This is a genomic window from Actinomadura bangladeshensis (genome assembly GCF_004348335.1).
GTDB lineage: Bacteria > Actinomycetota > Actinomycetes > Streptosporangiales > Streptosporangiaceae > Spirillospora > Spirillospora bangladeshensis.
Window position 1 is genome coordinate 1 of record NZ_SMJW01000033.1, and the last position, 44,955, is coordinate 44,955.

46 protein-coding genes, 1 tRNA gene and 1 riboswitch are annotated in these 44,955 nt (G+C 69.8%); of the genes, 35 read left to right on the forward strand and 12 right to left on the reverse strand.

Annotation, left to right across the window (positions count from 1 at the left end; genetic code table 11):
* Window positions 1–984: 984 nt before the first annotated feature.
* The 3 genes from E1284_RS09165 to E1284_RS09175 form a co-directional block, all read right to left on the reverse strand.
* Window positions 985–1,944 (reverse strand): hypothetical protein, encoded by a 960-nt coding sequence (locus tag E1284_RS09165; RefSeq protein WP_131938586.1) that lies wholly within the window; start codon window positions 1,942–1,944, stop codon window positions 985–987.
* Between the two features lie 435 nt (window positions 1,945–2,379).
* Window positions 2,380–3,612 carry a DUF6602 domain-containing protein gene (locus E1284_RS09170; RefSeq protein ID WP_131938587.1) on the reverse strand — a complete coding sequence of 411 codons (1,233 nt, stop codon included), beginning with the start codon at window positions 3,610–3,612 and terminating at the stop codon, window positions 2,380–2,382.
* 362 nt (window positions 3,613–3,974) lie between these two features.
* Window positions 3,975–4,508: a hypothetical protein gene (locus E1284_RS09175; protein ID WP_131938588.1), complete on the reverse strand. Its 534-nt coding sequence runs from the start codon at window positions 4,506–4,508 to the stop codon at window positions 3,975–3,977.
* 325 nt (window positions 4,509–4,833) lie between these two features.
* Between E1284_RS09175 and E1284_RS09180 the strand changes: the two genes are divergently transcribed.
* From E1284_RS09180 to E1284_RS09235, 13 genes are all read left to right on the forward strand, one after another.
* Window positions 4,834–5,619, forward strand: coding sequence for a helix-turn-helix domain-containing protein (locus E1284_RS09180; protein WP_131938589.1), 786 nt, complete (start codon window positions 4,834–4,836; stop codon window positions 5,617–5,619).
* An 85-nt stretch (window positions 5,620–5,704) separates the two neighbouring features.
* Window positions 5,705–6,106, forward strand: a complete 402-nt coding sequence (locus tag E1284_RS09185) for an ATP-binding protein (protein WP_131938590.1) — start codon at window positions 5,705–5,707, stop codon at window positions 6,104–6,106.
* A 122-nt stretch (window positions 6,107–6,228) separates the two neighbouring features.
* Complete coding sequence (locus E1284_RS09190) at window positions 6,229–7,074, forward strand: sigma-70 RNA polymerase sigma factor region 4 domain-containing protein (RefSeq protein ID WP_131938591.1); 846 nt, start codon at window positions 6,229–6,231, stop codon at window positions 7,072–7,074.
* A gap of 14 nt (window positions 7,075–7,088) precedes the next feature.
* A complete protein-coding gene (locus tag E1284_RS09195) occupies window positions 7,089–7,913 on the forward strand; it encodes a protein phosphatase 2C domain-containing protein (protein ID WP_131938592.1) in 825 nt (274 codons plus the stop codon).
* Window positions 7,914–8,047: 134 nt separating this feature from the next.
* Window positions 8,048–8,449 carry an SCO3933 family regulatory protein gene (locus E1284_RS09200; RefSeq protein ID WP_243714358.1) on the forward strand — a complete coding sequence of 134 codons (402 nt, stop codon included), beginning with the start codon at window positions 8,048–8,050 and terminating at the stop codon, window positions 8,447–8,449.
* Between the two features lie 14 nt (window positions 8,450–8,463).
* Window positions 8,464–9,804 (forward strand): FtsK/SpoIIIE domain-containing protein, encoded by a 1,341-nt coding sequence (locus E1284_RS09205; protein WP_131938593.1) that lies wholly within the window; start codon window positions 8,464–8,466, stop codon window positions 9,802–9,804.
* Between the two features lie 105 nt (window positions 9,805–9,909).
* Window positions 9,910–10,230 carry a hypothetical protein gene (locus E1284_RS09210; RefSeq protein WP_131938594.1) on the forward strand — a complete coding sequence of 107 codons (321 nt, stop codon included), beginning with the start codon at window positions 9,910–9,912 and terminating at the stop codon, window positions 10,228–10,230.
* The gene (locus E1284_RS09215) at window positions 10,227–11,063 is read left to right on the forward strand and encodes a DUF2637 domain-containing protein (RefSeq protein ID WP_131938595.1); all 837 of its coding nucleotides are present in this window, start codon (window positions 10,227–10,229) and stop codon (window positions 11,061–11,063) included. Before E1284_RS09210 ends, E1284_RS09215 begins: the two co-directional genes overlap by 4 nt.
* A gap of 19 nt (window positions 11,064–11,082) precedes the next feature.
* Window positions 11,083–11,295 carry a hypothetical protein gene (locus tag E1284_RS09220; RefSeq protein WP_131938596.1) on the forward strand — a complete coding sequence of 71 codons (213 nt, stop codon included), beginning with the start codon at window positions 11,083–11,085 and terminating at the stop codon, window positions 11,293–11,295.
* A gap of 17 nt (window positions 11,296–11,312) precedes the next feature.
* Window positions 11,313–11,468, forward strand: a complete 156-nt coding sequence (locus tag E1284_RS41310) for a hypothetical protein (RefSeq protein WP_165965187.1) — start codon at window positions 11,313–11,315, stop codon at window positions 11,466–11,468.
* A 99-nt stretch (window positions 11,469–11,567) separates the two neighbouring features.
* Window positions 11,568–12,980 (forward strand): replication initiator, encoded by a 1,413-nt coding sequence (locus tag E1284_RS09225; RefSeq protein ID WP_131938597.1) that lies wholly within the window; start codon window positions 11,568–11,570, stop codon window positions 12,978–12,980.
* The gene (locus E1284_RS09230) at window positions 12,974–13,156 is read left to right on the forward strand and encodes a helix-turn-helix domain-containing protein (RefSeq protein WP_243714359.1); all 183 of its coding nucleotides are present in this window, start codon (window positions 12,974–12,976) and stop codon (window positions 13,154–13,156) included. The genes E1284_RS09225 and E1284_RS09230 overlap by 7 nt, the downstream gene beginning before the upstream one ends.
* Window positions 13,156–14,484, forward strand: a complete 1,329-nt coding sequence (locus tag E1284_RS09235) for a site-specific integrase (RefSeq protein WP_131938599.1) — start codon at window positions 13,156–13,158, stop codon at window positions 14,482–14,484. Before E1284_RS09230 ends, E1284_RS09235 begins: the two co-directional genes overlap by 1 nt.
* Before the next feature lie 69 nt (window positions 14,485–14,553).
* Here the strand turns inward: E1284_RS09235 and E1284_RS09240 are convergent.
* Window positions 14,554–14,626 (reverse strand) — tRNA-Thr (locus E1284_RS09240).
* Window positions 14,627–15,335: 709 nt separating this feature from the next.
* On the opposite strand from E1284_RS09240, the gene E1284_RS43835 reads away from it, so the two are divergent.
* The 3 genes from E1284_RS43835 (at window position 15,336) to E1284_RS09250 (ending at window position 17,027) form a co-directional block, all read left to right on the forward strand.
* Entirely contained in the window at window positions 15,336–15,476 is a 141-nt protein-coding gene (locus tag E1284_RS43835) for a hypothetical protein (protein WP_341770382.1), read from the forward strand.
* A 1-nt stretch (window position 15,477) separates the two neighbouring features.
* Window positions 15,478–15,657: a winged helix-turn-helix domain-containing protein gene (locus tag E1284_RS43840; protein WP_341770383.1), complete on the forward strand. Its 180-nt coding sequence runs from the start codon at window positions 15,478–15,480 to the stop codon at window positions 15,655–15,657.
* Window positions 15,658–15,785: 128 nt separating this feature from the next.
* Window positions 15,786–17,027, forward strand: coding sequence for a cytochrome P450 (locus tag E1284_RS09250; protein ID WP_165965188.1), 1,242 nt, complete (start codon window positions 15,786–15,788; stop codon window positions 17,025–17,027).
* 65 nt (window positions 17,028–17,092) lie between these two features.
* Here E1284_RS09250 and E1284_RS09255 read toward each other — a convergent pair whose 3' ends face one another.
* Complete coding sequence (locus E1284_RS09255) at window positions 17,093–18,271, reverse strand: FAD-binding oxidoreductase (protein ID WP_131938601.1); 1,179 nt, start codon at window positions 18,269–18,271, stop codon at window positions 17,093–17,095.
* A 163-nt stretch (window positions 18,272–18,434) separates the two neighbouring features.
* On the opposite strand from E1284_RS09255, the gene E1284_RS09260 reads away from it, so the two are divergent.
* The 6 genes from E1284_RS09260 to E1284_RS42420 all read left to right on the forward strand — a co-directional run bounded on the left by E1284_RS09260 (window position 18,435) and on the right by E1284_RS42420 (window position 25,999).
* A complete protein-coding gene (locus tag E1284_RS09260; RefSeq protein WP_131938602.1) occupies window positions 18,435–18,719 on the forward strand; it encodes a GlsB/YeaQ/YmgE family stress response membrane protein in 285 nt (94 codons plus the stop codon).
* A 344-nt stretch (window positions 18,720–19,063) separates the two neighbouring features.
* Window positions 19,064–21,106, forward strand: a complete 2,043-nt coding sequence (locus tag E1284_RS09265; RefSeq protein ID WP_131938623.1) for a TerD family protein — start codon at window positions 19,064–19,066, stop codon at window positions 21,104–21,106.
* A gap of 106 nt (window positions 21,107–21,212) precedes the next feature.
* Window positions 21,213–21,500 (forward strand): DUF485 domain-containing protein, encoded by a 288-nt coding sequence (locus E1284_RS09270; RefSeq protein WP_131938603.1) that lies wholly within the window; start codon window positions 21,213–21,215, stop codon window positions 21,498–21,500.
* On the forward strand, window positions 21,497–23,161 hold the full coding sequence (locus E1284_RS09275; RefSeq protein ID WP_131938604.1) for a solute symporter family protein: 1,665 nt from the start codon (window positions 21,497–21,499) through the stop codon (window positions 23,159–23,161). The genes E1284_RS09270 and E1284_RS09275 overlap by 4 nt, the downstream gene beginning before the upstream one ends.
* A gap of 260 nt (window positions 23,162–23,421) precedes the next feature.
* A complete protein-coding gene (locus tag E1284_RS09280; RefSeq protein ID WP_131938605.1) occupies window positions 23,422–25,593 on the forward strand; it encodes a S8 family serine peptidase in 2,172 nt (723 codons plus the stop codon).
* Window positions 25,594–25,702: 109 nt separating this feature from the next.
* Complete coding sequence (locus E1284_RS42420; RefSeq protein WP_207923653.1) at window positions 25,703–25,999, forward strand: SHOCT domain-containing protein; 297 nt, start codon at window positions 25,703–25,705, stop codon at window positions 25,997–25,999.
* Between the two features lie 94 nt (window positions 26,000–26,093).
* Here the strand turns inward: E1284_RS42420 and E1284_RS09290 are convergent, their stop codons facing one another.
* Complete coding sequence (locus E1284_RS09290) at window positions 26,094–26,708, reverse strand: MarR family winged helix-turn-helix transcriptional regulator (RefSeq protein ID WP_131938606.1); 615 nt, start codon at window positions 26,706–26,708, stop codon at window positions 26,094–26,096.
* Window positions 26,709–27,033: 325 nt separating this feature from the next.
* Here E1284_RS09290 and E1284_RS09295 point away from each other — a divergent pair, with 325 nt between their 5' ends.
* From E1284_RS09295 to E1284_RS09305, 3 genes are all read left to right on the forward strand, one after another.
* On the forward strand, window positions 27,034–27,360 hold the full coding sequence (locus E1284_RS09295) for a nucleoid-associated protein NapA (protein ID WP_131938607.1): 327 nt from the start codon (window positions 27,034–27,036) through the stop codon (window positions 27,358–27,360).
* A 19-nt stretch (window positions 27,361–27,379) separates the two neighbouring features.
* Window positions 27,380–28,201, forward strand: a complete 822-nt coding sequence (gene otsB, locus E1284_RS09300; protein ID WP_207923654.1) for a trehalose-phosphatase — start codon at window positions 27,380–27,382, stop codon at window positions 28,199–28,201.
* A gap of 894 nt (window positions 28,202–29,095) precedes the next feature.
* On the forward strand, window positions 29,096–29,902 hold the full coding sequence (locus tag E1284_RS09305) for a hypothetical protein (RefSeq protein ID WP_131938608.1): 807 nt from the start codon (window positions 29,096–29,098) through the stop codon (window positions 29,900–29,902).
* 52 nt (window positions 29,903–29,954) lie between these two features.
* On the opposite strand, the gene E1284_RS09310 is transcribed toward E1284_RS09305, so the two are convergent.
* Window positions 29,955–30,506 carry a PadR family transcriptional regulator gene (locus E1284_RS09310; protein ID WP_243714361.1) on the reverse strand — a complete coding sequence of 184 codons (552 nt, stop codon included), beginning with the start codon at window positions 30,504–30,506 and terminating at the stop codon, window positions 29,955–29,957.
* A 302-nt stretch (window positions 30,507–30,808) separates the two neighbouring features.
* Window positions 30,809–32,797 carry a serine/threonine-protein kinase gene (locus E1284_RS09315; protein ID WP_243714362.1) on the reverse strand — a complete coding sequence of 663 codons (1,989 nt, stop codon included), beginning with the start codon at window positions 32,795–32,797 and terminating at the stop codon, window positions 30,809–30,811.
* A gap of 122 nt (window positions 32,798–32,919) precedes the next feature.
* On the opposite strand from E1284_RS09315, the gene E1284_RS09320 reads away from it, so the two are divergent.
* Together E1284_RS09320 and E1284_RS09325 are read left to right on the forward strand one after the other, a co-directional pair.
* On the forward strand, window positions 32,920–33,471 hold the full coding sequence (locus tag E1284_RS09320; RefSeq protein ID WP_131938611.1) for an RNA polymerase sigma factor: 552 nt from the start codon (window positions 32,920–32,922) through the stop codon (window positions 33,469–33,471).
* Between the two features lie 119 nt (window positions 33,472–33,590).
* Window positions 33,591–34,613 carry a sulfotransferase family protein gene (locus E1284_RS09325; RefSeq protein ID WP_243714363.1) on the forward strand — a complete coding sequence of 341 codons (1,023 nt, stop codon included), beginning with the start codon at window positions 33,591–33,593 and terminating at the stop codon, window positions 34,611–34,613.
* A gap of 57 nt (window positions 34,614–34,670) precedes the next feature.
* Here E1284_RS09325 and E1284_RS09330 read toward each other — a convergent pair whose 3' ends face one another.
* Entirely contained in the window at window positions 34,671–36,179 is a 1,509-nt protein-coding gene (locus E1284_RS09330; RefSeq protein ID WP_131938613.1) for an alpha,alpha-trehalose-phosphate synthase (UDP-forming), read from the reverse strand.
* Window positions 36,180–36,289: 110 nt separating this feature from the next.
* Here E1284_RS09330 and E1284_RS09335 point away from each other — a divergent pair, with 110 nt between their 5' ends.
* The 5 genes from E1284_RS09335 to E1284_RS09355 all read left to right on the forward strand — a co-directional run bounded on the left by E1284_RS09335 (window position 36,290) and on the right by E1284_RS09355 (window position 40,015).
* Window positions 36,290–37,228 (forward strand): cation diffusion facilitator family transporter, encoded by a 939-nt coding sequence (locus tag E1284_RS09335; protein WP_131938614.1) that lies wholly within the window; start codon window positions 36,290–36,292, stop codon window positions 37,226–37,228.
* 116 nt (window positions 37,229–37,344) lie between these two features.
* Window positions 37,345–37,486, forward strand: a riboswitch (SAM riboswitch).
* A 16-nt stretch (window positions 37,487–37,502) separates the two neighbouring features.
* A complete protein-coding gene (gene thrC / locus E1284_RS09340) occupies window positions 37,503–38,747 on the forward strand; it encodes a threonine synthase (RefSeq protein ID WP_131938615.1) in 1,245 nt (414 codons plus the stop codon).
* 13 nt (window positions 38,748–38,760) lie between these two features.
* Entirely contained in the window at window positions 38,761–39,036 is a 276-nt protein-coding gene (locus E1284_RS09345; RefSeq protein ID WP_131938616.1) for a MoaD/ThiS family protein, read from the forward strand.
* Window positions 39,037–39,170: 134 nt separating this feature from the next.
* The gene (locus E1284_RS09350) at window positions 39,171–39,575 is read left to right on the forward strand and encodes a DUF5959 family protein (RefSeq protein WP_131938617.1); all 405 of its coding nucleotides are present in this window, start codon (window positions 39,171–39,173) and stop codon (window positions 39,573–39,575) included.
* Window positions 39,576–39,664: 89 nt separating this feature from the next.
* The gene (locus E1284_RS09355; protein ID WP_131938618.1) at window positions 39,665–40,015 is read left to right on the forward strand and encodes a hypothetical protein; all 351 of its coding nucleotides are present in this window, start codon (window positions 39,665–39,667) and stop codon (window positions 40,013–40,015) included.
* 113 nt (window positions 40,016–40,128) lie between these two features.
* Here the strand turns inward: E1284_RS09355 and E1284_RS09360 are convergent, their stop codons facing one another.
* Complete coding sequence (locus E1284_RS09360; RefSeq protein WP_131938619.1) at window positions 40,129–40,614, reverse strand: GNAT family N-acetyltransferase; 486 nt, start codon at window positions 40,612–40,614, stop codon at window positions 40,129–40,131.
* Window positions 40,615–41,168: 554 nt separating this feature from the next.
* On the opposite strand from E1284_RS09360, the gene groL reads away from it, so the two are divergent.
* Window positions 41,169–42,797 (forward strand): chaperonin GroEL, encoded by a 1,629-nt coding sequence (groL, locus tag E1284_RS09365; RefSeq protein ID WP_131938620.1) that lies wholly within the window; start codon window positions 41,169–41,171, stop codon window positions 42,795–42,797.
* Between the two features lie 76 nt (window positions 42,798–42,873).
* Here the strand turns inward: groL and E1284_RS41315 are convergent, their stop codons facing one another.
* A complete protein-coding gene (locus E1284_RS41315) occupies window positions 42,874–43,014 on the reverse strand; it encodes a hypothetical protein (RefSeq protein ID WP_165965189.1) in 141 nt (46 codons plus the stop codon).
* Between the two features lie 315 nt (window positions 43,015–43,329).
* Between E1284_RS41315 and E1284_RS09370 the strand changes: the two genes are divergently transcribed.
* Window positions 43,330–43,917 carry a phospholipid scramblase-related protein gene (locus tag E1284_RS09370; protein WP_131938621.1) on the forward strand — a complete coding sequence of 196 codons (588 nt, stop codon included), beginning with the start codon at window positions 43,330–43,332 and terminating at the stop codon, window positions 43,915–43,917.
* 69 nt (window positions 43,918–43,986) lie between these two features.
* Complete coding sequence (locus E1284_RS09375) at window positions 43,987–44,334, forward strand: hypothetical protein (RefSeq protein WP_131938622.1); 348 nt, start codon at window positions 43,987–43,989, stop codon at window positions 44,332–44,334.
* Between the two features lie 280 nt (window positions 44,335–44,614).
* Here E1284_RS09375 and E1284_RS42425 read toward each other — a convergent pair.
* On the reverse strand, window positions 44,615–44,955 hold a 341-nt coding region (locus tag E1284_RS42425; protein ID WP_207923655.1), incomplete at its 5' end, for a hypothetical protein.

Below are 44,955 nucleotides of genomic sequence, written 5' to 3' on the forward strand. Positions count from 1 at the left end.
CGCCGCGACCCTCAAGCGCTGGCACATCCTGCGGAAGGCCCGCTGCTCACCCAGCCGCCTGACCGCCATCGTCCAAGCCATCCTCACTCTTCACCACCAGGCCGAATGAGGTTGGAATCAGCTCAGTGATGGTCCCCGTCCCGGACTGATGAACGGCCCGGCGGCGATCTCGGGGTCAGGCCGGCCGGGCGATCTGCGCCTCCTGATGGTGAGACGGCCGCGGCCACGAGGCCGCGGCCGCCTCACCAAAGACAGGCCTCCATGCCATGCCCGGCGAGGACCTGCCAGACCTCCACCGCCAAGCCGCCGAAGGAAGAGGCGGCAGGCGTGGGGTCGCTGGTGCCAGTGGAGGAGACGCAACTCGGCGCCATCACCTACCCGGACTGGTTCGACCAGCCCGCCACGACATCCCGGCCCGATTCACCGCCACCACGCTCCGCGAGCCGCAGCACTACCGTCAGCAAAGGCCCCTGCCGAAGATCGCGAGGGGCCTCGGAACTGGGAGCCGGCGAGGGGACTTGAACCCCTAACCTTCTGTTTACAAGAAACCGGCCGCCCCGCAACCGGAGCCATCACCGCAGCTAAATCCGTCTGCGCGTGGTCGTGGAGGCCAGCAGTTGTAAGCCTCTGTTGCGGTACTTCCGTGCTGTACTTCTTGGCTACCCGGTCGGCGACTGAGCGTTCGCGCTGCCCTCCCGGGTGCTCGCTCGCGCGAACGGCGAGACCGTGCGACAGACCGATTCGCGCGGGCGTGCCCTCCGGCCCGCGGGGGCCGGGGGCCGCGAGCCTCTCGCTTCGGCCTCGCCTTCTTCACTAGACGGAATGATCCAGCGTACGCCGAGCGTCAAACGCTCGCCCCCCGTGCAATTTCAGTCAGATAAGCTTCAGAACAGCGACCAAGCGTAGATCTGAATAATAGAAGGCGATGAGGCCATTCGCCGATCACAGGCCTTTGGTGACACGTTCGCTTACCGCGCGTTTCGCTCACACCTTTCCCTGATCTGACTCGTCTGCAACCGGTCGAGAAGCACGAAATCTGCTCTTCTTCAGCTTCTCAACTTCACTGACCCGCAGCGGATCGATGATCGCTCGGAGCCAGGGCGATGGAGAGGCGTACACTCCTCCAGTCAATAGCATTCGCTCCTGGGCGCCGAAAAGAATAAAGCCCACTTCTTCAGCTTGCTTAAGGAGCCCGGACAGGCTTCGTTGCGCATCACGCTGGTGGATCATGGACAGTAGGTCGCCCGCTATCTCGCCCCAATCTTTGATCTGGTCAAAAATAACAGCCAGTTCATCGAGTTCGTCATCCGTTCCATCCGTTGGATAACCGAACTTATACTGATGGGCGTTCGCGACTACGTTCCAAACGTCTAAGCCGGTAGTGAGTTCTCGAAGCATCATCCCTTCTGGTTGGTCAGGATCTGGTACTACCCGCATCGGCTTGTTGGCAGCCTCTCCCTTGAGGAAGACGCCATCCGACCTAATGATCACATCGAGAATCTTCTCGATCTGTGATATCTCAAGTTTTCCGATTTCCTCTGCCAAACGTTCATGGTCCCATATTTCGATGGTGAGGCCCGGGTAGGTGAGACGCAATTCATTGTCTACGAACGCATCGACCTCGCCAATCAGCGTGTCATTCGTCAGATACCGCCACACTCGCATATCACGATGTTGAGCAATACAACCTTCCAAATCACCCTTGATTTTGCTTTTGGTCTTCGCTGCCGTTTCTCCGCGAGTGGCGTGGGCAGCGAAGAAGATGCGAGCTTTAGGGCAGTAGCCATCATTCTTGGTGTCCCCGTGTCGGCCACCCGCGCGTACGCGCTGATAATCACCCGGGTGAAGTTCCGAGCCGAGTCGGTCACAGAACGCCTGAAAAGAGTTGCCCTCGAAGGACGCGATGAGACTGGCGATGACCTTCCGCAGACTGTTGGCATCCATGAGTACATTGTCGCATGCATGTCAATCAGGGTCGTTTCTGCGCTTATCTTGAAGCCGAAGCTGTCCCCGTGGCTGTCCGGTGGCTGTCCCGGGAACGCCCGGCAATCACCTGGAACAGTCGGGCCTACCGGCACCCAACGAGAGTGGCCCTGGCAGCGTTGTAACTGATCGAGGGCCCCATTATGTGTGGTGGTGGCGGGTCAAAGATTCGAACCTGGGCAGGCTAAGCCGACGGGGTTGTATTTCACTAATTACGCTTTTCCTCTTGGCACTGGCTCATCTTCGTAGGCTCGAATCCTAAAGCCTCTCGGTTGTTCAAACGAGCCCAGCCCCAGCCCGTGATGCCGTATTGCCAGGAGTTGACAGAGCGCATCCGGCCACAACGGATCGGGGCTGCCCAATGCTATGCCTGACCAGCGCCACGACGCCTCTAATCTACGACTCGGCATCCCGACCACTTGCATTCCGCTGCTCAATCCAGCGGGTCAACCGTCCAGTATTGTTCTCGGCAGCAACTAGCTCACCAGTAGGTAGAATGGCAAGTCCGCATTCACGCGTGATGAGCCTCAACTTAGAGCCATCGACTGCTACTAGCCTGGTTTCCAACAAACGCATAAGCAGCTCTTCTATAGCGACACCTGTTTCGTCAAGCCAGGCCAACAGCAGGGGATCATCTAGGTGAACCTCTCGCCCTCCGCTGAGTTGCGAGAGAATGACGAACTCTTCCGAAGTCACAAATGCCGGACTCCAAGATTTTCGGGTCGGAGTATCGTCCAGCTTCTTGACAGTGGCCTCGTGTACTCGCATTTCCCAACCATCCTGGCCATGCCCCTGGACGGCGCGCGCACTCAACAAACCCCGCGCGACTTCGATATCAAGGTCTTCTCCCCATGCATCCGAGCCCAGACCATATAGTTCATCCAAACGTGTCCAGATGAACTCCAGCAGCAGAAGTAGAGGATTTATCGGAGTGGAGAAACAGAACGGCCACCATTCGCCTCTCATCACGGGAGAATAAGGTCGTCCATTAGCCTTAGCGAGTGAATAGTTACCAGATACGATCAACTGAGGAAAGGAGGACACGCCAAAGCCCGCGACTCCCAGATTTTCCTCCAGGAACTTCACTAGCGCATTTCGGAACGCTTGCTCACTCTTGAAACCATGGAGCCCGAGGATGATACGGACACTGGAAATTTGTTCCAAGATAAGTGTGCGGAGAATGACCTTCTCGCCGGACGAAAGTGAAGACAAATCTCCGGATTCGGCAACAATCTTTCCGGTCATTTGAGCGAACGATCTCCAGGCTTGGCCAATATCGACGGAAGCCCCCTCCTCTTCAAGAGAGGAGAGGTAGTTATCTTCGAGCGTGTGGACGGTGCGCAGTTGACCAAATGCTTCACGCAGTTCTGCGCTATATAGGTTTTTCTTAACTTCAATAACGGCGATAACGTCTTTGACGTGCCACACATATGCATTGGTGTAGGGAAGTTTTTCTCCATCGCCACGAACAAGCATGCAATCCAGCTGTCCCGACATATTGCCGTGCCCGTCAGCAGCAAAACCTGTTACTATTCGCAAACCGAGACTTCCCGGTATCGCGCGACCTAGGAGATCAGCCGAAAGCCCTTCGTACATGTCGCCAATCGTCGGCGCATGCTTGATGTTCACTGCGTCAAGCTTCTGCAGCTCTGTCTCTAGAATCCCTGAAAGTAGATCCGCAACTGTTCGTATCATTGGACCTCAGATCTTAGTTCGCTTGCCAAGTGTGGGACAAGTTTCTGCGTTGCGAGCCCCGCATGCTTCTGCATCTGCGGGAACGCCTCAGCACTGCACGAGGTAGCGCGTGATGTCCTTCGCCCCTCTGTCAGCGTTAGCACGGACGACCACCCCGGAGGGTGTGCCCGCGCGAACGGCGAGAGGGTGTGACAGACAGCTGCGCGCGGGCGTGCCCTCCGGCCCGCGGGGGGCTGGGGGTCGCGAGACCCCCGCTTCGCGCACGTCCAAGCCAACGGGGCAGACACCGGCAGGATTTAGTGTCCTCGCAAAAATCTTCTTGGATTCTTACGCAGAGGCTCGCCAACCTCAGCAAGACGGGACCGCCGAGCACGACTCACGGCATAGATGGCCTCAGCGAGCAGACCCGGCTTCCAGGCTACTTTTATCTCTTGGGTTCCGGCATTGTGTGCCGACATCATTTTTTCGAGGGAATCCAATGCCTCTTTAACGAGACCCCTACCTTCAAATTCTCCCAACGCTTCCAGTTCGGCTCGCGCAGGTCCAAGAGAGTCCACTATCGGAAGAATATATTCTTTGCGCTCTTCCCAATTTGTAACATCTATATCCGGCGTCGCCAAGATGTAGCGATTTGCAGAATTGGCGGCAGTGATGCACATTTGAAGAAGAGCTTCGAAATGCTTCAAGTCAATGTCGAGTAGTTTTAGTTCAGAATCAACCCGAATTCGCACATGTGCTAGGTAGCGTTGCGTAAAATAGGTTACGGTGCCGACAATAAATGCTGATGTACCAGTGATAATAGATGCCCAGACAGGTGCCTCGATGCTCATGCGGGTCATTGTCTCGTATGCCTATGAGGATTGGTGGCCGGTTCCGCAGTTCTCATGAGGGTTGGTCCGGAAACGGTCCAAGGCTGCTATACCGACCAGTCGGCCGCACGCACCGGCGCGGCGGGACCGGACGGGACAGGCCGCATGCCCGGCGCGTCGGGGCGGGCGGCCGCCGGCGACCGCGTAGCGGGCGCCCTTGAAGACGTATAGAAAGTCCTCATCCGGCAGGCTAGGAAGTCCGTTGACCTGCGGGTTTGGGCGGTGGCTTGGCGCGTCTCGTCGTGGTGGCCTTGGTTGAGGTTCTCGGGTGGTAGAACGCTCGGTTATGGGTGCTGAGCGGCTGCAGGAGATCGGGCGGGAGTTGCGGCGGTTGCGGACTGCTGCGGGGTTGTCCGGAGTTGGATTGGCGGCTCGGGCTGGGGTTCCTCAGCCAACGGTGTCTCGGGTGGAGACCGGGCGCCGGGTGGCTGATCCGGAGGTTGTTGCGCGGTTGGTCGGGGCTTTGGATGTGGGGCCGGCTGAGGCTGAGCGGCTGTTGGGCCTGGTTCGTGAGGCTTATGCGGAGACGTCCCGTCGGGTTGATGCTGGGGTGTCGTTCCGGGGCGGGACGGGTGCGGAGCTGCTTGCTGGAGCTCAGGTCGTGCGGGCGTTTGAGGCTGTGGTGGTTCCTCGGTTGTTGTGGACGGTCGAGTATGCGGCTGCGGTCGGGGCGGACGTCGATGGGGTCTCCGTGCTGGAAGACGAGGGGCGGCGGTTCGTGGTCGTAGTGGCTGAGGCTGCCTTGCGGACGTGGCCGGGGTCGGGGGAGTGCATGGCGGGGCAGCTCGCGCGGCTGGTGGAGGTGTCTGGGCTGGCGAACGTGCGGTTCGGGGTCGTGCCTGGGGCGGGGGTGCCTCGTGTGCCGCTGCATGGGTTCTCGGTGTACGACGATGCGGCCGTGTCGGTGGAGACGTTCACGCGTGAGCTGACCTTGACCGATGCGGACGAGGTCCGGGCGTACGTGGAGATCTTCGAGGGGTTCGAGCGGGCGGCCGTGTTCGGGGACGAGGCGCGGCGTCTGGTGGAACGGGCGGGCCGTGATCTGCAAAAAGTTCTAAGCTCTATTCACTGAGCGTATTGAATAGTCCCCTAGATCTGTCATACGCTGCGTCTTCCTCGGGGTGTTTAGCCCCCTAGACGCGCGGGTGGTGGTCGACGTGACGCGCTTGTCCCGGCTGTTCGCGGGCCGACGCGATTCGATCAGTCAAGCCAGAGCCTTCGGTCGGGCCTTCATCGCCGACCGTGTTCCGGACGAAGTCGCCGGGCTGGTCGAACTGGTCGTGAGTGAGCTGTGCACGAACGCCGTGGAGCACACGGCGAGCGGGGAGGACGGCGGGAGCTACGTCCTCGAACTGGAGTTGCAAGACGGGCAGGTCCGGGTCGCCGTGGTCGACATGGGCGCCCTGACGCAACCGGCGGTGAACGATGAACCGAGCGGGCCGGACGCCGTTTCCGGGCGTGGGCTGTTCATCGTGGAGGCCGTCTCCAAGGCGTGGGGCAGTGAACCCGTGCGGGTCGGTCGGCGGGTCTGGGCGGACGTCGTCGGCGCGGCGGTGTGAGCGGGCCGCCGATACCGCGTCGTCGGCGACGCTTACGCGCTGTCAGTTCTTCGACGGGTCATGAGCTTTCCGGCACAGTGTCTAGAGTCCTAGACTCCCTGGTGGAGGCCGGAGGAGGTGTCATGCCAGGCGAGTTGGAGCGCATCGCGCAGATCGATGACCCGTACGAGCTGCTTCGCGCGGCGACTGAGCGCCTGGCGGAGGCTCAGCAGGAGGTCACCGAACTGGCGCGGCTCCGGCGGCGGCTGATTCAGGACCTGCATGCGCAAGGGATGTCGTACGCGCAGATCGCGCAAGCGGCGGGACTGAGCCGCGGGCGCATCCATCAGATCCGGCACACGGGGCCGGCGCCTGAGGGGGCGTTCCTCGGCTCGGGTGAGGTCACCGTGGTGACTCCGCTGCGGCCCGACCCTGCCAGCGATCGGACGTATGTCGCCCTGGACGACCTCAAGACCGGGCAGCGCGTGGAGGAACTGGCCCGGACGTTCGACCTGTCGGTGAACTCCGATCACGTGGGGATCGACGGCGGGATCGATCTGAACCGGCCTGGTCTGCTGGTGATCTGCGGGCCTCGGATGTCGCCTGCAATGCGTGAGGCCTACGACAAGGACCCGGTCCTGGAATGGGAGCGGGACGAGGTCGGATGGCTGCTGCGCGACACCCGGACGGGCGACGAGCACCGGTCGGGACAGGAGGACGACCCTCCTCGGCCGTACGACATCGGATACCTCGGGCGGCTGCCCCGGCCGGACGGCAACGGCAGCTTCATCGCGATTGCGGGCGTCCATCCGGAGGGGTCGTTGGGTGTGGTGCATCTGCTGACCACGGATATCGGCAGTCTGTGGGGGCAAGTCGGCAACGACCGGTTCTCGGTCGTGGTCGGTACCGAGTACGCCCCGGACACCCATGAGCCGGTGCGGACGGAGCTGCTGACCCCGATCTACCGGCACGATGAGGCGCCGACCTGACGAGGAACGTATGTATGCGTGTGCTGATCGCCAGCGAACCGGGACGCCCCGAGCGGGACAACGAGGACTTCGCGGCGGCGGCACCTGGGCTGCTGCTCGTGGTCGACGGTGCCGGCGCTCCGGCCGGAGTCGAGTCGGGGTGCGTGCATTCGGTGTCCTGGTACGCGCACAACCTCGGCGGGCTGCTGCTCGCCGCTGCTGCCGACGTCGGCGTGGGCCTGGGCGAGGCGCTTGCGGTGAGCATCGAGCGCGTCAACGCGCTGCACGCGACGACATGCGACCTTCGGCACCCTGGCTCGCCCTCCGCGACTGTGGCGCTGGCAAGGGTACATGACGGGTGGCTTGAACACCTGGTGCTCTCGGACGCTGTTCTCGTCCTCGACCGCCGCGACCAGGGGCCGACCGTCGTCACGGATGGGCGGCTGGCTGAGGTGATCGCGCGGTTGGACGAACCGGACGACCGCCCCGCCGTCGGCAGTGACGAACACGCGGGCCGCCTGCGGAGCCGAGTGGAACGGCTCGCCGAGTACCGCAATCAGCCGGGCGGCTTCTGGGTGGCCAGCACGAAACCGGAAGCAGCGCATGAGGCGCTGATGGGGTCCACGCCCCTCGCCGACCTGGACGCGGTCGCGCTGCTGAGCGACGGTGCCAGCCGGTTGGCCGACCGCTTCGACCTGATGACCTGGCCTGACGTGCTCGGCATCCTGCGCAAGGGCGGACCTGGGGAACTGATCGCACGGACCCGTGAGGCTGAGGCGTCCGACCCGGACGGCGTGCGCTGGCCACGTGGCAAGGCATCCGACGACGCCAGCGCCGTCTACTGGGCCATCCGGGGCTGAGCCCCGAGTCTCTGTAGACCCCCCTAGACAGTCGCCGGTTCATCCCTTACCTTCACTGTGTACCCCTCTAGACAGTTCGCTCGCGAAACGGGTCGGACCCTAGTGTCTAGGGGGGTGGACGACAGGAGGACCTTGTGCGCAACATCCCGGTGGACGTGTCGGCGCTGACGTTCGTGTGCGTGTCGCCACCGCGCCCCAAGCTGGTCAACCAGGACACCGGCGAGGTGAAGACCGACCGCAACGGTCAGACGGTGTTCACGGTGGGTCTGTCGGCCGCCGACGCGTCGGGGCGGGTGGACCTGCTCAACGTCGCGGTGACGGGCGACCAGTCGGTGACGATCGGGGAGGTCGTGACGCCGGTCGGCCTCGTCGCCTTCCCCTGGGAAGCGGTCCTCGGCGGTGAGAAGCGGTGGGGTGTGGCCTACCGCGCCGACCGCATCGCGCCCGTCTCCTCGGCCGCCCCGCCCTCGGCCTCCTCGTCGTCGGGCTCGTCGTCGGGCTCGTCGGATACGTCCGCTTCGGCGGGCGTGGCCTGAACGGCGGCCCGGTCATGAGTGACCTGCTCCCGGTGCTCGGGGTCCTGGCCGCTGCGGCGGCCGGGCTCTGGGCCTGGCGCCGCTGGCACCCGGCCTCGTTCTGGTACGGCGTCGGCTTCCCCGCCCGTGCGGTGCTGGTGTATCTGACGTGGCATCACGTCGCCTCGGGCTGCAAGCTGACCCGGCAGCGGCGGCGGCTCCGGCTCACTCTCGACGCCGTCCCGCTCGTCGGCCCGGCGTCCCGCAACGCCGCGACCGTGGTCGAGCAGAAGCGGCGGGTGCGGTGGGTCGACGTCGAGCGCGCTCCCCGCCTCGGCCTTTTGCGCCCGACGCGGCTCGGCTGGCGCATGCGGCTGCGCCTTCACGATGGGCAGGTACCGGCGGACTACGAGAAGGCGGCGGAGGGGATCGCGCACGCCTGGCGCGTCCACTCGGTTCGGGTGGTCGATGTGCGGCCCGGCTACGTCACCCTGTGGGCGACCATGCGTGACCCGCTCACCGAGGTCACGGTGTCGCCGGCGCCGGTGGAACTGCTGCGGGTGCGGCCCGGCAAGCTGGAGAACGGGCACGACTGGGTGATGGACTTCCGGACCGTGCCGCACTGGCTCAACGCCGGGGCGACACAGTCGGGCAAGTCCAACCTGGCGAACGCCATCCTCCGTGACCTGGCCCCGCAGCCGGTCGCGCTGGTCGGCTTCGACCTCAAAGGCGGCGTCGAGTTCACCCCCTACGCGCCGCGGTTGTCGGCGCTGGCCACGACCCGCAAAGAGTCGGTCGACCTGCTGGCCGATCTGGTCGGCGAGGTCGAGAACCGCATGGCCACGTGCCGCGCGCATGGTGCCCGCAACGTGTGGACGCTCCCCGAACACCTGCGGCCCGTCCCTGTCGTGGTCCTGGTGGACGAGGTCGCAGAGCTGTTCCTGATGGCCGACAAGTCCGAGAAGGAGGAGGTGTCGCGGACCGCTACCGCGCTGCTGCGGGTCGCCCAGCTCGGCCGCGCGTTCGCCGTCCACCTGATCGTGTGCGGGCAGCGCATCGGCTCCGACCTCGGCCCCGGCGTCACCGCACTACGCGCTCAGCTCTCCGGGCGGGTGTGCCATCGGGTCAACGACCCCGAAACCGCCAACATGACCCTCAGCGACCTCGACCCGGCCGCCAGCGACACCGCTCGTGCCATCCCCGCCGAGACTCCGGGGGTGTGCGTGGTCTCCGGGCAGGACGGCACCTGGCACCGTGCCCGCTCGGTCTACGTCCCCGAGAGCGAAGCCGAACACGCGGCGCGTGAGTACGCGCACCTGACCCCGGACTGGGACGCGCTGATCGGCTCGGTCCCGGCCGTCGACCCGGCCGCCTAACCGGCCCTCCTCCGCTCCCTTCCCTCTCCTTCGGCTCGGTGTGAGCCCTGATCGCGCCACGTCCCTACCCGCCCCATGCCCGGAACTCGTCCTGGAGGCTGCCCGATGGTCGCTCGCGTCCGGTTTCTTCGTCCCCGTCCTCGTCCCCGGTTCGTCGCCGTCCCGTCCCCGTCGTCCCCGTCTTGGCCGTCCGGCTCGTCGTCCTCGGGTTCGTCCCGGTCGTCGGTGGTGTCGTCCTGGGACGTGTGGCGGATCGGCGTCGAGTGGGACGAGTTCCGCTCCCTGCACGTCGCCCGCTGCCAGCGCTGCGCCGAGTCGTTCGCCTCCTCGTCCTGCGGTGAGGTCGATGACTGGGCCGACAGCCACCGGTGTGACGCCGAACTGGCCGCGCTCCTGGCCCTCGTCACCTCCGGGCGGGCGGCATGACCCGCCGCATCCTCGGCACGGTCGCCGATTCGGGGCCGGTGGTGGTGCTGGCCGGTATCGCGGCGGCGGGCTCGTTCACCCACATCCGCGACACCGCCACCGAGCACGGTCAACGCGGCTGGATGGCCTGGGCCATCGCGGTGTGCATCGACCTGACATGCGTCATGGCGGCCGGAGAGCGGCAGCGTGACAAGCGCACCGGGCGCGACACCGGGCGGCTGTCGTGGCCGACCGTCGTCCTGGTCGGCGGGATCCTGCTGTCGCTGGCCGCCAACCTGGCACAGGCCGACCCGTCAGTCTGGGGCTGGATCACCGCGGGCACTCCGGCGGGCGCGTTCCTGGTCGCGGTGTCGATGCTGGAACGCCGCAAGGCCGGCCCTGATTCGGTGGCTCGTCCCTCGCCGGTCCCGGACTGCTTCGGCCCCGCGTCCCCCTCGCTGTCCTCGTCCGGCTCGTCGTCCGATGGCTCGTCCTCGTCCCCGTGGGTGGTCTGGGAGCGCCCCACCACCGTCCCTGCTGCTGCCGGGGCTGTCCAGCACAGTCAGGACGACCAGGAGCAGGGCGAGGACGAGCGGGACGGCCAGACCTCCATCCCCGTCCCTGCCGAGCACTCGGCTTCGTCGCCGTCCGTCTCCTCGTCCTCGGCCCCTTCGTCCTCGTCGGCTCCGGCGGGTCCGCTGGTCGACTTCGCGCGCCGCGTCGCTGCCGAACACGAAACCGAGCACGGGCGGCCCATCACCCGTGACGCGCTCCGCGCACGCCTCGGCGTCTCCAACCAACTCGCCTCCGACCTGCTCCGCCAGCTCCGCACCGAAACCGCATCGCTCGCCTGACCCGCTAGAGGAAACCGCAATGACCACTCGCGCCGATCACGCCAACCCCACCACCTCGACCGGCCAGCCGACGCCGATCGTGCCCGGCCACCTGTTCGCCCGTCACCCGCAACCGCTGCCCGTGCTCCCGGTGCTCGTCGTCGGGTGGGCGTGCGGGACGTGCGGCGGGGGCGGGGTCGCCTCCGACGGCTCCACCTGCCCCGACTGCAACGGCCACGGCCACACCAACTGACACGAGAGGCACCCGCCATGTTCCTGCGCCGCTGCGCCTTCGCCGCCTTCTGGCTCGTCCTGGGCCTGTTCCTGATCCGCCAACCCGAGAACGCCGCCCACGCCGTCCGCGCCATCGTCGGCGGCCTGGCGCTGGTCGCCGACGCCCTCGCGCGGTTCACCACCGCCTTCTAGATCCCCGGCGTGGCCGCTGTCGCCGGCAAGCATCCGCGGCCACGCCGGGTCCGCCCCACCACCCGCAACCACCCGCACAGGCGAGGAGACCGCCCCATCATGCCCGACCCGGCACCCGCCATCAGCCCACTTGCCGCACGCGACATGGCCAACCGCTACAACCGCGCCGACTTCCGCGCCTGGGCACGCCGCGCACACGCCACCGGCGGCTGTGCCCAACCAGTCCACCTACGCGGCCGCGTCACCCACCTCGACCCGCAGACCGGCGAGATCCTGCACCACTACTCCACCGCCCGCGAGCCGGGCGGGGCGCTGCGGGTGGCCTGCAAAACCCGGCGGGCCTCGCGCTGTCCGGCGTGTGCAGAGACCTACCGGGCCGACACCTACCAACTCGTCCGCGCCGGACTCGTCGGCGGCAAAGGCGTCCCGGACACCGTCACGACGCATCCGGCGGCGTTCGTCACCCTGACCGCGCCATCCTTCGGTCCCGTCCACACCCGCCGCACCGGCAAGGGCGGAGGCGTGGTGGCCTGCCGTCCCCGGCGCGACGGCGGGACCTGCCCGCACGGGCGGCCAGTCTCCTGCACCGTCCGGCACTCCAACGCAGACCCTAGGCTCGGGCAACCGATCTGCCCCGACTGCTTCGACTACACCGGCGCGGTGCTGTGGAACGCGCACGCCCCCGAACTATGGCGCCGGTTCACCCTGGCCTTCCGGCGATACCTCGCGCGGTCGGCCGGGCTGCGGGTCTCCGACCTGCGGGACGTGCTCACCGTCTCCTTCGCCAAAGTCGCCGAATACCAACGGCGCGGCCTGGTCCACTTCCACGCCGTCATCCGCCTCGACGGACCCGGCGGCCCCGACAACGCTCCGCCCGCCTGGGCGACCCTCGACCTACTCAACGCCGCCGTGCACCACGCGGCGGGCGCCGTCACCGTCTCCACCCCGGCGGCCGGAGACGTCCCGGCCAAAGAACACGTGTGGGGATCCCAGATCGACGTACGCCCGATCACCACCACGGGCGAACTGACAGATACGGCGGTCGCGGGCTACATCGCCAAGTACGCGACCAAGGCGGCTGAGTGCGTCGGCACCCTCGACCGGCGCATCAGGCCGACTGACGACTTGGCCGACCTTCCCGCGTCCGGTCACGCTCGGCGGCTCATCGCCGAATGCCTGCACCTGGCCGCGATCGAGGACTACGCGGGCCTGCGGCTGGCCGAGTGGGCACACATGCTCGGCTTCCGCGGCCACTTCTCTACCAAGTCCCGCCGCTACTCCACCACCCTCGGCGCGCTGCGTGCGGCGCGTATCGAGCACAACCAGCGCGAACACGACGACATCACGACCGGCCGCCTGCCCTTCGACGACGACCAGGTCCTCGTAATCGCTCACTGGCGCTACCTCGGCCAAGGCATGACGCCGGGCGAAGCACTGCTCACCGCTGCCCTTACCGGCAAGCCCTTGCCTTCTCTCGCCCCGTCCACCTCGCCACTAGGGAGCACGTGTTGACCGACCTGGTTCTGACCGTCGACGAAGCGGCCGAACGGCTCCGTGTAAGCCGCTGGACGCTCTACAACCTCATCCGCTCCAACCAGCTCCGCACGGTCAAGATCGGCCGCCGCCGCCTCGTCCCCGTCAACGCCCTCGCCGAGTACATCGACCAGCTCATGGAAGAGGCTGCCTGATGCCGAGAACCGCAATCGCCACCCCTGACGAGCCGGACGACGGCAAAAAGCGCAAGAGCACCCGGCGCAGTCGAGCCAACGGGGAAGGCTCGATCTACCCCTACCGGAACGGCTACGCGGCGTACGCCTGGGTGACCACTCCCACCGGGGAGCGCAAGCGCAAGTACGTCTACGGGAAGACGCGCGACATCGTCCACGGTAAGTACGTCAAGCTCCTCAGCACAGCGGCTCAGCGGCCGGTCGCCACCACGGTGCCCACCGTTGAGACGTACCTGGCGTACTGGCTGCGCGATGTGGTCGAGCCGAACCGGGAGCCCAACACCTACTCGAACTATGAGCTGATGAGCCGCCTTCACATCGTCCCCGGTCTGGGGAAGAAGCGACTCGACCGGCTGACCGTCCGGGACGTCCAGACCTGGCTGAACAAGCTTCCCGGTGCCTGTCAGTGCTGTGCACAGGGCAAAGACGCGAAGCGGCCCGTAGAGCACAAGGACCCGCGCAAGCGGCGGCGGTGCTGCGCGGTCGGGGAGTGCTGCCAGGACTTCCCGAGTCGGCGGACGATCACGCTCGCGCGCAACACGCTGCGGAACGCGCTCAACCACGCCATGACGGAAGAGATCCTCGTACGGAACGTGGCGAGTCTGGCCAAGGTGCCGGCGGCCCGCAAGCGCGCTCGTAAGTCGTCCACCTGGACGGTAGAGGAGGCGCGTCGGTTCCTGGAGCACACGCGCCAAAGCAATGACCCACTGTATGCCGCGTGGGTCCTGATCCTGCTCATGGGCATGCGCAAGGGCGAGGTGTTCGGCCTGCGGTGGGCCGATGTCGACTTCGCGACCGAGGAACTCAGCATCGGCTGGCAGCTACAGCGCGTCGGCTCCCGCCTGATTCACAAGGAGCGGACCAAGACGGACGGCTCTACGGACGTCCTACCGCTTCCTTCCCTCTGCACGGCTGCGCTGCGGCTCCGTGAGACACAGCAGAAAGCAGAACGTGAGGCGTGCGACGACTGGCACGAAAGCGATCTCGTCTTCACGACCAGGACGGGTCGTCCGATAGAGCCGCGCAACGTCAACCGGGCCTTCGAGTCGCGCTGTGCTGCTGCTGGCGTCAAGGTGATCCGGGTTCATGACACCCGGCACACATGCGGCAAGCTGCTGGCCGCGCTGGACGTCCACCCTCGGGTCGCGATGCAGATCCTTCGGCACAGCAAGATCAGCCTGACCATGGAGATCTACACCGAGGTTCCGAGCGAGCAGACCAGGGCGGCGCTCAAGCGGCTCGGCGAACACCTGAGGTCCGGCGACGACAGCGGGGAGGCGTCCGCGTAGCTGTACTTCGCTGCTGTACCTGTTAGCAAACGGGCCCCTTCCAAGATCGGAAGGGGCCTTTGACGTGCGAGCCGGCGAGGGGACTTGAACCCCTAACCTTCTGTTTACAAGACAGATGCTCTGCCAATTGAGCTACGCCGGCGGGCTCGTTCCGCATCGTAGTCGACTTCGTGGGAGTCGTGCTCAGGGTGTTGGGAGGGGGAAGCAGCGGCGTAGGGGGCGGTGCCGTGGGTTGGTCGGTGCTCCTGGGTGGAGGGCAAGTACTGCCAGGCAGTACTTGCTTAACGTGAGGGGCGACACCGTCGAGATCGGTTCGTCGGTGTGCGACACCGGCCCGGGGCGCCGAGGTGGACGCGGGGCGCATCTTCGACCGGTTCGTCCGTGCTGGTCCGAGGTTGCAGCCGATGGGTGGTGCGGGGCTCGGGCCGACAGCGTCGCCTCGGCTGGCCTGCGCGCACGGCGGTTGAGCATGCGTCCGGCGGTGGTGCCGGGTTCGTCCCGGAACTGCCGCTGCGCCTGGACAGACCCGCCAGAGTGCCCCCGTCAAGGAGGGCGCGTGAGCCGGATCCTGATCGTCGAGGACGAGCCGCGCATCACGTTCTTCTTACGGAGAAGGGCCGCCGTCATTGCCTACGAGCAGGCCCGCGGCGGCGCGCTCGACTTGGTGATTCTCGTCATCGGGCTGCCGCTGTGGGACGGGTTCACCGTGCTGTGCCGGATCCGCGAGGGGCGCGCGTTGCGCTGTCCGTCATCATCCTCACGGCCCGCGACAGTGTGGCCGACACCGTCGCCAGTTTGGAGGGAGACGCCCACGACTACATTGCCAAGCCCTTCGCCTTTGAGGAACGCTCGTGTGGCTGCGGCTGCGCGCCGACCGGATCCTCGAGCCCACGCTGCTGCCTGTCGGCGACCTCGCCCTCGACCTGCGGACCCGGCATGCCCACGTCCCCGGGCGGACGGTCGAGCCCACCTCGCGAGTTCACCCTCGCTGAGATGTTCTGCCGCAATCTCGACCAGGTGCTGATGCGGGAGCAGTGCTGGCGCACGTGTGGGGCTTTCGGTTTCGATCCCGGTTCGAGTGTCGTGGACGTGTACGTCCGCTATCTGCGGCGCAAGCTCGGTGTCGACCGCTTCGAAGGCGTGCGGGGCGCGGGCTACCGTCTGCGGACGTGACGCGCGGGGGTGGTGGCCGGACGTGGCCCCGGAGGGGGGAGTCGGCGGGGGCGTTTTACGGTGGGGATATGGGCGAGTTGGGTGTTGCCGGTCCAGGGAATGCTGAAGCTTTCCGGTGGTGGGGGCGGATGGCCCGGAGTCCGCTGGAGACGTACGTGGGGCTCGCGACCCGGTACGGGGACGCGGTGCGCGTCCCGTTCGGGAGGCGGCGGGCGTTCTATCTGCTGTCCCGGCCCGAGCACGCCGAACGGGTCCTGGTGGCCAACCAGGACAACTATGTGAAGGCGTTCACGTACCGGCCGCTGCGGGCCGTTCTCGGGGACGGCCTGCTCACCAGCGAGGGCGACACGTGGCGGCGGCATCGGCGGCTGGTGCAGCCTGCCTTCGCGCAGCGGCACGTCGTCGGGTTCGCGCCGCAGATGGTGGAGACGGCAGTCGCGGGCGTTGAGCGGTGGCCGGACGGGGTGACGCTCGACGCCGCCAGGGAATTGCGGAAACTCACGCTCGACATCGTCGGGCGGGCGCTTTTCGGGAGTGCGCTGGCAGGGGAGGCGCAGCGGACCGGGCAGGCCCTGGAGGCCCTGCAAAGAGGCGCCGTGATCGGCACGTTCCTTCCGGGAGCGACGGCGAAGAGGGGAATCTACCGGCGTGTGCCGGGGCTCGGGGGCGCGCTCACTCATCTGGACGGGCTGGTGCGGCGCGTCGTCGAAGGGTCGTCCGGTGGGGAAATGCTCAATCTGCTCAAAGAGCGGGGCGAACTCGATGCCGAGGAACTCCGGGACGAGGTTCTGACGCTCCTGCTCGCCGGGCATGAGACCACGGCTGCTTCGCTGGCCTGGACGTTGATGCTGCTGTCCAGGTATCCGGCGGCGCGGGACCGGCTCGAGAACGAGGTGGACGATGTGCTCGGCGGCCGGGAGCCGAAGGCCGAGGACGTCGACGACCTGCCGTGGACGAAGGCCGTCCTGTCCGAGGCCATGCGCCTTTACCCGCCGGCCTGGACGATCGAGCGCGACGCGGTCGAAAGCGACGACATCGCGGGTGTGAATGTGCCGGCCGGGTCGACGATTGCCGTCCCGCCCTACCTGATTCACCGGAACGCGGAAATCTGGCCCAATCCCGAGGGCTTCCAGCCGGAACGATTCATGGGGGAGCAGCAGCGTCCTCGCTATTCGTATCTGCCGTTCGGGGGCGGTAGGCGCATATGCGTCGGCGCCGGATTCGCGATGCTGGAGGCGACGCTGGTTCTCGCGACCATCACCCGCACGCATCGGCTGGACCTGGCCCCGGGAGTGAAGGTGCCGTGGCGTGCGGAGATCACGTACCGGCCGGCCGGGGCCGTCCCCATGCGGGTCTCGCGCCGCGCCTGACGAGCCCGCCGTCGAGCCTCGGCGCGGCGACGGGGACGGCCACAGCCGTGTCGGCTTCCTCGCATTCACGCGGGCGGGATGTTGTGGTTTCGGTGGAACACGTTCTGTGGGTCGTAGGTGCGCTTGACCTCGCGCAGCCGCCGGAGGTTCCCCGGGGTATAGGCGGTGGCCGTCCTGGCCGGATCGTGCAGGAAATTCAGGAACGAACCGCCGGTCGCGTACGGCAGGAAGGCGGCGTCGTCGGCGTCGGAGCCGTCGACCGTGAGCGAGAACGGGACGTCCCGGTGCCCGACGGGACCCGCGTCCGCAGCCGGACGGGCCATCGCGCCGCCCCAGTGCCTCACCTCGATGCCGGACGCGTGGCTGCCGGCGATCGCGGTGATCAGCGCGTCGGGAAGATCGGCGTGAAGGTGGAAATGGTGGGGTGCGGTGCTGCCCAGCGACTCGGTCTCGGCGTACGGCATCGTCCGGAAATCGTCCTGGAGTGCAGGCCCGCCGGCCTTGCGCAGTGACCGCAGCGCCCGGGCGCCGTCGTCGGCGGAGCCCGCGTAGACAGCGCGAACGGCGACGACCCGGCCGTGAACCACGTCGTCGGTCAGCGCCACCGAGACCGACAGCGCATCGGGACGTGTGTCCGCCTCGTCCCGGAAACGGGTGAGGACGTCGGCGGCCCGCTCGACAGGGAACAGCGCCACCCCGCCATAGACCGTCGAGACCGGGTGGAGCCGGAACTCCAGCGAGGTCACGACGCCGAAGTTGCCGCCGCCGCCCCGCAACGCCCAGAACAGGTCGGGGTGGCAGTCGGCGTCGGCGGTCAGGTATCGGCCGTCGGCGGTGACGATCCGCGCCCGCAGCAGGTGGTCGGCGGCGAACCCGTACCGGCGGCCCAGCCATCCGACGCCGCCGCCGAGGGTGTAGCCGGCAACGCCGACGGACGCGTGCGAGCCGGACAGCGGGGCGAGCCCGAGCGGCGCGGCCGCTGCGATGACGTCGCTCCACCGCGCCCCGGCGCCGACCCGGGCGATGCGGCGGGACGAGTCGACGAGCACGCCGGACATGCGGGACGTCCTCAGCAGCAGCCCCTCGTCCGGCGGGACGACCGTGCCGTGCCCGGTGGCCTGCACGGTCAGCGGCAGCCCGCGGTCGCGCGCGGTGAGGATCGCGGCGCGGACGTCCGCCGGTCCGGTGGCGTCGACGGTCAGCGGCTCGGTGGCGAAGGCGGTGGCGGTGATGTTGGCGTTCATGGCCCTGTCCTCCCGGGGCGTGGCTTCATGCGCCACGTTATAGTCATGAATCTTGATAATCAAATTTCATGACTAAAGACGGCGCGGCGGGACGGCGGCCGCCGTCCTTCATGGGAGACGTCAGCCCAGGTGAGAGGCCACCCTGAGTGGGCACAGGGGCGGCATGAACATTACGGGGATCATCTCGGCGATCATCATCGGAGCGATCATCGGGGCGGTGGGCCGGCTGCTGCTGCCCGGCCGCCAGCCGATCGGTGTCATCCTCACCGTGATCGTCGGCATCGTCGCGGCGCTCATCGGGACGGGGATCGCGCAGATCATCGGCGTGCGGACCACCTCGGGCATCGACTGGATCGAACTCGTCTTCCAGATCGGCCTCGCGATGCTCGGCGTCGCCCTCGCCACAAGCTTCCAAGCCCGCCGCAGACACCGCCGCATGCCCCGCTGACACCACCCCGGTCACCCAGGCCACCCGAGGCCACCCTTGGCGGCACCGGCTGCCCTGGCTGCACTGGCCGCCGGGCCGCACGGTCGCATCAGCAACGCCGGCCGCACCGGCGACGGCGCCCGCCCCGCCGCCTGCCAGACCGCCCGGCCCTGGGGTAGCACCGGGGGCGGGTGCGTGTCAGTGACTTCACGTTCCGTGGCCGGACTCCGCCATATCCCCGTGTGCACGGCGAACGGGCCGTGCGGCGGTGGCATGCTCGGACCGGGCCTGCTCCCGGCCGCGACGGCCGTCGCGGTGGCCGACGACGCGAGTCCGGTCGATGCGGGGAGTGGCGCGTGCAGAACATGCTCAAGGGGGCCAACGCCGAGCTGGCGAGCCTGACCGAGGCCAAGGGACCGGTCACCGTGGCGCTGCGGTGGGCGGACCCGTCCGGCAGCGGGGAGGCGGACGTCGCGGCCCTGCTGGTCGGCGGTTCCGGCAAAGTGCGCGACGACGGCGACTTCGTCTTCTACAACCAGCCGGCCACCCGCGACGGGTCCGTCCAGCTGCTGGGCAAGACGCCGACCGGCGGCGGCAGCGAGGACCGCATCATGCTGGATCTGGCGGCGCTCCCGCCGGACGTCGAGCGGGTCGTCGTGACGGCCAGCCGGTACGGCGGGGCCACCTTCGGCGAGCTCGACGACCTCGGTCTGACGCTCTACGACAGCACGGGCGCGGCCCTGCTCGGCTTCGACATCGGCGATGCCGGGACGGAGACCGCGTTCGTCTTCGGCGAGCTGTACCGGCGGGGCGACGGCTGGAAGTTCCGAGCGGTCGGGCAGGGGTACGAGTCCGGGCTCGCGGGACTGGCGGGCGACTTCGGCATCAACGTCGAGGACGGTGACGTCGAGGACGGTGACGTCGAGGACGGTGACGCCGAGGAGACGCCCGCCGGCGAGGCTCCCGCCCGCGGGGAGGTCGCCGGGGCGCGTGCGGACGGGGTGGAGCGCCAGAGTCCGCCGGTCACCGGGGAAGCGCCCGCCGGAGACACGGCGCGAGAAGAGACGGCACCGGCCGAGACCGCGTCCGGGGAGGAGGCACGGAAGCGGCGCGCCGCCGGGCGCGTCCGGACCGCGAAGAAGCGCAGCACACTGCCGAAAGCCCCCAAGGCGGACCTCGCCGACCACCCGTCCTGGCAGGGCGCGCGGCTGTTCCCCGTCGCCGGGCTCCGCAGCGAGCACGAGCGCGAGGCGCGGGCGACGTCGACGCTGCTGGCGGTGATGGCGCAGGTCCCGGAGTTCGGGCGGCGCCTCACGGCCCGGTTCGGCGCGCCGGCCGGCACCGTCCAGACGTTCGTGGAGACGTCCTTCAAGCACGGCGACAGCAAGGTCCGCCCGGACGGGGCCGTCCGGGTCGCACGCGCGGGCCGGATCTGGACGGCGCTGGTCGAGACGAAGACCGGCGGCAGCCCGCTGAAGTCCGACCAGGTCGAGGCGTACCTGGAGGTCGCCGCGCGGAACGGCTACGAGACCGTGATCACGCTGTCGAACGACCTGGCGCTGGACGGCGAGCACCCCCTGACGGTCGACAGGAGGCGGTTGCGCAAGGTCGCGCTGCGGCACCTGTCCTGGGCGGAGGTCGCGCACGAGGCCCACATGCTGTGCCACCACCACGGGCTGGCCAGCCCCGTCCACGCGTGGATGCTCGGCGAGCTGCTGCACTACCTGCGGCACGACAACGCCGGATGCCAGGGGTTCCAGGACATGGGCGCGTCGTGGGTGCCGCTGCGCAACGCGATCACGGCGGGCACGCTGCGTCCCGGCGACCGGCATGCGGAGCGGGTGGCGGAGAGCTGGGAGAAGCTCGTCCGGCAGCTGTGCCTGCGGCTGAGCGGGGAGACCGGGCTGAACGTCGCGCCGGTGACGCGCCGCAGGCGGTCGGGCGCCGAGGCCCGGCGCGCGGGGGTCGTGGCGTCGCTGCTCGCGGCGGGGCGGATGGGCGCCGAGATCCGGATGCCGGACGCCGGCGGGCCGGTCCGGGTCGAGGCCGACCTGCGGACCGGGCAGATCGAGACGAGCGTGGCGGTCCCCGCGGCCGCCCGGGCCCGCGCGCTGACCCGGGTGCAGTGGCTGCTGCGGCAGCTGGCCGACGCGCCGCAGGACCTGCGCGTGGAGGCCTTGGCGGACGGCCGCGACGAGGGCCCGTGCGATCTGCTGAAGAACCTGCGGAGCGAGCCGGGGCTGCTCGTGTCCGGCGGCGCGGAGATCACCTCGTTCCGGCTGACGCTGTCCACCGGCATGGGCTCCAGGCGCGGGACGGACGAGGCGGGCTTCGTGCGCAGCGTCGACGTCGCCGTCGACCGGTTCCATCAGCAGGTGGTCCAGGCGGTCAAGGTCGAGGCCGAGTAGGGCCTTGTGTACGCATCTCGCCAAATGGGTCTTGTCGTACGTGAATCTTTGATCTCATAGTGCACTCGACTCAATGCGGAGAGTCACGTCCGGTCAGGGGGGCCAGATGGTGGGGGGACTTGCGCCGGTGGCGGAGTACGAGCGGTTCCTGCTGCTCAGAAGGAGGTTCCGGTGCGCGGCGGCGGTGGTCGCCGGGGTGTTTCTCGGGTGGTATTTCATCTACGTCGGGCTGTCCGCGTTCGCCCGCGGCTTCATGGCGCGGACGGTCGCCGGGCACGTCAACATGGCGCTGCTGCTCGGCCTGCTGCAGTTCGCCTCGACGTTCGCGCTCGCCGCCGGGTACGCGGCCTACGCGCGGCGCCGGCTGGACCCGCTGGCGGGTGAGCTGCGGTGACCGGGCGGACGCTGACGTTCGGGCTGTTCGTCGCGTTCATCCTGATCACGCTCGGGATCACGGTCTGGGCGCGGGTGAACACGCGGGGCGCCGACGACTTCTACGCGGGCGGCCGGACGTTCTCCGGCGCGCAGAACGGGGTCGCGCTCGCCGGCGACTACATGTCGGCCGCGTCCTTCCTCGGCATCGCCGGGATCATCGCGCTGAACGGCTACGACGGGTTCCTGTACTCGATCGGCTTCTTAGTGGCGTGGCTGCTCGCGCTGCTGCTGGTCGAGCTGGTGCGCAACGCGGGCCGGTTCACGATGGGGGACGTCCTCGCGCGGCGGGTGCGGCGGCAGGCGCCGGTGCGGCGGGCCGCGGCCGTGTCGACCGTGACGGTGTCGGTGTTCTACCTGCTCGCGCAGATGGTGGGCGCCGGGGCGCTGGTGTCGCTGCTGCTCGGCATCCACCGGGGCGAGCGGTTCCTCGGCATGGACGCCGCCACCGCCAAGACCGTCACGATCGTCGCGGTGGGCGCGCTGATGATCTGCTACGTGGCGTTCGGCGGGATGAAGGCCACCACGTGGGTGCAGATCATCAAGTCGGTCCTGCTGATGGCGGGGGCCGTCGTGCTGACCGCGCTCGTCCTCGGCAGGTTCGGGTTCGACGTCAGCTCGATGCTCGGGTCGGCGGCGGACGCGAGCGGGAAGGGCGAGGCGTTCCTGCGCCCCGGCGAGCGCTACGGGCGGGACGTGCCCGGCGACGCGTACCAGACGATCGTGAACAAGCTGGACTTCATCAGCCTGGCGCTCGCGCTCGTCCTCGGCACCGCCGGCCTCCCGCACATCGTCAGCCGGTTCTTCGCCGTCCGGGACGGGCGCGCCGCACGGACGTCGGTGTCCTGGGCGATCGGCCTCACCGGCGTCTTCTACCTGACGACCCTCGCGCTCGGCTTCGGCGCGGCGGCCCTGGTCGGACGGCAGGCGATCGTCGCGCAGGACCCGTCCGGCAACACGGCGGCGCCCCAACTCGCGCAGGCCGTCGGGGAGCACATCGGCGGGCGCCTCGGCGGGGACGTCCTGCTGGCGTTCATCGGCGCGGTGGCGTTCGCGACGATCCTCGCGGTCGTGTCGGGCCTCGTGCTGGCGTCGTCGACCTCGCTCGCGCACGACTACTTCGGGCAGGTGCTGATGCTCGGACGGCCGCGCGAGTCGCAGGAGGTGGCGGTCGCGCGGTTCGCGTCGTTCCTCGTCGGGACGCTCGCGATCGTCCTCGCGGTGGTGGCGCGGAACCTGAACGTCGCCTTCCTGGTGGCGCTGGCGTTCGCCATGGCGGCGTCGGCGAACGTCCCGGCGATCGTGCTGTCGCTGTTCTGGCGGCGGTTCAACTCCGCCGGGATCGTCGCCGGCATCTACGGCGGGCTGGCGAGCGCACTGGTGCTCGTGTTCTTCTCGCCGATCGTGTCGGGGAAGGTCGACCCGGTGACGGGGGAGAGCCTGTCGCTGTTCCCGGCGGGCGTCGACTTCCACCTGTTCCCGCTGGAGAATCCGGGCCTGGTGTCGATCCCGATCGGGTTCGCGTGCGCGGTCGCCGGGACCTTCCTCGGACGCGACAAGGCCGACGCCGAACGCTACGACGACCTGTCGGTCCGGGCGCTCACGGGCGCCGGCGCGCACTGACGCCGTCCACCGCACGCCGTCCACCGGGCGCCGTCCACCGGGCGCCGGGGCTGACGTGCGCGGGTGCGGGTGCGGGTTACCATTCGTCCACCCTGCGGTTACCCACGAGTAAAGGACTCCTGGCGGGGAAGGGCGGGGGAAAGATCCAGACTGTCCCGGGCCTGCCCGAATGTGCCGAGTGCCGGGGCCGGGACGCGGTCGCCATGGCAGAATGTCACCCGCCGTGGAGCGCGGCGGTGGCCGGAGGGAGGTGCGGCGGCGTGTCCGAAGCCGGTCGACGCCGTCAGGGGCGATCCCGACCGACTCTCTCCCCGCACCGGCTCGGCGCCCGGGCGACCGCGGTCCTGACCGTCGTCACGCTCGGCGCCGCGGTGGCCGTGCCGGTGGCGATGGTCTCCGGAGGCGAGCGCACCGCGCGGCAGCAGGCCGTCCGCGGGGCGGCGGCCGGGGCGCTGGTGAACGCGCAGGCCGACCAGATCCGGTCCCGGGAATGGCACCTGAAGGTCCTGCACGCGCAGAAGGCGTGGAAGTACTCCAAGGGGCGCGGCGTCACCGTCGCCGTCCTCGACACCGGCGTCGACGCGAACCATCCCGACCTCACCGGCCACGTGGTCGGCGGGCCCGACCTCACCGGCGGCGTCCGGTCCCCGGGCACCCGCTACTGGGGCCTGCACGGGACGTCGATGGCCAGCATCATCTCCGGGCACGGCCACGGCCCCGGGCTCTCGCAGGGGATGATGGGCGTCGCCCCGCTCAGCCACGTGCTGTCCGTGCGCGTCACGCTGGAGAACGACGACCCGCTGCGGCGCGACAACGGGCAGCAGAACGGCGGCACCGGCGAGCACGACGCCGTCGCCCAGGGCATCCGCTACGCCGTCGACCACGGCGCCGGCATCATCAACATGTCGCTCGGCGGCGGCCGCCAGTTCTACACCGGCACCAAGTCCCAGGAGAGCGCGATCAAGTACGCGCTGTCCAAGGGCGTCGTGCTGATCGCGTCCGCCGGCAACGACGGGTCCGGCGCCAACCGGGAGAACTTCCCCGCCTCCTACCCGGGCGTGATCGCCGTCGGCGCGCTCGACCGCCGGCTGCGCCTCTGGAAGGACAGCAACCGCCGCTCGCACGCCGCCGTCTGCGCGCCCGGCGTCGACATCGTCAGCGCCGACGCCAGCAACGGCTACGTCGTCGGGACGGGCACGAGCGCGTCGTCGGCGATGGTCGCGGGGGTCGCCGCGCTGGTCCGCTCGCGCTATCCGAAGCTCACCCCGGCCGAGGTCAGGCAGGCGCTCATCCAGGGCTCGCCGGCCCGCCGCGGCTACCCGACCGGCTCGACCGCCTGCCGCGGGACGGTCGACGCGCTGCGCACCCTCTACGCCGCGCACAAGATCAACAAGACGTCCAGCGGGCCAGTGGAGACGCCGCCGCCCGCGCCCTCGCCCACACCGGCCCCGGTCACCGCGCTGCCCGAGCGCGACGCCGGCGTCCTGCTCCCGCTCGTCCTCGGCGGCGGGGGGCTGCTCGTCGTCCTCGGGCTGGTGCTCGGCTGGCGGCAGCGGCGCCGTCCCGAGGACGGCCTGGAGGAGACCGAGGACGTTCCCGAGTACGGGCTGCCGTCCGTGCCCGCCGCGGCGCCCGAACCCGCCGTGCCCGGTCCCGCCGTGCCCGGTCCCGCCGTGCCCGGTCCCGCCGCGTCCGGGCACGTGCCCGCGCAGGCCGGCGGCGAGCCGGGGTGGGCGCCGGTCAGCGTGCCGCTCTGGCAGAACACGCAGGCCTATCAGGGCCCGCCCCTGGCCCCTCTCCCGCAGGCCGACCCTCACCGGGACGCCGCGCCGCCGGACCCGTCGCCTCGGGGCGACGCGTCCCCGGAGCCGTCGTCCTGGGACGCCGAGCCGTGGGCCCCTCCCGGCGGTGAGCCGCTGCCGCCGCCGATCGAGCCGAAGCAGCCCCCGATGATGTCGCACGAGCTGCGTCCGTTCGTCCCGGGCGAGTTCGCGTCGAACGGGCACGCGTCCGGCAACGGGCATGCCAACGGGCACGGCCCGGGCAACGGGCGCCACGCCAACGGCCGCCACGCCGCCGACCTGAACGCCGCCGACCTGAACGGTGCAGCCGCGGACGACGACGAGCCCACCCTGGACGACGACGACTGGGAGGCGTTCCGGCGCGGCGCCCTCGACCTGCCGGATCTCGGAGAGACCGGTCCGCTCCCCGCGGTATCCCCCGAACCGCCGGACGAGGCGCCGCCCCCGCCCGTACTTCCCGTGGACGAGCAGGCCACGGGGGCGTTCCCCGCCGTCCCGCCGCCCGATCCCGGCGACGCCGAAACCCCCTACGGGCCCGGCGCGGACCAGCCCGGCGACGACCCGCACGGACGCGGTTCGCACCACGCGCGCCCCGCCGAAGACGAGGACTACCGGCCGCCCTGGTGGTGATCGCGGTACTCCGCCGGGCGTAGTGCGAGTGCCTCCGGCCGGCCGACGCGGCACCCCGTACCCGTCGCCGAGCATCGACGTATCCGCACACAGGAAGGGTCGATGAACCATGGTGACGACGTTGGCGGCGCAGGCCGCGGCGATGCATCCGGGCGGCTGGAGCGACGGGGACGCCCCCGCCTTCTGGCCGGTCTTCCCGATCACGTTCGGGCTGTTCTGGCTCGCCGTGCTCGGAACGGTGTTCTACCTGATCAGGCGCCGCATGACCACGAGCGCCACGGCGGCCGCGGCGGCGGCCGACCCGATGACCAAGGCGCGGTCGGTCCTCGCGGAGCGGTTCGCCCGCGGCGAGATCGACGAGGACGAGTACCTCATGCGCATGTCCACCCTCCGCAACGGCGACTGACCGTCGCCGGCGGCCGGCCTCGCCCGGGGCCCGCAGGACCCCGGCGGGGCCGCCCGGCAGCGCGTCCTCCGGCCCGCTTCCGCCGCGGAGCGGGTCAGTCGGCGGCGGCCTCTTCGAAGATCCGGCCGATGCCGTCGGAGTACTCCGGTGCGCGGCCGGCGGCGTCGGCGAAGCGGGTGAGCAGCCGGGCGAACTCCGCGCGCTCGTCCGCCGTCCAGCCGGTCATGAGGGCGTCGAGGTAGGCGCGGCGGGACCGGTCGGCGACCCGCTTCACGCGCAGCCCGGCCTCGGTCAGCCCGAGGTTGGCGCGGCGCGCGTCGACCGGGGACGGGCGGCGCGACACCAGCCCGGCGTCGATGGCGTGGCCGACCAGCCGGCTCGCGGTGGACGGGTCGATCTCCAGCCGTTCCGCGACGGCGCCGACCGTGACCTCGCAGGGGCGGGTGGCGCACTCCGGCTTCTCGGCGGCGGCCGTGAGCGCGGCGACGGCGTTCACCACCATGAGGTTCGACAGTTGCAGCGGCCGTCCGTCCGGACCGGCGGACGTCTGGGCGCGGATCCGCCGCATGAGGTCGGGCTTGGCCCACACGCGGCGCAGATGGAACAGCGCCATCGCGATGTCGGTGAGCGTGGGATCCCCCTGCGGCTCGGGCGGCGCCGGCGCGTCCGGCTCGGCGGGCCGTCCCGTGCCGGGAGTCTCCGTCGCCATGCAAGGTCTCCGTTCGCGTGTCGGACGCCGGACGCGGCGAACTCCTCACTTTAACCTATGTAGTCTGCACATGATCGGGGCCCGCGGGACTGCCGTTCGCGATGAGACACACGGCGCGAAAGAGCCGCAGGTGAACCGGGATGTGATGCACTGAACCACCGGCCCCCGTTCCCCGTGAACCACCGGAACTTGTCGGCCCGGGCGCGTAGCATGGCACCCGCCCAGACCCGGACGAGCCGGGATCAGTAACCACAGAGGGGACCTGATGCGAGCGGCGAACGCCCCCGACGGCCCCCGCGGTGACGTCCCCCCACTGGACGGAAGCATGGACGATGGCCGACCCCCGCGACCCCTGACCGAAGACGACGAGGGAGGGGCCGACGACGCCGCCTTCCATGCCGACCACCTCTCCGAGCGCGACCGGCGGATCCTCGCCTTCGAGCGGCAGTGGTGGAAGTACGCCGGAGCCAAGGAGCAGGCCATCCGCGAGCTGTTCGACATGTCGGCGACGCGGTACTACCAGCTCCTGAACATCCTGATCGACCGACCCGAGGCGCTCGAGTGCGATCCGATGCTCGTCAAGCGCCTCCGCCGGATGCGGTCACAGCGGCAACGCAGCCGCGCCGCGCGCCGACTCGGCATCCGGCCCTGACCCGACCACACTGGGTCGGGTGACCTCTCCCCGCTCTGTGACGGCCGCCGGCGCCGGCGGCCTCGACGCGATCCGCACGAACCCGGCCGGGGCCGTGCTCGGCTTCGACTTCGACGGCACGCTCGCGCCCATCGTGGACGATCCGGCCTCGGCCCGGGCCCATCCCGGCGCGGCCCCCGCCCTCGCCCGGCTGGCCCCGCTGGTCGGCGCGCTGGTGATCGTCACCGGACGTCCGGCCGCGGTCGCCGTCGAGTACGGCGGCTTCGAGGGCATCGACGGGCTCGTCGTCCTCGGGCAGTACGGGCTCGAACGCTGGGAGTCCGGCGTGCTGACCGAGCCGGAGCCGCCGCCGGGCGTCGCCGAGGCCCGCGCGAAGCTGCCCGGCGTCCTCGCGGCGGCGGGCGCCCCGCCCGAGACCTTCGTCGAGGACAAGGGGCAGGCGCTCGCCGTCCACACGCGGCGCTGCGCCGAGCCGGAGGTCGCGCTGGAGCGGCTGCGGAGCATCATCGCCGCGCTCGCCGAGCGGACCGGGCTCACCGTCGAGCCCGGACGCCTCGTCCTCGAACTGCGCCCGCACGGCATGGACAAGGGCATGGCGCTGCGCCGGTTCGTCGACGACCTCGGCACCCGCCCGTCGGCCGTGCTGTTCGCGGGGGACGACCTGGGCGACCTGGCCGCGTTCGACGCCGTCGAGGCGCTGCGCGCGGAGGGCGTGCCGGGCGTGCTGGTGTGCAGCGGGTCCGCGGAGGTCACCGAGCTCGCCGAGCGGGCGGACCTGGTGGTCGACGGCCCGGCCGGCGTGGTGGACCTCATGGGCGCCCTGCTGGACGTACCGTCCTGACCTGGGCACTACCTTGTCGGAGAAGTGACAAGACTCCGAACCGGAGTTGTCGTATCTCGCGAGACTCTGGGGGCGCCCGTAGACGTCGGGTCCAATTGCGCCAAAATATGGTGGATTGCGACACGCGTGGTTCACGGGGGAGTCACACCGAGGACATGGGGAGGCTTGATGGTGGACACGGGACCGGGAGCCCCGCGCCGTCCGGACGACATCAGGCACACGCCCGCCGGCGGCCTTCCAAGGGCCACCCCGAGGGAGGGGACGCCCGTCCAGCCGCCCGGCGCGCCCATCCCACCGGGCGCACCGACCCGCCCCATCGTCCAGGCACCCTCAGCTGAAACCCCGCGCGCCTGGGGCACACCACCGTCCCCAGAGCCCACCGCCCCGCACCCGGGTACCGCCCCGCAGGCCGGCGGTGTGCCGCAACTCGGCGGCGTCCCGCAGCCGGGCGCCGTCCCACAGCCCGGCACTGCACCGCAGGCCGGTGGTGTCTCGCAGTCCGGTGATGCCCCGCGGCCGGTCGATGCCTCGCGTCCGGGCGTCGCCCCACAGACGGGCGGCGTCCCACTGGCCGGTGATGCCCCACGGCCGGGCGGCGTTCCGCAGGCCGGTGATGTCTCGTGGCCGGGTGGTGTCTCGCGGGACGGTGGGCTGCCGCAGCCGGGTGGGCTGCCGCAGACCATCTACCTGTCGGAGGCCGGAACCGGGACCGGCGCCGGTCCGCAGCCGTCCGATCCGCCGCAGACCGGGGGATGGCCGCGGGTCGGCGGTCCGTCCGGACCCGGTGCCGAAGCTCGGCCCTCCGACCTGTCGCAGACGGGCGGCTGGCCGCGGGTGGGCGGTCCGTCCGAGCCCGTTGGGCCGGCGCGGGCGGGGGCCGCGGAGTGGGCCGGGGTGCCGGAGGCGCAGGACGCCTACTCCGAGCGCGAGGAGCGCTCGTCCACGACCGGGCCGATGGGGGTCCGGGAGACCAGCGGTGTCCAGGTCCGGCTGGGGTCGCGGGAACGGGAGCGGGACCGGCAGGCGCGCCGGCGCGCGGGCCGCCGCAGCGGGCTCGTCGCGGCGGGCGTGCTCGTGCTCGCCGGGCTCGTCACGGCCGGCCTCGTCCTCACGCCGGGATCGGGCGACGACGGCGGCGGCGGGACGGAGGCGGCGCCGTCCACCGGGGAGCAGAGCCCAGTTAGCACCGGTGAGTTGCCCGACGCGGGTACGCCGATCACGGTCGGCACCGCCGACGGCTCCAAGTACCGGCTCGCGGCGGTGACGAGCGGGGTCAGCGACGGGGTGGCCCCGACGTCGCAGTCCTCGCCCCCGTCCGGGACGTCGTTCCCCTATGTCGAGTACATCCTCAGCAACCCGACGCAGAAGAACGTCCTGCTCGACTTCCCCGGCGACGTCTTCGTCAGGCGGAACCTCGTGACGCCGGACGCGCAGGGGCGGTGCATGCCGCAGGCCGGCGTCCCCGAGGACATGTGCACCCCGCCGACGCGGAGCCAGGTCGTCCGGCATCTCGCGGGCGGCCAGCTGGTCCCGGGTGACGGCGGCGACAAGTACCTGCCGCCGAACTCGTCGTTCCTCGTGCGCGCGACGGTGGACGTCCCCGTGAACCGCGCCGTCAAGCGCACGGACATGGGCCTGTACGTGTGGAAGCAGCTCTACATGGCCGATCAGCTCGCCAAGCAGGCGCCCTTCCCGCGCTGAACGCGAAACCGCCGCGGCCCGGGTGGGGCGCGGCGGTTCCGGTCGTGCGGGTTCACTCGGCTTCGGGGTCGTCGGCGAGGATCCCGTAGAGGCGGCGGCGGGCGTCGTTGACGACGTCCAGCGCGCGCGCCTTCTGCGCCTCGCTGCCGACCGCCATCACCTGCTGAAGGGCTCCCATCAGCTGGCCGATCGCCTCGCGTCCGCGCAGGACGTTCTCGCCGGCGGCCGCGGTGACCTCGTCCCAGGGGGCGACGGTCTGCGCCTCCGCCTCCTCGCGGCCGGCGTCGGTGAGCGAGAACAGGCGCTTGCCGCCCTGCTCCTCACTGCCGACCTTGCCCTCGTCCTCCAGCATCTGGAGGGTCGGGTAGACCGAGCCGGGGCTCGGCCGCCAGACGCCGCCGGTGCGGCCGTCCAGCTCCTGGATCATCTCGTAGCCGTGCATGGGACGCTCGGCGAGCAGGGCGAGCAGCGCCGCCCGGACGTTGCCGCGCCGGGTGCGCCGGCCGCGTCCACCGCGTCCGTGATGGCCGCCCGGACCGGGCCCGAACCCGGGACCGCCGGGCCCCCAGGGACCGAACGGATCCCCGCGCCGTCCGCGCTCCATGGGCCCCCGGCCCCCGCCGCGCCTTCTCATCGTGTGGTCGTGCAGCGCGGTCTCCTTCGTCTAGTGATCGGTTGCGATGCATTAACGATATATCGGAATAACTCGACGATGCTACGACGATTATTGTGATCTGTGTCACGTGAGGAGTGCCGGCCATCTACGAGGCGTACGAGCGGGCCGGGGCGCCCAGGCGCGCGAGGCCGGTGAGCGGTGGCCAAGCCGGAAACGGGCGGTGCGCAAACTCCGCCCGTCCCTTTCTGGAGGACGCGCTGGTCACCGACGACCAGAAACCGCGTCCCGGGCTACAGGGTCACCTTGAGGTGGTCGAGGATGTCCTTGGTGGCGTCGCGGTCGTCGGTCTCCTTGACGCGGATCCACAGGCCGAACTTGCCGGCCTTGTCCTTGAGGCCGATCTCGGTCACCGACGGCGTGCCGGTCTTGCAGGCGGTGAAGCGGGTGATCGTCCCGCTGAGGGCGCCGTCCGGCGTGGTGTAGTTCTCCGGGGCGGCCTTCGTGCACTGCGGGTGGTTGGACGCGCTCGGCGGCGGAAGCTGGCCGGGGCGCAGGTCGGTGGTAACGCCGATGAAGACGCCGGGGCCCTTGCCGTTGCCGAGGAACGCGGCCTTGTCAGGGGTGGCGCGGAGCACGGCCCGCGGCTGGCTGTCGTTCAGCCCGACGCTGGACGGCGTCCACGTCTGCTCCTTGTCCAGCGGCCACGCCTTCGGCACCGCGGTCTTGATCTTGCCGGCGGTGTCGGAGGCCGCGACGAAGTCCTTCGGGATCGCCGCACCCTTCTCGTCCTTGCCGTCCTTGCCGTCGCCGCCGGAGAACAGCAGACCGAGCGTCAGCCCGCCGACGACCGCGACCGCCAGCACGACCACCGTGATGACCAGCGGCGTGACGAACTTCTTGGGCGAGCCGCCGCCCGAGCCGCCGCCCGACAGCCTGTTCATCAGCCCGCCCTGCTTGCCGCCCTGGCCTTGCACCGGGCCCGGGGCGGGGGGCTGGAAGCCCGTGGGCGGCGGCGGGCCGCCGTAGGGCCCGCCCACCGGCGGCATGGGGGCGCCGCCCTGCGGAGGCATGGGCGCGCCGCCCTGCGGGGGCGGCTGGGTCGGGAACACGGCGGTCTTGTCGTCGCCGCCCTGCGGCGGCCCCTGGTACGACACCGTGCGGTCGTCGTCGTTGTCGGGGGACGTGGGGCCCTCGCCCTGCCCGAACGGGGTGGCGCGCCCGGCCGGGTCGTCCACGATCGTCGCCTGGCCGTCGCCGCGCGGGCCCGGCGGCAGGCGCATCTCGGACGTGCGGACGTCGTCCTCCATGGGCTGGTCCAGCCGTGTCCGCATGTCGGGCGGCTCGGCCTGGTTCGCCGCGACCGTCTGCCCGGGGCCGGGCGGCTGCTGCACGGGACCGGGGCCGGGCGGACGGCCGGGGCCCGCCGCGGGCGGCTGCGCCGGGGTGCCGTCGCGGTAGAAGTCCTGGACGGTCGCGTCCGCGTCGATCCGCGGGACCGGAGCCGGAACCGGAGGCGCGGGCTGTGCGGGCTGCGCGGCCGGCGCGGCCGGGGCCGTCGTCGGGCGCAGCGTGGACAGCGCCTCCGCGAACGCCTCCGCGGTCGGCCACCGCTTCTCCCGCTCCACCTCCAGCGCCCGCATGATGACCTGGTCGAACGCCGGCGGCAGCCCCTCGCGCAGCTCGCTCGGCGGCGACTTGACCGGCGCCGGGCCCGGGGCCCGTCCGGTGAGCATGTGGTAGGTCAGCGCGCCGAGCCCGTACACGTCGGCGCGCACGTCCAGGCCGCCGCCGAACCGCGCCTGCTCCGGCGACATGTACCCGGGGGTGCCGACCGGCAGCGTGAACGCCCCGGAGGCGTGCGCGAGGGCCTTGGCCAGGCCGAGGTCGGCGATGAGCAGCTTCTCGCCGCCGTCCGGCGTCGACTGGAACAGCACGTTGGACGGCTTGAGGTCGCGGTGGATCACCCCGAGCGTGTTGATCACCTCGACGCCGTAGGCGATCTGCTCGGCGAGCGCAACGACCTCGCTGACCGGAAGTGGCCGCTCCCGCATGCGGTCGCCGAGCGTCCCGCGGTCGGCGTAGGACATGACGAAGTACGGGCGGGCGTCCGGCAACTCGCCGATGTCGTGCACCCGGACGAGCCGCTCGGAGTCGGCGCGGCGCAGGATCCGGGCCTCCTCCAGGAAGCGGTTGCGCACGTCCAGATCGTCCACCAGATTGCTGTTCAGCACCTTGATGGCGACCTGCGACTCCAAGGCGTCGTCGTGCCCCAGCCACACAGAGGCGAACGCCCCCGAACCCAGGACGCGATCGATTCGGTAACGGCCTACAGATGCTGGGAAAGACACTCCCGTATCATCCCAGCAAACGGGGTGACCCCGCGAACGAGCGATGAGGCGGCATGGCATTCGACGAGAGGACCGAGGAGTTGGCGGTGAAGGCCGCTCAGGGCGACCAGGGCGCCCTCAACGAGCTCCTCCGCAAGATCGAGCCGGACGTGCTGCGGCACAGCTCGCGCTTCCTGCCCTGCCGGCAGGACGCCGAAGAGGCATGTCAGGACGCGCTGCTCCAGGTCGCGCGCAACATCCACCGGTTCGAGGGCCGGTCGCGGTTCAGCACCTGGCTGCACGTCGTCGTCGCCAACTCCGCGCGGTCCACCTACCGGTCGCTGAAGCGGCGGTCGGTCGAGCAGGCGGGCGAGCTCCCGCAGCAGCGCCCCGACCCCCGCCGGACCAGCGTCATCGCCGGATCCCGGGTCGACATCCTGGACGCCATGGAGGACCTGGAGGCCCGCAAGCCCGACCTCATCCAGGCCCTCGTCCTGCGGGACGTGTCCCAGCTGGAGTACGCGGAGATCGCCGCGCAGCTCAATCTGCCGCTCGGCACGGTCAAGTCCCGCATCCACGAGGCGCGCAAGCAGTTCCGGCAGACGCTGGGCGAGTCCTACACCTGACGACTCCCGTAGCGGACGGCTCCCGCACCGGGGCGGGCCGTCAAAGGTCGGTCATCGCGCGGTAACGGTGAGTGCATAGTCGGTGCCGTGACCAGGGCGCCTCCACCAGCATGCGGTGCATGCCATCAGGACCGGCCTCCCGCCACGACCGACCGATCTTCGTTCTCGGCTGCGCCCGTTCGGGGACGACCCTGCTGCGGCTGATGCTCCACTCGCATTCCCGCATCGCGATCCCCGCGGAGACGAAGTTCGTCCTCCCCGCCTATACGGCGAGGTGCGGATTCGGTGACCTCACGGACAGGAAGAACAGGCGCGCGCTCGCGGAGTGGATCACCGGCGACCGGTCCACCAAGGTGCGCGAGCTCGGCCTGGACGCCGGCGAGGTCATCGACGAGATCACCGACGGGCCGCCGACGCTCGGCTCCGCGCTCGGCATCGTGTTCCGCGCCTACGCGCGCCTGCACGGCAAGCCGCGCTGGGGCGACAAGCGCCCGAGCTACGCCCGGTACGCCGGCCCGCTGCTGCGGATGTTCCCGGACGCGCAGTTCGTCCACCTCGTCCGGGACGGCCGCGACTGCGTCGCCTCCCTGCTGGAGATGCCCTGGTACGACGGCGACGTCCACCACGCCGTGTCGCTCTGGCGCGAGACCATCGACCAGGGCCGCCGGCTCGCCGCGCGCCTCGGCCCCGACACCTACTACGAGCTGCAGTACGAGCGGCTCGTCGCCGACCCGGCCGACGAGCTGACGCGGCTCTGCGGCTTCCTCGGCGAGGACTTCGACCCCGCGATGACGCACCCGGAGGGCCTGGCGCGGCAGATCGTCCCGTCCCGCAAGAGGTGGCACGGCCGGACGCGCGACGAGGTCACCACCGGCCGCATCGGGTCGTGGGCGGAGCGCCTCGACCCGTGGGAGATCAGCCTGGCGGAGGCCGCCTTCGGGGAGCGGCTCGCCGAGTACGGCTACGAACCGAGCGGCCTGCCGAAGCCGTCCACGTCCCAGCTCGCCCATTTCACCCGGGTCAGCGCCCACCGCCGCATGGCGCAGAGCAAGGACGCGCTGCGCGAGCGCTGGCGGCAGCACCACGAACCGAACCCGGTCGAGTGCCGGCTGGTCACCGAGTCCTCCGCCAGCAGCTCCTGAAGCCTTGCGGTGTGCCGCCCTCCCGCCTGGAGCGGGCAGCACACCGCGACTCGTGCGCTAGCCGAGGGCGGCGAGCTGGTCGGCGAACCAGCGCTGCGGGGGGAGCGCCGTCGCGGCGGCGGTGAGGCGGGCGCAGCGCTCGGCCCGCTCGGCGCGCGGCATCAGCAGCGCCTGGTGCAGGGTCTCGGCCGTCTGCGACACGTCGAAGGGGTTCACCATCAGCGCGTCGTCGGACAGTTCGGACGCCGCGCCGGCCTCCCGCGACAGCACCAGCGCGCAGCCCCGCTCCGAGAGGACGGGCCCTTCCTTCGCGACGAGGTTCATCCCGTCCCGGATGGGGTTGACCAGCAGGACGTCCGCCAGACCGTAGGCGGCGAGAGACCGCGGATAGTCGTCGTTCACCTGCAGGATCAGCGGATCCCAGTCGGCGGTGCCGAACTCGTCGGTGATCTGCCCGGCCATCTGCTGGACGGCCGCCGTGTACTCGCGGTACTCGGGCAGGTCGTAGCGGGACGGGTAGGCGAACGCCAGGTGCACGACGCGTCCGCGCCATTCGGGATGGTTGACGAGCAGCTCCCGGTAGGCGGCGAGGCCGCGCACGATGTTCTTCGACAGTTCCGTCCGGTCGATGCGCACGATGAGCTGGCGGTCGCCCACCTGCTCCCGCAGCGCACGCGCCCGCTCGACGACGTCCTGCTGGGCGGCGCGCCGGCGCAATGCCTCCTCGTCGACGCCGAGCCCGTGGACGCCCACGTGCGTGGTGTGCCCTGAACAGGTGACCGTACGGGCGGCGCGGTCGACCCGAGCGCCCGGGACCAGCTCGCAACAGTCGAGGAACGCCGAGGCCCAGCGCTCGGTGAGGAACCCCGCGTGGTCGGCGCCGAGTATGCCCCGGAGGATCTGCAGACCGATGTCGTCTGGGAGGAGCTTGTAGTACTCGGGCGGCGCCCAGGGCGTGTGGGAGAAGTGGGCGATCCTCAGGTCGGGACGTCGTTCCCGGAGCATTCGCGGGGCCAGTGACAGGTGGTAGTCCTGGATCGCGGCCTTCGCGCCGTTGGCGGCGTCCCGGGCCAGGGCGTCCGCGAACGCCGCGTTGTACGCCTCGTAGGACTGCCAGTCGCGGCGGGCGCGGGCATCGAAATGCGGGTTGCGGGGTGTGTCGTACAGAAGGTGGTGGACGAACCACAGCGTCGAGTTGGCCACCGCGTTGTACGCGCGGTCGAACGTGGCCGGGGGGATGTCGAGCATCCGCACCGCCGCGCCACCGGTGTCGTAACCCGCCTGGTCTATGCGGCCGTCCGGGGAACGGCGGGCGGCCGTCCGATCGGCCTCGCTGAGGCTCGCGCACACCCAGAGCACATCCGGGTCGTGGGCGGACGGCGACGCCGTCCCCGCGAGTTCCGACGTCCCCGCGGGGCGGGGCGGACCAGGGTCGCGCGGCGCGCCCGTGACGGCGGCCAGGCCGGACACCAGCCCGCCACCGCCGCGCCGCATGGCGAGCCCGCCGTCCTGCGACAGCGAGAACGACACCGGGCCCCGGTTGGATGCCACCAGCACTTGGCTCATACCGGCAGGGTCTCAGTTGTGACCGGGGCGCTCCACAGTGACCCGCGTGGTTTCCGCCACGGCCGGACAGCGGTCGGATTAGCCCGTTCTGTCAGGGGTAATCGATCAAGATGAGCAGGTCAGAGACAACGAAGACCGTGCTCGTCGCCGGTACGGCCAACGCCATTCTCGCGATCACCAAGCTGGTCGCCGGCCTGCTCGCCGGGTCGAGCGCGATGCTCGCCGAAGGCGCCCACTCGATCGCCGACACCCTCAACCAGAGCTTCCTGCTCGCCTCGCTGCGGCGCAGCGAGCGCCCCCCTGACCGGCGGCATCCCTTCGGATACGGCAACGAGCGCTACGTGTGGTCGCTGCTCGCCGCGTTCGGGATCTTCATCGCCGGCGCCGGGTTCTCGATCTTCGAGGGCATCCTGACCATGACCGGCCACGGCGGCACCGGCACCGCCGTCTGGCTCGCCTACGCCGTCCTCGCGCTCGCCGCCGTGCTGGAGGGGACGTCCTGGATCCGCGCCGTCTACCAGGCGCGCAAGGAGACCCGCGAGAACGACCGCGACCTCGTCGAGCACGTCCGCAAGTCGCCCGACCTGACGTTCAAGACCGCGCTGTTCGAGGACAGCGCCGCGATGGTCGGCCTCGCGCTCGCCGCCGGCGGGCTGGTGCTGCGGCAGGTCACCGGGTCGGACTTCTGGGACGGGCTCGCGTCCGTCCTCATCGGGCTGCTGCTCGTCGCGCTCGCCTTCCTGATCGGCAAGGAGAGCACCGGCCTGCTCATCGGGCGCGCCGCCGACCCCGACGCGCAGCGCGAGATCCGCGCGGAGATCCTCGGCGCGCCCGGCGTGACCGGCGTGGACGAGCTGCTCACCATGCACTTCGGGCCCGAGCAGCTGCTCGTCGCCGCCAAGGTCAACTTCTCCGACGACATCAGCGCCGACCAGGCCGAGGACGTCGCCGGGGAGATCGACCGGCGGCTCCGGGAGCGGCTCCCGATCGTCCGGCACGTGTTCCTCGACCCGACCCAGCGCACCGTCCGGAGGGAAACGCCGGCGTGATCAAGACCTCATCCGGGTAACGTCTCAATCGGTGGACCTGGCTGTCTGGCATCCGGTCAGCTGATGTAAAGTCCCCCATACGAGTTCAAAGCACTCGTGCATCGACAACTGAATACCGCTCATCCAGAGGGGTGGAGGGACCGGCCCTGCGAAGCCCCGGCAACCACCCGGCTATGGCGCGCTCGCGATCCTGCGAGGCCGGCCGGGAGATGGTGCCAACTCCGGCCTGCGACCAAGGTGGCGCAGGGAAGATGGGGAGAAAGGCCTCGCCCTCATGGCACTCACGCCTGCCACAGACCTCGGACCGGCTACCGCGCTCGTCTGCCGCGAATGCGGCTCCACGCGCGATCTCGGCCCCTTCTATGCCTGTGAGGAATGTTTCGGCCCCCTGGAGATCGCCTACGACTTCCAGGGCGTCACCCGGGAGTCGATCGAGTCCGGGCCGCGCAACCTCTGGCGCTACCGGGGGCTGCTGCCCGTCCCGTCCAACGTCGCGGACACGCCCAACACCGAGCCCGGCCTGACCCGCCTCGTCCGCGCCGACAACCTCGCGGAGAGCCTCGGCCTGCAGAGCCTCTGGGTGAAGGACGACAGCGGCAACCCGACCCACTCGTTCAAGGACCGCGTCGTCGCCGTCGCGCTCGCCGCCGCCCGCGAACTCGGCTTCAAGGTGCTGGCCTGCCCGTCCACCGGCAACCTCGCCAACGCCGTCGCCGCCGCCGCGGCCCGCGCAGGGATCCGCAGCGCGGTGTTCGTCCCGTCCAACCTCGAAGCGCAGAAGATCATCACGACGGCCGTCTACGGCGGGACGTTCGTGACGGTCGACGGCAACTACGACGATGTCAACCGGCTCGCCTCCGAGATCGCCGGGGAGCAGGACGACTGGGCGTTCGTCAACGTCAACGTCCGGCCCTACTACGCGGAGGGCTCCAAGACGCTCGGCTACGAGATCGCCGAGCAGCTCGGCTGGCGGCTCCCGGACCAGATCGTCGTCCCGGTCGCGTCCGGCTCCCAGCTCACCAAGATCGACAAGGCCTTCCAGGAGCTGATCAAGCTCGGCCTGGTCGAGGACAAGCCGTACCGCGTGTTCGGCGCCCAGGCCGCCGGCTGCGGCCCGGTCGCCGCCGCGTTCAAGGCCGGGCACGACGTCGTCCGCCCGGTGAAGCCCGACACGATCGCCAAGTCCCTCGCGATCGGCAACCCCGCCGACGGCCCCTACGTCCTGGACGTCGCCCGCCGCACCAACGGCGCCGTCGAGGACGTCACCGACGCCGAGGTCGTCGAGGGCATTCGCCTCCTCGCCCGGACCGAGGGCATCTTCGGCGAGACGGCCGGCGGCGTCACCGTCGCGACGCTCCGCAAGCTCATCGGCGCGGGCACCCTCGACCCGTCCGCCGAGACCGTGATCATCAACTCCGGGGACGGCCTGAAGACCCTGGACGCCGTCGCCCCGGTCGTCGCACCGGGTGCCAACATCGCCCCGTCCCTGGAGGCGTTCCGCGCCGCCGGCCTCGCCTGAGAAAAGGAGCACCATGAGCGTTTCCGTGCGCATCCCGACGATCCTGCGGACCTACACCGGCGGCGAGTCCGAGGTGAAGGCCGAGGGCACCACGCTGCGCGCCGTCGTCGCCGACCTGGAGACGAACTACTCCGGCATCTCCGCCCGCATCCTGGACGACGCCGGCAAGATCCGCCGCTTCGTGAACGTCTACGTCGGCGACGAGGACGTCCGCTTCGCCGAGGGCCTCGACACCCCGACCCCCGACGGCGCGCAGATCTCCATCATCCCCGCCGTAGCCGGCGGCTGACACCGAGCCCGGTCCCGGCACCCTCCGGGACCGGGCTGCCCCGCCCCGACCACTGGAGCCGCGTCCTCACGATCGGCGCCGCCCGACCGGTCGAAGCGCCCTCCGGCAGGACGTGCGGCCCCTACGATGGCGCGGTGACAGAGCATGACACGGTCGAACTGATCCATCTCGCCGACGACCTCGGAAACGGCGTCGTCCTCCGCATAACCGGCCAGGACGCCCGCAGTCTGGAGGGCACCATCGAGGTCGCGAGCTACTTCGTCAGCGGCAGCATCAACACCCGGGTGGACCGCGAGGACCTGGCCGCGTGGGAGAAGGTCCTCGACTCCCTGGCACAGGACGACGGCGGCGCGGCATGGCGCGAAGACCAGCGCGCAACCGAAATCCACCTGGATCTCGACGACGACCGTGTGCACGTCGCCGTAGTCGATCGGCATTCCTTCCTGGTGACGGTGGAACTCACCATCGAAGTCGCCGAGGATTGGCTCGAAGACCACCGCGAACGTCTGACCGCCACCCGCGCGCTACTCCCCGAGTAGAACCGAGTCGCCGCTGGGCGGCGGGCTTCGCAGCCGGAGAAGCAACCACGGGTGGGGCCTACGGCGACTCGAGCAATAGCCTGCATCGCGTGAATGAGGACATCCAGCAGATTCAGCCACTCGACTCCCGGATAGCAGAGGAGTGGGTGCGCAGGACGGACGAGCCGGACCTGCGTGCTGTATCGGCCTCCAAGCTGCGCGAGGGTCCGTGGTGGAACGTCAGCGTTCCGGTCATGGAATTCATCCGTGCAGACCCTCTCGAATCCGAACTGCGCCGTCGCATCGCCCACGCGCTGAGCGGCGTCAGCGGCGTTACCGGTGCCGAGGAGGAAGACCGAGAAGTGTGGACGGTGACCGGCGATCCGACGGGTGGTGCGCTGGTCGAGGCGGTCGCGCGAGTAGTGGACGAACTGGCCGACCGGACTCGCGACGCTCTGTAGCCCGTAGCTCCCCACCGCAAGGCGGCCGCGGCATCGACATCACATGGACTGGGTCTGGATCGTGGACGGGCGGGGCGGGTGGACGCGTCGCGATGCGCGGCCCGGCGCGGCCGTCAGAGCCGCTTGAAGTAGCGGGAGATCGGGAGTTCGACGAATCCGGCGCGCTCGTAGGTGACGCGAGCGGGGGCGTGCCCGGGGTCGCCGCCGGTCTCCACCATCGCCAGCGGTATGCCGGCGGCTTTGATCTGATCCAGCGCGAACGAGGTCAGCAACGTTGCGACGCCGCCGCGCTGATGGTCGGGGTCAACGGCGATCATGTAGATCTCGCCGAGGCCGTCCTCGTGGTGGAGGCGCACGGCGACGAAGCCGATCACACGGCCGTTGGTCTCGGCGACCGATACCTGGTCGTCTTCTCCGTCGCAGACGGCAAGGACGGCCTGCCGCTGGTCGGCACGCCAGTCGGGGTGCATCTGCGCGTAAAGGCCGGAGGGGGCGAGAACCTTCGCCAAGGAGGCGAAGACCGGCTCCCATGCACGCAGTGAGAGGTCCACCACCGCGTCCCGGTCGCGGGCTTGGAACGCTCGAATCACTGGTTGCATCCGGCAAGCATGTCACCCGTGGACACATAGGGCGATCGCTTTTCTGAGGGGTTGGCCAGTAGTCGCGTGGCCCCGGATTCCAGTGAGCGCCACGGGTGTGCGGCGCCGTTGTGAGCGCCGCCGCCCGACCACGCCGAGGACTCAGGCGTGCGGCGGCGGGGCGAAATATCCGGTCCCGGCCTGCCTGAACCGGTTGCCACCATGCGTGCCCACCTGGAGGAACTCGATGCGGCGGAGGAGTACGGCAACCGCCTCGCGCCCGCCAAGGACGACACGCCCGCTAGTCTCCCGGACGGGGTTCCGGCGCAGGTGAGAACGGGTCTGGGCAGGTAGGTGAACCTTCCTCTCACGGGGATGTGTGGCGCTTGCACTCGGCAGGGTAGAGTGCTAAAAAACGGTTGGCACTCTACTGTGGAGAGTGACAGCTTCACAGTCTGGGTCGGGGCGATGAGGCCTCAGTCCGGCGGCGGAATGGCAGTCGTCGGCGGGGGCCGTCCGTCGCGGGCGTCGGCTCGATCCTTTTAAGCCACCTTGTTCCGGGAGGACTGGAGCCTATGGCTGCAAAGATGATCGCGTTCGACGAGGAGGCCCGTCGCGGTCTCGAGCGCGGCATGAACCAGCTGGCCGATGCAGTAAAGGTGACCCTTGGTCCCAAGGGTCGCAACGTCGTGCTGGAGAAGAAGTGGGGCGCCCCCACGATCACCAACGACGGTGTGTCGATCGCCAAGGAGATCGAGCTCGAGGACGCGTGGGAGAAGATCGGCGCGGAGCTCGTCAAGGAGGTCGCCAAGAAGACCGACGACGTCGCCGGTGACGGCACCACCACCGCGACCGTGCTCGCCCAGGCGCTGGTGCGCGAGGGCCTGCGGAACGTGGCGGCGGGCGCCAACCCGATGTCGCTCAAGCGGGGCATCGAGGCCGCGGTCGAGCGGGTCAGCGAGGAGCTGTCCAAGCTCGCCAAGGACGTGGAGACCAAGGAGCAGATCGCCTCCACCGCCTCCATCTCCGCCGGCGACCCGCAGATCGGCGAGATGATCGCCGAGGCGATGGACAAGGTCGGCAAGGAAGGCGTCATCACGGTCGAGGAGAGCCAGACCTTCGGTCTGGAGCTCGAGCTCACCGAGGGGATGCGCTTCGACAAGGGCTACATCTCGCACTACTTCGTGACCGACCCCGAGCGGATGGAGGCGGTCCTCGAGGACCCGTACATCCTGATCGTTCAGGGCAAGGCGTCGGCCAACAAGGACCTGCTGCCCGTCCTCGAGGGCGTCATGCAGTCCGGCAAGCCGCTGCTGATCATCGCGGAGGACGTCGAGGGCGAGGCCCTGGCCACCCTGGTCGTCAACAAGATCCGCGGGATCTTCAAGTCCGTGGCCGTGAAGGCGCCGGGCTTCGGCGACCGCCGCAAGGCCATGCTGGGCGACATCGCCACGCTGACCGGCGGCCAGGTCATCAGCGAGGACGTGGGTCTCAAGCTCGAGAACACCACGACCGACATGCTGGGCCGCGCCCGCAAGGTCGTCATCACCAAGGACGAGACCACCATCGTGGACGGCGCCGGTGACGCCAACGAGATCGCGGGCCGGGTCAACCAGATCCGCACCGAGATCGACAACACCGACTCCGACTACGACCGCGAGAAGCTCCAGGAGCGCCTGGCCAAGCTCGCGGGCGGTGTCGCGGTCATCAAGGCCGGCGCCGCGACGGAGGTCGAGCTCAAGGAGCGCAAGCACCGCATCGAGGACGCCGTCCGCAACGCCAAGGCCGCGGTCGAGGAGGGCATCGTCCCCGGCGGTGGTGTGGCGCTGCTGCAGGCCGGCACCAAGGCGTTCGACAAGCTGGAGCTGTCGGGCGACGAGGCCACCGGTGCGAACATCGTCAAGCGCGCTCTGGAGGAGCCGCTGAAGCAGATCGCCGTCAACGCCGGCCTCGAGGGCGGCGTCGTGGTGGAGCGGGTCCGCAACCTGACCCCGGGTGAGGGCCTCAACGCCGCCACCGGCGACTACGTCAACATGTTCGAGTCGGGCATCCTCGACCCGGCCAAGGTGACCCGGTCCGCGCTGCAGAACGCCTCGTCGATCGCCGCGCTGTTCCTGACCACCGAGGCCGTCATCGCCGAGAAGCCCGAGAAGAACCCGGCCCCGGCGGGCGGCATGCCCGACGCCGGCGGCATGGACTTCTGACGCGATTCCTCACGTCGGTGAGTCTCAAGGGGCGGCCCCACCGGGCCGCCCCTTTCGCGTTCCCCGCGGCCTGCCATCATGCGGCCCCGTGGACGGCCTCTTCGGCTTCCCGGTGCACCGCTACGCGCTCCTGGACGCGGACGACCGCGAGGTAGGGCAGTTGGACGGCAGCCGTTTCGGTCGCAGCTTCCCGGTACTGGACGCCCACGGACACCATGTCGCCCAGCTCGACAAGGAATGCAACTGGTCGACGTGGCTGCCAGGTCGCGATGTGTGGACGAGCGGGGTAGATGCGGGTGCCTGGAGGGCGAGAAGGGTGTGTCTTTCGCATTGCCGTCGCGGGTCGAGTTTGTGGAGGTCAGTTGCGGTGTGAGCTCGCGCCAGCCGGTTACGGAGCGGGGCTGCGGGCCGAAAGAGCTTTCCCTTCCGGGCCGGAGCTTGGCAGGATCGCCCGGTGAACACACCCGGGCAAGGGTGTGCGGTCATGGAAGCGAGGCGGCCCGCGCATGCGGCCGATGAGGCAGGAGAACACGTGAGCGAAGTGTTCAGCTCCCCGGTGCTCAAGGTCGAACAGCCTCGCCGGGGCCCGTTCGCGAAGTCGCAGTACAAGGTGATGGACGGCGACGGGACCGTCCTCGCAATCGCCGGCCAGACGAACGACGAGGGCCGCTCCGAATTGCGGGGCCTGTTTCCCGGCAAGTCGAACCTCGACGCCCGGGCCGTCCTGCTGACCACGCCCGGCGGCGAGCCGCTGCTCATGGTGGACAAGCAGAGCGGGCGGGAGTTCACCGAGGTCTTCCGGCCGGACGGCGAGCGCGTCGGGTCTTTCGTCACCGAGCGCGTCGGGCGCCGATACATCATCTACGACGACGACGGGACGTTCATCGGTGCCGTGGACGTCGACGTGCCGCGCAACAACTTCCTGGTGAAGGACGCCGACGGTGGCCAGGTCGCCCATGTCCGCAAGAAATGGGCGGGTCTCGCCACCCACCTGCTGACGACGGCGGACAAGTACTCGATCGAGATCTCCGATCCGGTCCGGGAACCGCTCCGCACGATGGCCGTGATGACCGCGATCGTCATGGACATGAACCTCCACGAGGCCAAGGAGATCACCTGACCGCGGCCGCGGCCCCGGATGGGCCTTCACGGCCCCCGCAGGGCGAGGTACGTTCCGTTCGTGGAGGCCATGCCCGCGCGAGCGAACGGCTGGTGGATCTCGCCGGCCGTCCCGACCATCGCGAACTGTGCGCTCGCCGCCCTCTGGTTCTTCTCCGCCATCGGAGGCTGGGGCGACGCGGCCTTCTGCGGTGAGGACGGCCGCCACGATCCGGGATGCGGTGCCGGCTTCGACGACGCGGTGAGGCTCTCGACTCCGGTCGCCGCCATGGCCCTGGCCGTGGCCGTCACCGCGTGGGCCATGCAGCGCGTCCGGCGCCGGCCCGGCCTGCTGGACGCGTCCCTGACCGTGGCGGCATTCATCTGGGTCCTCGCCGAGGCGGTTCTCTTCGTTGGCGGACACCTCGCCAAGCAATGAGCGCAGCTGCTGGGACGGGCGTTGCCGAAAAGAAACATTGGCGGTTCGGACGGTGCGCCAGATGCGGTGGATCGGGGATGAAACGGACATAATCCGAGGTAGAGCGGGTCTCGTGCCGCGCAACGACCGGGCGGGCGACCGGACTCGGGACGATCCGTTCCCGCGAGCTGGTTTGACGTCCACCCCCCTTGGGCATACTGTTCACTTCGCCCCACGGGGTGCGGGACGCCTGCCGGCGGCCGGCCCGAGGGGAAACCACCTGCGAACCAGTTGACGCGGCTCAGTCGTGTCCGCTGTGCCGTGCGGTGGCATCGGAAAGGGTCCGTTTTGACAATCGGGCCGGATCTGGTGAAATAGCTCCACCGCTCCGAAGGTGCCGCGCAAACGGCATTGGACGGGTGTTATCGGGGAAAGCCGAAATTGACAGACCGGCCGGATCCGATAAAGTAAGACGAGTCAGCCCCGAGGCGGGAAACGCGAAAGCGGATCCAGCACGGTGGGTGTCCGTTTCTTGAGAACTCAACAGCGTGTTAAAAGCCAGTGCCTTTATCGGCTCGGTCAGTTGGCCGGGCCGCCCCGTGGCCATCTTCGGATGGTGGGGATTTCTTTGAGGCAATGCGC

Bases quoted from the DNA above. Each gene is read 5' to 3' on its own strand.
- E1284_RS09235 (WP_131938599.1), top strand. From the start codon at position 13,156: ATGCCGAGAACCGCAATCGCCACCCCTGACGAGCCGGACGACGGCAAA.
- E1284_RS09325 (WP_243714363.1), top strand. From the start codon at position 33,591: ATGCCATCAGGACCGGCCTCCCGCCACGACCGACCGATCTTCGTTCTC.
- E1284_RS09375 (WP_131938622.1), top strand. From the start codon at position 43,987: ATGCCCGCGCGAGCGAACGGCTGGTGGATCTCGCCGGCCGTCCCGACC.
- E1284_RS09220 (WP_131938596.1), top strand. From the start codon at position 11,083: ATGACCACTCGCGCCGATCACGCCAACCCCACCACCTCGACCGGCCAG.
- E1284_RS09225 (WP_131938597.1), top strand. From the start codon at position 11,568: ATGCCCGACCCGGCACCCGCCATCAGCCCACTTGCCGCACGCGACATG.
- groL (WP_131938620.1), top strand. From the start codon at position 41,169: ATGGCTGCAAAGATGATCGCGTTCGACGAGGAGGCCCGTCGCGGTCTC.
- E1284_RS09335 (WP_131938614.1), top strand. From the start codon at position 36,290: ATGAGCAGGTCAGAGACAACGAAGACCGTGCTCGTCGCCGGTACGGCC.
- E1284_RS09175 (WP_131938588.1), bottom strand. From the start codon at position 4,508: ATGAGCATCGAGGCACCTGTCTGGGCATCTATTATCACTGGTACATCA.
- E1284_RS09270 (WP_131938603.1), top strand. From the start codon at position 21,213: ATGGTGGGGGGACTTGCGCCGGTGGCGGAGTACGAGCGGTTCCTGCTG.
- E1284_RS09290 (WP_131938606.1), bottom strand. From the start codon at position 26,708: ATGGCGACGGAGACTCCCGGCACGGGACGGCCCGCCGAGCCGGACGCG.
- E1284_RS09345 (WP_131938616.1), top strand. From the start codon at position 38,761: ATGAGCGTTTCCGTGCGCATCCCGACGATCCTGCGGACCTACACCGGC.
- E1284_RS41310 (WP_165965187.1), top strand. From the start codon at position 11,313: ATGTTCCTGCGCCGCTGCGCCTTCGCCGCCTTCTGGCTCGTCCTGGGC.
- E1284_RS09360 (WP_131938619.1), bottom strand. From the start codon at position 40,614: ATGCAACCAGTGATTCGAGCGTTCCAAGCCCGCGACCGGGACGCGGTG.
- E1284_RS43840 (WP_341770383.1), top strand. From the start codon at position 15,478: ATGTTCTGCCGCAATCTCGACCAGGTGCTGATGCGGGAGCAGTGCTGG.
- E1284_RS09330 (WP_131938613.1), bottom strand. From the start codon at position 36,179: ATGAGCCAAGTGCTGGTGGCATCCAACCGGGGCCCGGTGTCGTTCTCG.
- E1284_RS09320 (WP_131938611.1), top strand. From the start codon at position 32,920: ATGGCATTCGACGAGAGGACCGAGGAGTTGGCGGTGAAGGCCGCTCAG.
- E1284_RS09165 (WP_131938586.1), bottom strand. From the start codon at position 1,944: ATGGATGCCAACAGTCTGCGGAAGGTCATCGCCAGTCTCATCGCGTCC.
- E1284_RS09250 (WP_165965188.1), top strand. From the start codon at position 15,786: ATGGCCCGGAGTCCGCTGGAGACGTACGTGGGGCTCGCGACCCGGTAC.
- E1284_RS09190 (WP_131938591.1), top strand. From the start codon at position 6,229: ATGCCAGGCGAGTTGGAGCGCATCGCGCAGATCGATGACCCGTACGAG.
- E1284_RS09180 (WP_131938589.1), top strand. From the start codon at position 4,834: ATGGGTGCTGAGCGGCTGCAGGAGATCGGGCGGGAGTTGCGGCGGTTG.
- E1284_RS09195 (WP_131938592.1), top strand. From the start codon at position 7,089: ATGCGTGTGCTGATCGCCAGCGAACCGGGACGCCCCGAGCGGGACAAC.
- E1284_RS09210 (WP_131938594.1), top strand. From the start codon at position 9,910: ATGGTCGCTCGCGTCCGGTTTCTTCGTCCCCGTCCTCGTCCCCGGTTC.
- E1284_RS09255 (WP_131938601.1), bottom strand. From the start codon at position 18,271: ATGAACGCCAACATCACCGCCACCGCCTTCGCCACCGAGCCGCTGACC.
- E1284_RS09310 (WP_243714361.1), bottom strand. From the start codon at position 30,506: ATGGAGCGCGGACGGCGCGGGGATCCGTTCGGTCCCTGGGGGCCCGGC.
- E1284_RS09295 (WP_131938607.1), top strand. From the start codon at position 27,034: ATGGACGATGGCCGACCCCCGCGACCCCTGACCGAAGACGACGAGGGA.
- E1284_RS42420 (WP_207923653.1), top strand. From the start codon at position 25,703: ATGGTGACGACGTTGGCGGCGCAGGCCGCGGCGATGCATCCGGGCGGC.
- E1284_RS09260 (WP_131938602.1), top strand. From the start codon at position 18,435: ATGAACATTACGGGGATCATCTCGGCGATCATCATCGGAGCGATCATC.
- E1284_RS41315 (WP_165965189.1), bottom strand. From the start codon at position 43,014: ATGGTGTCCGTGGGCGTCCAGTACCGGGAAGCTGCGACCGAAACGGCT.
- thrC (WP_131938615.1), top strand. From the start codon at position 37,503: ATGGCACTCACGCCTGCCACAGACCTCGGACCGGCTACCGCGCTCGTC.
- E1284_RS09265 (WP_131938623.1), top strand. From the start codon at position 19,064: ATGCTCAAGGGGGCCAACGCCGAGCTGGCGAGCCTGACCGAGGCCAAG.
- E1284_RS09205 (WP_131938593.1), top strand. From the start codon at position 8,464: ATGAGTGACCTGCTCCCGGTGCTCGGGGTCCTGGCCGCTGCGGCGGCC.
- E1284_RS09215 (WP_131938595.1), top strand. From the start codon at position 10,227: ATGACCCGCCGCATCCTCGGCACGGTCGCCGATTCGGGGCCGGTGGTG.